Genomic DNA, 53840 nt, shown 5'->3' with positions numbered 1-53840 from the left:
AGCCCCGACCGGCCCAAGCACGACGGCGCCGGCGACCGCGCCCAGCGCAGCATCGCCGGCGCGCTGCGCGAGCGCGGCAGAGGGCGCGAGGACCAGAAGCATTGCGGCGGCGGTGAAGGCCTTGATCATATTTTTGTCCCATCCGTGAAGGGTGGGATGCTGATCTGCCTTTATGGCGAGATGCGTGATGCTTTGTGGCCGCAGCATGGACTTTAGGGTTCCACGGCTTGCTGGACGCGATTGTGGCTTTCCTGCCGGGGCGATTATGCGGTTCGACGCCGCGCGCGCTCCAGAATGTCGCCGACACCTGCGGGGTTGCGAACGCAGCGGAACCCGTAGCGGCCGGTGTAATCGGTATCGGGAGAGCGGGTCGATCTTCCGGACGCGAAATTGAGATGGCCGGCGCCGCGGCCGATGTCGGCTATCTCGAATGTCCCGTCCATGTCTTCAAAGTGCGTCGCCGACACCGTCGGTTTGCCCCAGGCCGTGCGCACGATCAGCGCGCGCCGATTGGTGATCGCGAACAACGTCTGCAGGTCGTGCAGCCACATCACGAAGGGAGCGGCGACCATCATGATGCCGACCATCAACAGCGGCACCGTCGATTGACCGACCCAGCCCCTGGAGATCGCGATAGCGGTGACAAGCAGCCAGGGAAGTCCAATCCACCACAGAAACCGCCACATCATCATCCGGGCGACGCCGTCGGGTTGGCCCCGCCAGAGCACGCGCTCGCCGGGTTGAACTGCTTCGGTCAATAACCGCTGTAAGGCACGGGAAAATATCGAGGAAAATATCGTGGTGCGGAGTTCGTCCATGCCCGGTTGGTCGCGACTGGACAAGGAATGGTTCGGCGCGCGAGGGACGGGCGATCCGCGTCAGACCGCTTCGCCGCGGGTCAGCGCCGCCGCGTGGCGGATCGCGGAAATGTTGGCCTTGTAGCTGTCCACGGTGCCGCCCTTGAATACCGCCGAGCCCGCGACCAGCGCGTTGGCGCCGGCGGCGGCGAGTTGGCCGGCGACGTCAGGGCCCACGCCGCCATCGACCTCGATGTCGATCGGACGTCCCGCCGTCATCGCCCTGATATCACTGACCTTGCCGAGCGCGGACTTGATGAAGGCCTGGCCGCCGAAGCCGGGATTGACCGACATGACCAGCACGAGGTCGATCAGGTCGATGACATATTCGATCGCGCTCGCCGGCGTGCCCGGGTTGAGCGAGACGCCCGCCTTCTTGCCGAGCGCGCGGATCGCCTGAAGCGAGCGGTGCAGATGCGGGCCGGCCTCGGCGTGGACGGTGATGTGATCGCAGCCCGCTTTTGCAAACGCCTCGAGATAGGGGTCGCAAGGCGAGATCATCAGATGCGCATCAAAGATCTTCTTGGTGTGCGGGCGCATCGCCTTGATGACATCGGGGCCGTAGGAAATGTTCGGCACGAAATGTCCGTCCATCACGTCGAGATGGATCCAGTCGGCGCCCGCCGCGTCGACGGCGCGGACTTCCTCACCCAATTTGGCGAAATCCGCCGCCAGGATCGACGGCGCGATGACGAGGGGACGTGACACAAATTGCTGGGACATGTGCGCTTCCCAAACCTCTTCGGAGCAGAACGGCCCCCGTAACATGCAGAAGGGCCGGGGGCAATGCGGCCGGAAACGTCTCCTGTGGGCGGAAAAATCTGCCGCGGCTTGGCAGTTATTGCCGAGTTCGCGGGATCGCAGGGATTCGGGAAAGCCCGATTTTATTGGCTTTTTCGCACTGGCACGGCGCTTGCTGAGGAAAGGGGAACACGTTCAGCCGCTGTCCGTGCGGCATGTTGGAGTTCCGCCATGTTCTTTGCTCTGGGCGCCGCGTCATCGGCCATCGATGCCCTCAAGGCGCTAGCGTCGTCGAAATCGTCTGCGCAGACCAACAGCGCCAGTCAGAGCTCCGCAAACCCGTTCGCTTCGCTGACCTCGAACGCGCAGGCTTCGATCGCGTCAGGGGCAGGCTCGGGCGGCAGCGGCGCTTCGTCGATATCGCCGGAAACCATGAGCGCGCTGCTTGACGCACAAAGCCAGTCCTCGACGGGATCGACCACGGCCTCCAAGAGCCGCCACAGCGCGCTGAAGGATCTGTTCGGGCAGATCGACGGCGACGGTGACGGCAAGATCACCAAGGAAGAATTCGAGGAGGCGCTCGGCGCCGGCGGCACCAATGTCGCAAATGCCGACAGCGTGTTCGGTAAGCTCGACAAGGACGGTGACGGCTCGGTCAGCCTGAAGGAACTGGCCTCGGCGCTGCGGCCCGGCAAGGGACACCGCAAGCCTGACGAAGCCGGCGGCAGCGGCGGATCAGGCTCCGATCCATTCTCGCAGGCCTTGCAGGGTGCCTCCACCACGACCGTCACCAACAGCGACGGTTCGGTGACGACGTCGCTGACCTATGCGGATGGTTCGAAGGTGACGATGACGTCGCCCGTATCAGGCAGTTCATCCAGCGCCGCAACGTCGTCCTACAATTTCATCGAGCAGATGATCCAACGCCAGGCCCAGGCGATCTCGTCCTCGACCACTGCATCGGTTTCGATGAGCGCCTGATCAAGAGACCCGGCGAGATCTCTTCGGATTGCGACCTAACCGAATCGATCGCCCCACGCCGGTAGCGCACCCAGAAAGGGTAGCGCGGTCGCAGCATGGACGCCGCGCGCAATCGCGCGCGCGACCGTGTTGGCAGCCACCATGCCGAGCTCGGTGACGCCGAACAGCGGATCGACCGGCTTCTTGCCGGTCGCGGCGGCAAACACCACGTCACCGTCAGTCGTTGCATGGACGGGATAGATCGCGCGCGCCATGCCGGTGTGCGCGATCATCGCCAGCCGTTTGGCCTGCGCCTTTGTCAGCACCGCGTCCGTGACCACGACCACCAGCGTGGTGTTCTCCGCAGGCGTTACCGCCGGTCCGCCCTTCAGACGCGCCCGCAGCATATCCGGCGTGAACGCAGGCGGCAGTCCGCGCCCGCCAAACTCGTTGTCCTGCTCGAACGGTGCCGCCCAGAACCAAGGGCCGTCACCGACGGTCACGCTGCCGACGGCATTGACCACCGCGAGCGCACCGACGGTGACGCCGCCTTCGGTCTGCGCGGAAGCGGAGCCGAGTCCGCCCTTGAAAGTCGCGGTCGTCGCGCCGAGGCCCGCGCCGACGCTGCCAAGCGCGAAATCGGCGCCCGCTATATTCGCCGCCGCATAGGCGAGATCGCGATAGGGCGGAAAGCGTCCCCATGCCTTGTTGCCGCCGTTGAGCAGGTCGAAGCAGATCGCGCCCGGCACGATCGGGATCACCGCGCCGCGCACCCGAAAGCCGCGTCCCTGTTCCGCAAGCCACGCCTGTACGCCGCCGGCCGCATCCAGTCCCAGCGCCGAGCCGCCGGAAAGGGCGATGCCGTCGATCGCCTCGAGGGTGCTTTCGGGCTTGAGCAGGGCGTCCTCACGGGTACCGGGGCCGCCGCCGCGTACGTCGATCGAGGCGACGGCGGGAGAATCGAAAAGGATCGCGGTGACGCCGGAGGCAACGCTGGTGTCATGGGCGTGGCCGACGCGGACGCCGGAAACATCGGTGAGGAGATTTTTCAAAACGTGGTCCCTGAGGCTGCACCCGCGTGGGCGTGTGCCCTCCACGGATATATCAGCCTCAGGGCTTGCTCAACTGGCAAGCGCCAGCCGGATCATCTTTGCGAGCTCTGACTTGCGATAGGGCTTTGCCAGCAGCAGGACGCCGGAATCCAGCCGGCCATGATGGACGATGGCGTTCTCGGTATAGCCCGACGTGTACAACGTCTTGAGGCCCGGCCGCCGTTTCAGCGCCTCGTCGACGAGCTGGCGGCCGTTCATGGTGCCGGGCATGATCACGTCAGTGAACAGCAGGTCGATGGCGGGGACGTCGTCGATGACGCGCAAGGCATCGGACGCGTTGGCGGCCTCCAGCGTGGTGTAACCCAGGCTCTCGATCTGGGTCATCACGTAGCGCCGCACCAGCGCGTCATCCTCGACGACCAGGACCGTTTCGTTGCCGCCCTCGATATTGGCCGCGACCAGCGCTTCCGCTGCGGTCTGCTGCAATCCCGTTGCCCGCGGCAGGTAGATCTTGACGGAGGTGCCGTGGCCTTCCTCGCTGTAGATCTTGACGTGTCCGCCCGACTGCTTGACGAAGCCGAACACCATGCTGAGGCCGAGGCCGGTGCCCCTGCCGACTTCCTTGGTCGTGAAGAAGGGCTCGAATACCCGTTCGAGCAGGGCGGGCGGGATGCCCGAGCCGGTATCGCTGACCGCGATCATCACGTAGTGGCCGGGCGCGACCTCGTCGTGCATGCCGGCGTAGTTTTCGTCGAGGAAGACGTTGCTGGTCTCGAACGCGAGCTTGCCGCCATTGGGCATGGCATCGCGCGCGTTGATGGCGAGGTTAAGGACGGCTGTGGTGAGCTGGTTCGGATCGGCCAGCGCGGTCCAGGCATCCTCGGCCAGCAATGGCGTGATCTCGATGTGTTCGCCGAGCGTGGGGTGCAAAAGCTTCGCCGCCTCCAGCACCAGCGCGTTGACGTCGATCTCGAGCGGCTGCAGCGGCTGCTTGCGGGCGAAGGCGAGCAGGTGCTTGGTCAGATTGGCGCCGCGGTCGGCGGCTTCGTCGATCAGCTTGGCAACGGCGGCGAGCTGCGGCTGATCGGCGACGGCCTCCTCGAGAATGCCGATGGTGCCGGTGATCACGGTGAGGATGTTGTTGAAGTCATGCGCGACGCCGCCCGTGAGCTGGCCGACCGCATCCATCTTCTGCGCGTGCCGCAACTGGGCTTCGGCGGCCTGCTTTTCCGTCAGGTCCCGGCCGATGAAGAAGTGCCGCCGCACCGGCTCCGACCAATTTCCGGTCCAGTTCAGCGTGACGGGCTTGCCGTCCTTGCTGACATAGCGCGTCTCGAAATTGCGCTTGCTTCGTCCTCGCCGGCCCGCCCGCATCTCCTTGCGGGTGTGTTCGAGATCGTCGGGGTGGATGAAGTTGATCGCGTTGTGTCCGACCATTTCGGACGGCTGATATCCCAGGATGTCGGTGACGCTCGGGCTGACCTGGATCAAATTCCCCATGGAATCGCTCACCAGGATCAGGTCGTTCGAGGATTCAAATATGCGTCGCCGCTCTTCCATCTCCTGGCTGAGCGCCTGCTCGGTTCGCCTGCTTTCGGTAATGTCGCGCGCAATCTTGGAAGCGCCGATGATCTCGCCGGAAGCCGACCTGATCGGAGCGATGCTGAGCGAAACGTCGACGGTGCGTCCATCCTTGCGGACGCGCGAGGTCTCATATTGCTCGATCCGCTCGCCGCGGCCGACCCGCTCCAGGATATCGCCGATCTCCGCGTGCCGGTCCGGCGGCACGATGACATTGATGCTCTTGCCGACGGCTTCCGCCGCCGTGAGGCCGAACAGGCGCTCCGCGGCGCCGTTCCAGCCGGAAATGGTTCCATCGAGCAGTTTGGTGATGATGGCATCGTTGGACGATTCCACGACTGCGCTGAACAGGCGCTCGCGTTCGGTCCGAAGATTCCTTTCCGAGACGATCTCCCGGCGCGATGTTCCAAGCAGGCGCGCCAGCTTGCCCTGCAGGCTGACATTATCGATCAGCAACACGGTGAGCACGAAACTCGCGGCGCACAGGCCGTAGATGCGGCCGAGATAGAAGCCGACATCGAAGCGCGCCACGTTCAGGATCGCCGACAGGGCGATGTCGAACAACCAGGCGCTCATCACGACCATCAGCCAGATGTCGAGCACAAAATGCGGCCTGCGCAGCCACAGCACTGCCAATGCCATCAAGCTCAGGCACCATACGGTGGAGACCACCCCAAGCATGACCGGCGTGTAATGACCGCCGCTCAGAAGGATCGGCAGGCGGTCGTGCTGGGCGGTGACGATCCAGGTGAACGCGGCCATCATGGCGCCGACCGCAACGATGCTGGTAGCGACGGCCGTGCCGGCCGAGCCTCGCACCTTGTCGTTGTCGGTCGCCTTCAGCAGCGCATAGCCGAGCACCAGGAGCGGAAATACGCCGTGCCAGACCATGTAGAGCCAGACTGTGGTCTGCGTTCCCGCACCGAGCAGCCCGCCTGGCGCGAACAGGCCGGGAAAGGTGAGGGCGTGCACGATGGCCGCCATCGCCGTGAACAAATACCCGCTCGCGAGCAGCAGCAACGCCCGCGAGCGGGTGATTGCGAATTGTGAAAACAGCAGAACGGCGGTGATCAGATCGTTGATGGCCAGCGCGGACTGGTAGCTCGCGACGAATGCCGGCATCGGCGGAAGCGGCACGCCGGCGAACGGCACCGCGATGGCGAACAGCACCGCCGAGACGCCGACCACGACAAGCGCCACCCTGCGGTCACCGCGGGTCGCCGGCAAGGTGGAAAGAAAGATGTTGCGCTCGTCACCCAAACATCATCTCCGGAAAAGTGGCAGCGAACGCACCATCACAAAGGATTCAAATACGCATAAACAATCCATTCGATGCGGCCGAACACCCGGCTGATACCGCGGGAATCGCCCATCCAAGGTTACGCCAGCGGCGCCTTGGCAGGAATCAACCCAAGGTATTATCTGGGGCACAGCAGAGGCCGAAGGTAACCACCTCTTTACCGACCAGCCGAATAATGCCTGCGGAACCGCCGCATTCCGCGAATTTCATCGTAGGCTGTTCGCGCGACCCATCCGGGAGGCCTCGATGCCCCGCGTGCTTGTTGTTGACGATCAGGCCGACGTTCGTGCGATGATTTCCATCGTGCTGCGCATCCATCAGTTTGAAATCGTCGAGGCAGACAGCGCCGCATCCGCGTTGAAGCTGTTCGAGCAATCGAGCTTCGACCTTGCGATCGTCGATATCTTCCTGCAGGGCGCCAACGGCTCCGATCTGATTGCAGAGCTGCGCGCCCGCGTGCCACGCCAGCCCGTGATTGCGATTTCGGGAATGACCGCGCTGGATTTTCTGTCCGGAACGCCTGAACTCTCCGACATCGTCTGTCTGCAGAAGCCGTTTCGTCCGCCGGATTTGATCCGCGCGATCGAAACGTCGATGGGATCGGTTGGCCAACGGGGCGGTGCGGTCGCAGGAGCCGCGCTCTAGAGCGTGATGACTTTTCTTCGAATCGTCATCCCGCTCTATCTCTTTGATTTGAGCATGGTCTCCGCGCAAACGCGTTCCGCGTTTGTCGCGAGGGAAAACCGGTACCCACTTTTCCGGGTCATGCTCTAGCCGTCCGGCGTATGACAACAGATTCTGCATGGCCGCTGGTCCGCCGCTTATCGCTCGGCGCGCCGCAGACCGTTGCCGTCGGCGGCAACCGGACCGGCGGCAAACTGCCGGTGCGACAACGGCACCGAGAGGTGGCACAGCAGGCCTTCGGGGCGCCAGTCGAATTCGGCCTGGCCGCCGAGTTGCGACTCGATGCTGGCGATTACGCTTCTGGTTCCGAACCCTCGTGACACCGGCTTTACGACCGGCGGTCCACCGGTCTCGGACCATGTGATCCTGAGGACGCCTGCCTGGTCCTCCCAGTTCACCGACAGCCGGCCCGACAACGCGGATAGTGCGCCGTACTTGGCGGAATTGGTGACGAGCTCGTGCAGCACCAGCGCGACGGTCTGCGCCGTCGCCGGCTCGAACTGGACCTCCGGACCTGACAAGTCGATCTGCTCGCCGGTAGAATAGGGCGCCAACTCCTCGGCGATCAGTTTCCTGATCTCGGCGCCTTGCCAGCTCGACAATGAGAGCACGGTGTGCACACGCGCCAGCGCATTGATCCGCCCCTCCACCGAACGGACGTAGGTCTTCACGTTCTCGCCGCGCGTCAGCCGGACGATGGATTGCGCGAGTGCCAATGCGTTCTTGGCGCGGTGATCGACCTCCCGCGCCAGAAGGTTCTGCCGCTCTTCGGCCTGTTTGCGCTCGGTGATATCGACAGTGACGCCGGAAACGCGGATGACGCGGCCGCCCTTGTCGATGCTTGCCGCGGCCGTTCCCGCGCACCAGCGCATCTCGCCATTCGGCCGGACGATGCGGAATTCCGCTTCGTAGGATTTCGCGCCGCGGGCGAAGCTCGCCCAGGCCTCGTGCAGTTCACTGATGTCGTCGGGATGGAACAGCGCCTGGATATTGGCCGGCGTCAGTTCGAACTTGCCGGGATCGACGCCGAGGATCTGATACTGGCCTTCGTCCCACATAAAGTCGCCATTGACCCAGTCCCAATCCCACGAGCCCATCTTGCCGGCGGCGATCGCCAGACTGCGGCGCTGCTCGCTTTCCAGAAGGCGGGCATGTGATTCCTCCAGTTCGGCGGTACGGGCGCGAACCCGGTCTTCGAGTTCGATGTTGAGCCGCTCGAGCTGGCGCGTCTTGCGATAGAGTTCCGCGAACACCTTGATCTTCGCGCGCAGCACTTCCGGCACCACAGGCACCGGAACATAATCGACCGCGCCCATCTCATAGCCGCGCAGCCGGTCGAAATCGCTGACCTGGATTGCGGAGATGAAGATCATCGCCGTCTTCTGGAAGCGCGGATGCTCGCGGATCATGGCGGCGAGCTCGAAGCCGTCGAGCTCCGGCATGCAGACGTCGACCAGGATGATGGCAACGTCGTTCTTCAGCAGGAACTCGAGCGCTTCGCGGCCGGACGAGGCCTTGACCAGGTTCTCGCCCAGTTCCTTCAGGATGACTTCATAGGCGAGCAGCTTCGCCGGCTGATCGTCAACCAGAAGAATGTTTACCTTTTCTTGATCCATCATCTGTTTACGCCGATCAGCGGTGTAACCACATTCGGATGGCGAGCAGCAACTGCTCAGTATTGACGGGTTTGGCGAGATAGTCCGAAGCGCCGGCTTCGAGACATTTCTCGCGGTCGCCTTTCATGGCCTTGGCGGTCAGTGCGATAATCGGCAGGCGTCCGAAGGACGGGTTTTGCCTGATGACGCCAATGGTCTGATATCCGTCCATTTGCGGCATCATGATATCCATCAACACGATCGCGATGTTGGGGTTCGATTCGACCAGAGCAATCGCCTCATGGCCGGTGGTTGCGGTTAACACCTTCATACCGCGGCGTTCCAGCACGCTGGAAAGGGCAAAGATGTTGCGGGCGTCGTCGTCGACCAGCAACGCGGTCTTGCCAACCAGGTCCTCATCGGAACTGTTGAGCTTCTCCAGCATCCTCTGCTTTTCGACGGGCAATTCCGTGATCACACGGTGCAAAAACAGCGACGTTTCGTCGAGCAGGCGTTCCGGCGACTCGACGCCTTTCACCACGATGCTTCGCGCCATGGTGTGAAGTTCCGCGTCTTCCTCGGCCGAAAGTTCCCGCCCGGTGAACACCACGACCGGCACGTTCGACAGCGTTTCGTCGTTGCGGAGACGGTCAAGTACCTCGAAGCCGCTCATGTCCGGCAATCGCAGATCCAGAACGACGCAGTCGCAGGGTTGGTTCCGCAACGTCGACAGCGCATCGGCGCCGGTATCGGCGGTAAGGATCTCAATGTCGTCATGCCCGAGCAGTTCGGTGATGCTCATCTGCTCGGCGGCATTGTCTTCCACGATCAGAAGGCGCTTGCGACGGGGTTTGGCGTACTCCTTGATCTGCGACAGCGCCGCGCTGACGCCTTCCGTCGTCGTCGGCTTGTTGACGAAGGAGAACGCGCCGCGCGCCAGCGCGTGCTGGCGATCTTCGTCGAGCGTGATGATCTGTACCGGAATATGCCGCGTCAGCGGGTTGTGCTTGAGCTGGCTCAGCACGGTCCAGCCCAGCATGTCCGGCAGGAAGACGTCGAGCGAAACCGCGGCCGGCTGGAACTGCTTGGCGAGTTCGAGCGCCTCGGCGCCTCGGCTGGCGACCAGCACCTTGAAGTTCTTGTCGCGGGCGAGATCGATCAGCACCCGCGCATAATGCGGATCGTCCTCGACAATCAGCAGGATGGTATCTCCCGGCTCGAGATTGAGGCGATCGTCGGGTAACTGCTCGATGGCGCGCTCCTGCGTCGAAGCGACCTGCAGCGCCGGTGCGGGCGTGAACGACGAGGGGGCAGGGGTGCGCGCCGCGATCGTGGGGCCGGAATATTTCAGCGGCAGATACAGCACGAAGGTAGAGCCCTTGCCGGGCGCGCTGCGCAGATGGATTTCGCCGCCGAGCAGGCTTGCGAGCTCGCGGCTGATGGCAAGGCCGAGGCCGGTGCCGCCGTATTTGCGGCTGGTGCCGGCGTCCGCCTGCTGGAACGCCTCGAAGATCAGCTTCTGCTTCTCCAGGGGAATGCCGATGCCGGTGTCCGTCACCTCGAAGGCAACGACGGCGGGCGCATGATTGAGGATCGGATGCTCGGCGCTCCAGCCGCCGACGGCGGCCGATACCTTCAGCTCCACGCCGCCCTCGGCGGTGAACTTGAACGCGTTCGACAGCAGATTCTTCAGAACCTGCTGCAGGCGCTTGGAGTCGGTCACCATGCTGCGGCTCAGATTCTCGTCGACCGAGATATTGAACGACAGGCGGCGATTTTCAGCCTCGTGCCTGAACGGCCGTCCGACGGTCTCGAGCAGATTGGAGGTCAGTATCTCCTCGGCATCGACCGTCACCGTGCCGGATTCGATCTTCGAGAGGTCGAGGATGTCGCTGATCAAATTGAGAAGGTCGGTGCCGGCGCCGTGGATGGTGCGGGCGAACTCGACCTGCTTGGCCGACAGATTGCCGTCGGGGTTTTCGGTGAGCTGCTGGCCGAGGATCAGGATGCTGTTGAGCGGCGTGCGCAGTTCGTGCGACATGTTGGCGAGGAATTCGGACTTGTACTTCGAGGTCAGCGCAAGCTCCGTCGCCTTTTCCTCGAGCGCGCGCCGCGCCTGTTCGATTTCCTGGTTCTTCCTTTCCACCTCGACGTTGCGTTCGGCGAGCTGCTGCGCCTTCTGCTCGAGCTGGTCGTTGGTCTGCTGCAATTCCTTCTGCTGCGTCTGCAATTCGCCGGCGAGCTGCTGGGATTGCTTCAGCAGGCCCTCGGTCTGCATCGTGGCCTCGATGGAGTTGAGCACGATGCCGATAGAGTCGGTGAGCTGTTCGAGGAAGGTCATCTGTGAGGTCGTGAACGAGGAAATCGAGGAAAGCTCGATCACGGCTTTCACCTGGTTCTCGAACAATACGGGAAGCACGACGATGTTCCGGGGGATCACGCGCAGTAGCGCCGAATTGACCGGCGCCGTATCGTGGGGGATGTCGGCTATCAGCCGCTGCCGCTTGTCCAGGGCGCACTGGCCGATCAGGCCTTCGCCGAACTCCACGACGATTGGATGCGGAATGGCGCTGTCGCCGGCGTAAGAGGAGAGCAGGTGCAATTGCGGATAGTCGGCGCTTTCGACCTGGTAGATTACGCCCATATGCGCGTTGACCAGCGGGGCCAGTTCGGTCAGCAGCAGCCGGCCCACGGTGGACAGCTCGCGCTGCCCCTGCAGCATGTTGGTGAAGCGGGCGAGGTTGGTCTTCAGCCAGTCCTGCTCGGTGTTGACCTGCGTCGTCAGACGCAGATTGCCGATCATCGTGTTGATGTTGTCCTTGAGTTCGGCGACTTCGCCGCGGGCGTCGACCTGGATCGAGCGGGTCAGGTCGCCCTTGGTCACGGCGGTCGCCACTTCCGCGATCGAGCGAACCTGGGAAGTCAGGTTGGCGGCGAGCAGGTTGACGTTGCCGGTGAGGTCCTTCCAGGTGCCGGCAGCACCAGGCACGTTGGCCTGGCCGCCGAGCCGTCCCTCGACGCCGACTTCGCGCGCCACGCTGGTCACCTGATCGGCGAAGGTCGCCAGCGTCTCGGTCATGTTGTTGATGGTGTCGGCCAGCGCGGCGACTTCGCCCTTCGATTTCACCGTCAGGTTCTGTTTCAGATCGCCGTTGGCGACTGCGGTCACGACCTTGACGATGCCGCGGACCTGTTCGGTCAGGTTGGCCGCCATGAAGTTGACGGTGTCGGTGAGGTCCTTCCAGGTGCCGGCGACGCCGGGCACTTGCGCCTGACCGCCGAGCTTGCCCTCGGTGCCGACCTCGCGCGCCACGCGCGTCACTTCGCCGGCAAACGCGTTGAGCTGGTCGACCATCGTGTTGATGGTGTTCTTCAGTTCGAGGATTTCGCCCTTCACGTCCACGGTGATCTTGCGCGACAGGTCGCCGCGCGCCACGGCGGTCGTGACTTCGGCGATGTTGCGGACCTGCGTGGTCAAGTTGGCGGCCAAGAGGTTGACGTTGTCGGTCAAATCCTTCCAGGTGCCGCCGACGCCGGGCACCACGGCCTGGCCGCCGAGCCGTCCCTCGGTGCCGACCTCGCGCGCGACGCGCGTCACTTCGGCGGCAAAGGAGCGTAGCTGCTCGACCATCGTGTTCAGGGTGTCCTTGAGCAGCAGGATTTCGCCGCGCACGTCCACCGTGATCTTCTTCGAGAGGTCGCCGCCGGCGATCGCGGTCGCGACCTCCGCGATGTTGCGGACCTGCGCGGTCAGATTCGACGCCATGAAGTTGACGTTGTCGGTGAGGTCTTTCCAGGTGCCGGCGACTTCAGGCACCTGGGCCTGGCCGCCGAGCTTGCCTTCAGTGCCGACCTCGCGCGCCACGCGGGTGACTTCGGAAGCGAACGCGTTGAGCTGGTCCACCATCGTGTTGACGGTGTTCTTCAGCTCGAGAATCTCGCCCTTGACGTCGACCGTGATCTTTTTCGACAGGTCGCCCTTCGCCACCGCCGTCGTCACTTCGGCGATGTTGCGGACCTGGCCGGTCAGATTGCCGGCCATCGAGTTGACGTTGTCGGTGAGGTCCTTCCAGGTGCCGGCGACGCCGGGCACGTTGGCCTGACCGCCCAACCGCCCCTCGGTGCCGACCTCGCGCGCCACGCGGGTCACTTCGCCCGCGAAGCGGTTGAGCTGGTCGACCATCGTGTTCAGCGTTTCCTTGAGCTGCAGGATCTCGCCGCGCACGTCGACCGTGATTTTTCGCGAGAGGTCGCCGCCGGCAATCGCGGTCGCGACTTCCGCGATGTTGCGGACCTGGGCGGTGAGGTTGCCCGCCATCGAGTTCACCGAGTCCGTCAAATCCTTCCAGGTGCCGGCGACGCCGGGCACTTCGGCCTGGCCGCCGAGCTTGCCGTCGGTGCCGACCTCGCGGGCGACGCGTGTGACTTCGCCGGCAAAGGCATTGAGCTGGTCGACCATCGTGTTCAGCGTCTCCTTCAGCTGAAGGATTTCGCCAGAGACGTTCACCGTGATCTTCTTCGACAGGTCGCCCTTGGCCACGGCGGTCGCGACGTCGGCGATGTTGCGGACCTGCGCGGTGAGGTTACCGGCCATCGAGTTGACGTTGTCGGTGAGGTCCTTCCAGGTGCCGGCGACGCCGCGCACGTTGGCCTGGCCGCCGAGCTTGCCTTCGGTGCCGACTTCGCGCGCGACGCGCGTCACTTCGCCGGCGAAGGCGTTGAGCTGGTCCACCATCGTATTGATGGTGTCCTTCAGCTCCAGGATTTCGCCGCGCACGTCCACCGTGATCTTCTTCGACAGGTCGCCGTTGGCGACCGCGGTCGTCACCTCGGCGATGTTGCGGACCTGCGCCGTCAGGTTGGAGGCCATCGAGTTGACGCTCTCGGTGAGGTCCTTCCAGGTGCCGGCGACGCCGAGCACGTTGGCCTGGCCGCCGAGCCGTCCCTCGGTGCCGACTTCGCGCGCGACGCGCGTGACTTCGCCGGCAAAGGCGTTGAGCTGGTCGACCATCGTGTTCAGCGTTTCCTTCAACTGAAGGATCTCGCCCGAAACGTTCACTGTGATCTTCTTGGAGAGGTCGCCGCCGGCAATGGCGGTGGCGACGTCGGCGATGTTGCGGACCTGCGCCGTCAGGTTGGAGGCCATGAAGTTGACGTTGTCGGTGAGGTCCTTCCAGGTGCCGGCGACGCCGGGCACCTGCGCCTGACCGCCGAGCTTGCCTTCGGTGCCGACCTCGCGGGCGACGCGGGTCACTTCCGAGGCGAACGAGTTGAGCTGGTCGACCATCGTGTTGATGGTGTCCTTCAGCTCCAAAATTTCGCCGCGGACGTCCACCGTGATCTTGCGCGAGAGGTCACCACGGGCGACCGCGGTGGTGACGTTGGCGATGTTGCGGACCTGGGCGGTGAGGTTGCCGCACATCGCGTTGACGGAGTCGGTCAGGTCCTTCCAGGTGCCGGCGACGCCGGGCACGATGGCCTGGCCGCCGAGCTTGCCGTCGGTGCCGACTTCGCGCGCCACACGAGTGACTTCGGAGGCGAAGGAGCGCAGCTGGTCCACCATCGTGTTGATGGCTTCCTTGAGCTGCAGGATTTCGCCGCGGACGTCGACCGTAATCTTCTTCGACAGGTCGCCATTGGCCACCGCGATGGTGACCTCGGCGATGTTGCGGACCTGGCCGGTCAAGTTGTTGGCCATCGAGTTGACGCTCTCGGTCAGGTCCTTCCAGACACCGGTCACTTCCGGCACCTGGGCCTGGCCGCCGAGCTTGCCCTCGGTGCCGACCTCGCGCGCCACGCGCGTGACTTCTGAGGTGAACACGCCGAGCTGCTTGATCATCGTGTTGACGATGTTGGCCGACTGCAAGAATTCGCCGCCAAGTGGGCGGCCCTCGACATCGAGCTGCACGGTCTGCAACAGGTCGCCTTGGGCCACCGCGGCAACTGCGCGTGTCACTTCGCGGGTTGGCCACAGCAGGTCGTCGATCAGCGTGTTGACGGAGCCTTCCATGTCCGCCCATGAGCCGCTGGCAAGGTCGAACTTGACGCGCTGGCGGGTCTTGCCTTCGCGCCCCACCACCTGGCCGACGCGCTCCAGCTGTTGCGCCATGCGCTGGTTGGCAGCGACGATCTCGTTGAAGGTGTCGGCAATCTTGCCCTCGATGCCGATGTGGTCGCCGGTCATCCGGACCGAGAAATCGCCGGCGCGCATCGCCTGCAAGGCATGCAAGAAATCCTGTAGCGGATCGGTGGCGCCGTTGGTGTTTGGAGGCTTGGGTTTGGCGACCCGGCGGGCGGAGGGTGATGCTTCAGGGGAAAGATCACTCATGTGTTTCCTCGGCCAGTTCGCGCGAATCTCATTGGCTGAGACGCAACTCCACAAATAGAACCGCTGCCCCGGCGGCAGATCAAGTTGGAACAACGGTTAAGGTCGTGAAATCAATGACATGGAACTCAGCCCGGGTTTCCAATGCGCCGGGAACCCAAAGGTTCCAATGACCGGGAAATTATCTGGAACCGGGGCACATGCCCCCAGAGCCCGATTGAAAAGTAATCCAGTGGTCGCGCCAGCCAATGTCCGGGGTTTGGACTGACGAAAGCCCGAAGGGCTGGACCGGGCATGCCTTTGATGACCCCGAAACGGACTTTCCCTGTCCGCTTTTCCTCAGATGGGGGATACACTGGCGCTGCAACCTGCGATGCAAAGACAAGAACCAAATACCGCCCCTGACAGGTTGACACGTTGATCAATAGTCCAAGCGCAATCGCAGCACGCCGTCCTCGGGTCGCAATAGAGGAGGAAATCCATGCTCCGAACAGTTGCCGGATCAGCCGCGTTGGCATTCACCCTGATTTCCCAAGCTCCGGCGCAGCAAATCTCCGAACAGCAAGCGTATGAGATCGCCAAGGATGCGTATGTCTACGCGTATCCAATGATGGTCGAATATGTGACGACGATTCAGGCGGCCAATTACGCTGAGCCGACCGGAATTCCGGCGCAGGCTCCGTTCAATCAGTTCGGTCACGCCAAGGCATTTCCGCCGGCAGACTTCAAGGCAGTCGTCCGCCCGAACGCCGACACGCTATATTCAGTCGCCAGCCTCGATTTAGGTCGCGAGCCGATCGTCCTTTCTGTGCCGGCCACCGACCGCTATTTCATGTTGCCGATGTTGAGCTTGTGGACCGACGTGTTCGCCGCACCGGGCACGCGCACGACGGGTCGCAACACGGCTCGCGATTTCCTTATTGCAGGCCCGCGCTGGCAGGGCACTGCTCCGAGCGGACTTGAACTCATCCGCAGTCCAACCCGCTTCGTGGCCATCGGCGGGCGTACGCAAACCAATGGTGCTGCCGACTACGACAACGTCCACAAGATACAGGCTGGCTATAGACTCACACCGCTCTCAGCATGGGGCAAAGGCAACTACGTGCCGCCAAAGGGCACGGTCGACCCGGCCATCGACATGAAAACGCCGCCGCCGAAACAGGTTGAGAATATGGACGCGCCCGCGTTCTTCGGTCGCTTCGCCGAGTTGCTGAAGGATAATCCGCCGAACGCGTTTGACTATCCAATGATCCATCGTCTGGAGCGGGTGGGCTTCAAGGCGGGGGAGAGTTTCAATCTCGACGCCGCGCCGCCTGCGGTCAAGCAGGCGTTCGAGCGTGCGACCTCCGATGGAAAGGCTTTGGTCGACAAGCTCGGCAAGCAGGCTGCAGGCGCGGGCGGCAAGGGTTGGGTTTACAATGTCCGTAGCGCGGATTTTGGGGTGGACTACCCGTACCGCGCCGCGGTCGCGTCATACGGGCTTGGCATGAACCTGCCGCAAGATGCGGTATATCCATCTCTTTCGACCGATGCCGACGGGCAGCCTCTCGACGGCAGCTACAAATATGTCCTGCATTTCGACAAGGGTAAATTCCCTCCCGTCGAAGGCTTCTGGTCGCTGACCGCCTATGACCGTGAGGGGCATTTCATTCCGAACGCCCTGAACCGTCAGGCTATCGGCGACCGCAGCAATCTGGTTGCCAGCGCCGACGGATCGCTGGACCTTTACATACAGGCTGACTCTCCCGGTTCAGCCAAGGAAGCGAATTGGCTGCCGGTTGCCAAGGCTCCCTTCACGCTGATGCTGCGCCTCTACGCGCCGAAAGGTGAAGTTCTCGATCGAACCTGGACGCCGCCGCAGATTGCACGGGCAGAAAGCGGGACTGTCGGCCGCCAGTGAGGCAGAGCCGGCGAATGTCGACGTGCCCGCCGGTCCGACGGACCTTTGCTTGCGTCGCTAAAGCCGAAATAAAAACGCCCCGGCAAGCCGGGGCGTTTGAACTCAGAGCGGGGAAGGGGATCAGGAGCCCTTCGGATTGATCTCGGTGTAGTTGCCCTTGGCGTCCCACTTGTAGACGACGTAGTCGATCACCTTGATGTCGCCCTTGGCGTCGAAGCCGAGCTTGCCGAGCACCGTATCCCATTCACCGGCCTTGATGGTCTCCATCACCTTCTTCGGATCGGTGGTCTTCGCCTTCGCCACCGCCTGCGACCAGACCTGCATCGTGGCGTAGGTGTAGAGGGTGTAGCCTTCGGGATCGATGTTCTTGGCCTTGAACTTCTCGACGATCGCCTTCGCGGTCGTCTTGTTGCGCGGGTCGGGACCGAAGGTGAACAGCGTGCCTTCGGCAGCCGGACCCGTGATCGAGGCGAATTCCTTGTCGTTCAGGGCGTCGCCCGCCATCAACACCGTCTTGAGGCCCTGGTCGCGCATCTGGCGCAGGATCAAGCCGGCTTCCTGGTGATAGCCGCCGACGAAGACCAGATCGACGTTGTCGCGCTTCAGGCGCGACACGATCGAGTTAAAGTCCTTGTCGCCCTTGTTGTAGGACTCGAACATCTTCTCGGTGACGCCGGCCTTGTTGAGCGCCTTCTTGGTTTCGTCGGCGAGGCCTTTGCCGTAGGTGGTCTTGTCGTTGAGGATGGCGACGTTCTTGCCCTTGTAGTTCTTGACGATGTAGTCGGCGGCAACCAGGCCCTGCTGGTCGTCGCGGCCGCAGACGCGCGCCACGTTCCAGAGCTTGCGCTCGGTGAACAGCGGGTTGGTCGAGGCCGGCGTAATCTGCAGCACGTTGCCATCGGCATAGGCTTCGGATGCCGGGATCGACGACGACGAGCAGAAGTGACCGGCCACGAACGGGATCTTGGCGCTGGCGAACTTTTCCGCCACCGAGCGCGCCTGCTTGGGATCGCAGGCATCGTCGCCGACCTGCAGCGCCAGCTTCTTGCCGAGCACGCCGCCGGCGGCGTTGATGTCGGCCACGGCCTGTTCGGCGCCGTTCTTCATCTGCCGGCCGAACGCGGATTCGCCGCCCGTCATCGGGCCGGCCACGGCGATGGAGATGTCCTGCGCCAGTGCGGTGGTCGAAAGCGCCAACGAAGCGCCCAAAGCCAAGCCGATGAGTTTCAGTGATTTCATGAGGTATCCTCGTGGGGTAGGTCGATTTCGGGAAACACCCGGCAGGCCGGGTACGAAGATCGTGGCCATTGTCGGCTGATTTTACCGCGAAGTCATCGGCAATTTTCGGGCAAACCCACGGTCCGTTCGCCGCATCTTGCCGCAGCACGCGTCAGGGGCGGACGGGGAGCATTACTCCCGCCGGCCGCCTTCCAGATAGGCGGCGCGGATTTCCGGGCGCTGCAGCAATTCGTTGCCGGTTCCGGACAGGGTGATCAGGCCGTTGACCATGACATAGCCGCGATGGGCCAGTTTCAGCGCGTGGTTGGCGTTCTGTTCGACGATCAGGACGGTGAGGCCGTCCTGCCGGTTCAGGGTCCTGATCGCATCGAAAATCTGCCGCGCGATCAGGGGGGCGAGCCCTAGCGACGGCTCGTCCAGCATCAACAGGCGCGGCCGGCTCATCAGGGCCCGGCCGATCGCCAGCATCTGCTGCTCGCCGCCGGACAGCGTGCCGCCGCGCTGGGTCATCCGCTCCTTCAGCCGCGGGAACAGCGCGAACACGCGCTCCAGGCTGTTCGCCCGGTCGGATTCGCCGGAGTCGGTTGCGTCCGCCCCCATCTGCAGGTTTTCCGCCACGCTCATGCGCGGGAAGATGCGCCGGCCCTCAGGCGATTGCGCGATGCGCAGCCGCGCAATGTCATGCGTCGGCACGCCGGTGATGTCCTGCCCATCGAACTCGATGTGGCCGGAGCGGGCGCGGGGCCGGCCGAAGATCGTCATCATCAGCGTCGACTTGCCGGCGCCGTTGGCGCCGATCAGGGCGACGATCTCGCCGGCATTGATGTCGATATCGACGCCCTTCAGCGCCTCGATCTTGCCATAGGCCGCGCGCAGCGAGCGGATTGCGAGCAGGGGAGTTGCGGGCGAGGCGCTCACGTGCCGCTCTCCATCACCGCGATCGCTTCCTCCTCGTCGGTGCCGAGATAGGCGGCGATCACCTTGGGATCGTCGCGGATGTGTTTTGGCGTGCCTTCGGCGATCTTCACGCCGTGATCCATCACGACCACATGGTCGGAGATTTCCATCACCACGCTCATGTCGTGCTCGATCAGCAGGATCGAGGTGCCCTGGTCGGCGCGGATCGAGAGCAGCAATTCACTTAAAGCGGCGCTTTCGCGCGCGTTGAGGCCGGCGGCTGGCTCGTCGAGGCAGAGCAGCGCGGGCTCGGTGCACATCGCGCGCGCGATCTCCAGTCGCCGCTGGTCGCCATAGGGCAGGTTGCCGGCGGCATCGTCGGCGCGGTCCAGAAGCCCGATGCGATCGAGCCACGTCGTCGCCAGATCGATCGCGGCCTGCTCGGCCGTGCGCCAGGACGGCGCGCCGATCAGGCCGAGGAACGTCAGGCCGGAGGCGCGCATCAGCGCGTTGTGCTGCGCCACCATCAGGTTTTCCAGCGCCGTCATGCCGGGGAAAAGCCGGATGTTCTGGAAGGTGCGCGCGACCTTCGCCAGCTTGGCAATCCGGAAATCGTTCAGCCGCTCGAGCCGGATGGCGTGGCCGTCATCATGCGTGAGGCCGATGGCGCCCGAGGTCGGCTTGTAGAAACCGGTGATGCAGTTGAACACGGTGGTCTTGCCGGCGCCGTTCGGCCCGATCAGCGCGGTGATCTTGCGGCGCTCGGCGTTGAAGGAGAGGTCGTTGACGGCGACGATGCCGCCGAAGCGCATCGACAGCCGGTCGACGGAGAGGATGTGATCGCCGCTCATCCGTGGCCCTCCTTGACGAGGTCGGATGAGATCGCCTCCTTGCGCTGGAGAAATACCGTCGGCGCGCGGTGGCCGATCAGGCCGCGCGGCCGCCAGATCATCAGCAGCACCATCGCCATGCCGAACACCAGCATGCGGTACTGGTCGAGCCCGCGGAACAGCTCGAAGCCGCCGATCATCGCGAGCGCGGCCAGCGCCACGCCGAGCTGCGAGCCCATGCCGCCGAGCACCACGATCGCCAGCACCAGCGCCGATTCATGGAAGGTGAAGGATTCCGGGCTGATGAAGCCCTGTCTGGTCGCGAAGAACGCGCCGGCTAAACCACCGAACATCGCTCCCGTCGCGAACGCCGTCAGCTTGGTCGTGGTGGTGTTGATGCCGAGCGCACGGCAGGCGACTTCGTCTTCGCGCAACGCTTCCCAGGCGCGGCCGATGGGGAGGCGGCGCAGGCGGATCGTGACCCAGTTGGTGAGCAGGGCCAGCGCCAGGATGATGTAAAACAGAAATACGATGCGGTGGGTCGGCGAGAATTCGATGCCGAGCATGGCCGCCAGCCCGTCATCGGCGGGTGTGAGTGGAATGCCGAACAGGGTCGGCCGGGGGATGCCGGTGACGCCGTTCGGCCCCCCTGTGAGGCTCTGCCAGTTGATCAGGACGAGGCGGATGATCTCGCCGAAGGCCAGCGTGACGATGGCAAGGTAATCGCCGCGCAGCCGCAGCACCGGAAAGCCGAGCAGCACGCCCCAGAACGCCGCGAGGATGCCGGCGAGCGGCAGGCAGATCCAGAACGACAGCCCGAAATTGGTCGCGAGCAGCGCATAGGAATAGGCGCCGACCGCGTAGAACGCGACGTAGCCGAGGTCGAGCAAGCCGGCGAGGCCGACCACCACGTTCAGTCCCCATCCGAGCATCACATAGGTGAGCACGAGGATGGCGAGGTCGAGAATGTAGCGCTCATTGTAGAACAGCACCGGCACCAGGAAGGTGAACACCAGCAGCACCGGTGCAACCAGCCGTCCGCCGAACGCCAGCGCATTTTGCACCGGAGCAGGAACTACTCTGGCAGTGTCGACCGGTCCCCACCATTGCCGGAACAACTCGATGAGGATGCTGCCGCCGAACACGGCCGCCACCATGACGGCGAGATCGCCAAAGCGCGTCCAGTAGGTCAGCTGTCCGTCGGGTCCGGCTTCGGTGCGGACGCCGATCATCAGCGAAAACAGCACCAGCGCCACCAGCGCGCTGATCAGCGACTTCTTGAGGATGAAAGCGGCGCTCGGTGCGCGCGAGGTTTGGGCGGCGGGGTTTGCGCTCACGCGGCAGCCCGTCAGACTTTTTCGACTTCGGGCCGGCCGAGCAGGCCGGTCGGAAGGAAGATCAGGACCACGATCAGGATCGAGAACGCGGCGACGTCCTTGTACTCGACCGAGAAATAGGCCGACCACAGCGTCTCGATCAGGCCGATCAGGAGCCCGCCCAGCATCGCGCCGGGCAGGGAGCCGATGCCGCCGAGGACTGCGGCGGTGAACGCCTTGATGCCGGCGACGAAGCCCATGAAGAAATCGACCAGACCGTAATAGAGCAGGTACATCATGCCGGCGACCGCGGCGAGCGCCGCACCGATCACGAAGGTCATGGAGATGGTGCGGTCGACATCGACGCCGAGCAGCGAGGCCATGGTCTGGTCCTGCTCGCAGGCGCGCATGTCGCGGCCGAGCCGCGTGCTGGATACCAGCCAGGTGAACAGCGCCAGCAGCACCACGGTGGTGAGGACGACGATGATCTGGATGTTGGAAAGCTGCACGTTGAAGCCTTCCGCGCCCTCATGCAGCGTATAGCCGCCGGTGATGATCGGCGGCACCGGCTTGACGCGGGCACCCTGAGCGACCTGTGAATAATTGGTCAGCACGAATGACATGCCGATGGCGGAGAGCATCGGCGCCAGGCGGAACGAGTGCCGCAGCGGCCGGTAGGCGATGCGCTCGACCGTCCAGCCATAGAGCGCCGTGATTGCCATCGATACCAGCAATACGATCAGCAGGATCAGCGGGATGGCGGTCAGGCCGAATGAAACCAGGATCAGGAAGGTGATCAGGGCGATGAAGCCGCCGATCATGAAAATATCGCCATGGGCGAAATTGATCATGCCGACGATGCCGTAGACCATGGTGTAGCCGATGGCGATCAGGCCGTAGATCGAGCCGAGCACGAGGCCGTTGATGAGTTGCTGGGCGAAGTAATCCATGCGCTGCCGTTTTTTGTATGAGGACGCGGCGAGAGCTCCGGCAGCCCATGACGACGCGTCGTGTCGTTTTCTAACAGGTGGGAACCGGCGGCGGCAACAGCGCCGGGTGCGGCTTAATTGGCTTGTACAGAGCTAGTTTTTGCGCAGCGGTTCCCCCGTCACAGTCCGGACACGGCTTTGCCTTCCGGTGATCGCAACCGGAACCGCTGTTCCGCTGCAACCATCCCGCCGGTGCTTCGTTGGGTCCGACTAACCCCACAGAAGCCTGGACAGCAGCAGGGCGGCGGCCAAAAGCCGGGCCAGCAGCAGGATCCGGGACGTCAGGGACAAAACCCCAGCCAGAACCGATAGAGGAACTGGTTGGTTAGACCTCAGAAAGTCCCGCCCGAGAGGCGGGACTTTTCTTTTGCGCGCGCTCTCCCTCGTGTCCCGGACGCGGCGCAGCGCCCCTTGGCGGTGCGCCGCAGAGCCGGGACCCAGATGCAGTCGCCGGTCGAGCGGTCCGCGGCGTCCCAGGGCGGAGTAGCGCCGGGCCAACTAGGTCTTCAGCAATCCTAATTCCGCGATGATCGCGCCCGCTTCCTTCACCGCGTGGTTGGCCGCCGGCACGCCGCAATAGATCGCCTGCTGTAGCAATACTTCCTTGATGTCGTCGGGCGTGAAGCCGCCTTCGCTAAGTGCTGCGCGCACATGCAGGCGGAATTCGTCCCACTGTCCCAGCGCCACCATGGTGCCGATGACGAGCACGCGGCGGGTGCGGTGATCGAAATGCGGCCGGGTCCAGATATCGCCCCAGGCATAGCGGGTGATCAGGTCCTGGAAATCGGTATTGAACGCGTTGCGGTTCTTGATCGACTTGTCGACCCACTCATTGCCGAGCACCTTGCGGCGCTGGGCCATGCCGTCGTCGCGGCGTTGGTTGTCGTCCATTGTACGTTCTCTCCCCGTCATTGCGAGCGAAGCGAAGCAATCCATTTCACGGCTTGCGGAGGCGTGGATTGCTTCGTCGCTTCGCTCCTCGCAATGACGCCGTTTGTTGCGGTAACTAGCGTTGCGTCAGGAATCCGATCACCGCGTCGGTGAAGGCGTGCGGCTGCTCGACATTGGAAATATGCGCGGCATCGAGCAGCGTCATGCTCGCGCCGGGGATCCGGCTGCGCATGAATTCGCCGTCCGCGACCGTCGTCGACATGTCGTGGCGGCCGGCGATGATCAGCGTTGGGCTCTTGATCCTGGGCAAGAGTTCGCGCTGGTCGAGCGTCGACAGCGCCTCGCAGCAGGCGATGTAGCCCTCGACCGGCGTGGTCAGCATCATCGCCTTCATGTTGGCGGCGATCTGCGGCTCGCGCTCGCGAAAGTCTGCCGTCAGCCAGCCGGCCAGCACGGCGTCGGCGACCGCGGCGATGCCGCCTTGCTTCACCGCCTTGATGCGGTCGTGCCAGCGCGTCGGGTCCGGGTAATAGCAGGAGGTGTTGGCCAGGACGATCTTGCCGAATCGGTCGGGCGCGTTGGCGCCCAGCCATTGCCCGACCATGCCGCCCATCGACAGGCCGCACCAGTGCGCCTTGGCGATATTGAGGTCGTCGAGGATCGCCAGCACGTCGCGGCCGAAGCGCTCCAGCGAGTAGGGCCCGGGCGGCACGCTCGACTTGCCGTGGCCGCGCCGGTCATAGCGGATGACGCGGAACACCTGCGTCAGCGCCTTCATCTGCGGCTCCCACATCTGCATGGTCGAGCCCAGCGAATTCGACAGCATCAGCGTCGGCCCGCCGTCGCGGCCTTCGACGGATACGTTGAGCAGGCACCCGTCGGCGTCGATCATCGGCATGATATTAGGCCTCCGCTGTCATGCGCGGGCCTGACCCGCGCATCCATCCAAACAAAAAACTCTATTCAAGGTGATGGATTGCCGGGTCAAGCCCGGCAATGACATCAATCCCCATCGAGCGAAGCGAGCAGGCGGTCGATCAGCGCCTGCGAGGCGCCCTGATAGGCCATCGGCTCGAAGAGTTCAGCAATCTCGTCGGCGCCGAGCTGCGCGGTGACCTTCGAGTCGTTCGTCAGCACGTCGCGCAGATGCTTCTTGTCCTTGACCGCCTTCTTGCTGGCCGCCTCGACCAGATGATGCGCGTCGCTCTTGCCGATCTTTTCGGCGAGCCGCATCGCCACGGCCTCGGCCATGATCAACCCGTCGGTCACATCGAGATTTTGGCGCATGCGCGCGGCGTCGACTTCCAGCCCTTCCGCGATATCGACGATCGCCGCGAGTCCGCCTGACGTGACCAGCAGCAGCGTCGGTAGTGTCGGCCATTCCGCATGCCAGGGGCCGGCGCTGCGCTCGTGATCCTGCACCTGCGCCGCAAAGATCGTCGCCGCCAGATTAGGCGCCATAGTGGCGGCCGCGAGTGCGCTGGCGGCCGCAACGGGATTGCGCTTGTGCGGCATGGTGGACGAGCCGCCGCGGCCTTCGCCCGACGGTTCGAAGGCTTCGCCGACATCGGTCTGCATCATCAGCGACACGTCGCGCGCGATCTTGCCGCAGGTGCCGGCAAGAATCGCGAATGTGCCGGCCGCTTCCGCCATGCGGTCGCGGTGGGTGTGCCAGGGCGCGTCGGGCAAGGGCAGGTTCAGCTCCTGCGCCAGCCTTTCCGCGACCGCCAATCCCTTGTCGCCCAGCGCCGCCAGCGTGCCGGCGGCGCCGCCGAATTGCAGCGCCAGCGTTTCGCTGCGCAGGCGCTCAAGCCGCAGCTTCGAACGGTGCAGCGCCGCGGCATATTCGGCGAGCTTCAAGCCGAACGGCATCGGCAGCGCATGCTGCAGCCAGGTGCGGGCAACGACCGGCGTATTGCGGTGTTGCTGCGCCAGTTTGGCAAAGCCTTTGATCGCGCGATCGACGTCCGCAAGCAGCGCGTCGATACCGGCGCGAAGCCCGAGCATGGCGCCGGTATCGATGACGTCCTGGCTGGTCGCGCCCCAATGCACATAGCGCGCCGCAGCGGCGTCCGCCTTGGCGACATTTGCGGTCAGCGCCTTGACGAGGGGGATGGCGAGGTTGCCGGACCGCGTTGCGGCATCAGCCAGCGCGGCAAGGTCGAATGATTCGGCCTTGCACGCATTCGTGATCGCTGCTGCGGCACCGGCCGGAATCACCCCAAGCGCGGCCTCGGCGCGGGCCAGCGCGGCCTCGAAATCCAGCATGTTCTGCAGGCTTGCCGCATCGTCGCATACCGCGCGCATCGTCGCGCTCGACAACATCGGAGCCAGAAGAGGGGAAAGGGAGGTACTCATCTCTGTGCGACCTAACCATCCCGGCCTCTCAAAGCCAATGCCCTTGTCGCCAAGCACTTGTTGCGGTTGCGAAGATGCCTTGCTCATCGCCCTTCCTTTTGGCCCGGGCGTGCTTTACTTGGGTGATAACAGTTGAAGCGATCCAGGAGGCACCCCATGGCCATGACGATGAACGGCGAAGTCCAGCTTGCGGCGTCGCGCGAGGCCGTGTGGGCCAAGCTGAACGATCCGGAAGTGCTGAAGGCCTGCATTCCCGGCTGCGAGGAGCTGGAAAAGACCGAGGATAATGGCTTCCGCGCCACCGCCAAGATGAAGGTCGGGCCGGTGTCCGCCCGCTTCAAGGGCAAGGTCATGCTGAGCGATCTCGACCCGCCCAACGGCTACAAGATCTCGGGCGAAGGCGAGGGCGGCGTCGCCGGCTTCGCCAAGGGCGGCGCCACGGTCGCGCTCACCGAAAAGGATGGTGGCACGCTGTTGAGCTACAACGTCGAGGCGCAGATCGGCGGCAAGCTGGCCCAGCTCGGACAGCGCCTGATCAACGGCGCGGCCAAGAAGCTGGCCGACGAATTCTTCACCAATTTCGGCAAGGCCGTGCAGGGCTGATTTAGGGGCTGGCCCAAGGTTCACCCAAGGCCCGACCCGGACTGATTCCTGCGCGCCGGCCCCGTCGAACAGCCCGTCAAGTCACTCAGGCCATGCCCCAGACGAGGGGCTCCCGAGGTTGCTCATTACCGGGATGGCCCATATTATGGGCTTTGGAATGACTATAAAACGCCTGCGCTGCCGGTATATCCGGAAGGTGCAGCTCCAAGAGAGTGCTGATGGCCAAGATTTCCCTGATCGTGAACGGTAATCCCGTAAACGCCAATGTCGATTCCCGTACCCTGCTGGTCCAGTTTCTGCGGGAAAATCTCCGGCTGACGGGCACCCATGTCGGCTGCGACACCTCGCAGTGCGGCGCCTGCGTCGTCCATCTCGACGGCAAGGCGGTGAAGTCCTGCACCACGCTCGCGGTCATGGCCGACGGCCATGAGGTCCGCACCATCGAAGGCCTGGCTGCCGACGGCGCGCCGCTGCATCCGATGCAGGAAGCCTTCCGCGAACATCACGGCTTGCAGTGCGGCTTCTGCACGCCCGGCATGATCATGACCGCGGTCGATCTGGTCAACCGCAAGGGCCATGATCTTTCGGACCACGTCATCCGCGAGGAACTCGAAGGTAATCTGTGCCGCTGCACCGGCTATCAGAACATCGTGACTTCGATCGCCGCCGGCGCCAAGGCGATGGGCAAATCCGCTTAATCGATTTTCATCGCGAATAGCGATCAGGACATTCTCATGTACGAATTCAAATATCATCGTCCGGCGACCGTGCGGCAGGCTGCCAATCTCCTGGTGAAGAACGAAGACGCCAAGGTGATCGCCGGCGGCCACACGCTGGTGCCGGTCATGAAGCAGCGGCTCGCCAGCCCGCCGCATCTGGTCGACCTCTCCCACATCGAAGGGCTCGATACGATCGAGATGAAGGGCCGTTCGCTGGTGATCGGCGCCACCGCCAAGCACGCGGCCGTCGCGACCTCAGCCGTCGTCGGGGAAGCCATTCCCGCGCTCGCCGAACTCGCGGGCGGAATCGGCGATCCCGCGGTGCGCCACAAGGGCACGATCGGCGGCTCCCTCGCCAACAACGATCCGACCGCGGATTATCCCGCCGCCGTGCTCGCGCTTGGCGCCACCATCGTCACCAACAAGCGTCGCCTCAAGGCGGAGGAATTCTTCCAGGGCCTGTTCTCGACCGCGCTGGAGAATGACGAGATCATCACCAAGGTGATGTTCCCGCTGCCGAAGAAGGCGGCCTATATCAAGTTCCGCAACCAGGCATCGCGTTATGCGTTGGTCGGCGTGTTCGTCGCCAAGCGTCCGTCGGATGTGCGCGTCGCCGTCACCGGCGCGGGCTCGGACGGCGTGTTCCGCGCCACTGCGTTCGAGGAGGCCTTGAAGAAGCGCTTCTCGCACAAGGTGCTCGACGGCGTTTCGGCCTCGGCCGATGGGCTGAACAGCGATCTGCACGGCAGCGCCGAATATCGCGCGCACCTGATCGGCGTGCTGACGCGACGCGCGGTCGAAGCGGCGACGGCGAAGTAAGTTTTGCCGATTTCCGGCTTATCAAGATTGGCTATCCCATGACTGCATCGGCGCTGCCCAAATCCGTCGATGGGATGCTCGAGCTCCTGACCTCGCGCGGCTATCTGGCCGAGCGGTCGCTGGCGACGGTGACCTATCTCTCGCTGCGCATGGGCCGGCCGCTGTTTCTCGAAGGCGAGGCCGGCGTCGGCAAGACCGAAATCGCCAAGGTCCTGTCGGCCGCGCTCGGCCGCAAGCTGATCCGCCTGCAATGCTACGAAGGGCTCGACGTTGCGTCTGCGGTCTACGAGTGGAGCAGCGCGGCGCAGATGATCGCGATCCGGCTCGCCGAAGCCGCCGGCGATACCGATCGCGAGCAATTGTCGTCGGACATTTTTGCCGAGCGCTTTCTGATCAAGCGCCCGCTGCTGCAGGCGCTGGAGCCTGATGTCGCCGGCGCGCCGGTGCTGCTGATCGACGAGCTCGACCGCGCCGACGAGGCGTTCGAGGCGTATCTTCTGGAAATCCTCAGCGACTTCCAGGTGACGATCCCGGAGTTCGGCACCATCAAGGCGCCGCAGCCGCCGATCGTCATCATCACCTCCAACCGCACCCGCGAGATCCACGACGCGCTGAAGCGCCGCTGTCTCTATCACTGGGTGGACTATCCCGATGCCGAGCGCGAGCTCGCGATCGTCAAGTCGCGGGTACCAGGCATTTCCGCCAAGCTTTCGCAGCAGGTTGTGAGCTTCGTGCAGGCGCTGCGGGACCAGGATTTCTACAAGTCGCCGGGCGTCGCCGAGACCATCGACTGGGCCACCGCGCTGACCGAACTCGACGCCCGCTCGCTGACGCCGCAACTGGTCGGCGACACGCTAGGCGCGCTGCTGAAGTATCAGGACGACATCGCGCGCATGCAGGGCGACACGCTGCAGAAGGTTTTGAAGGAAGCGACGAGCGAGAATTGATTGCTCGTCATTCCGGGATGGTCCGAAGGACCAGACCCGGAATCTCGAGATTCCACAATGTGCAATTGCACATTGGGGTTCGATGCTGACGCATCGCCCCGGAATGACGGGAGAGGAAACTGGTTTGACCATGACCACCATCGACCACCTCAATCCTCCCACCGGTTACATGGCCGACAACGTCATCGGCTTCGCCCGCGCGCTGCGCGCGGCCGGCATCCCCGTCGGTCCCGGCGCGGTCATCGACGCCCTCAACGCGCTGCAGGTGATCGAAATCGGCAATCGCGGCGATGTCTACACCACGCTGGAAGCGATCTTCGTCAAGCGCCACGAGCACGCCCTGATCTTTGCGCAAGCCTTCGACCTGTTCTTCCGGGCTGCCGAGGACTGGAAGCACATGCTGGATTCGGTGCCGCTGCCGGACCATGCCAAGAAGAAGCCGCCGCCGGCCTCGCGCCGGGTGCAGGAGGCGCTGGCGCAGCCCTCGATGCGCGACGAGACGCAGGAAGTGCAGCAGCAGGAACTAAAGCTGTCGGTCTCCGACAAGGAGATCCTGCAGAAAAAGGATTTTGCGCAGATGAGCGCGGCCGAGATCGCCGAGGTCACCCGCGCCATCGCCAACATGAAGCTGCCGCAGGCGGAGCTGCGTACCCGCCGCTACCAGCCCGACGCCAAGGGCCTGCGCCTCGACATGCGCCGCACCCTGCGCAGCAGCCTTCGCACCGGTGGCGAGATCATCGACATCAGGAAGCTCGGCCGGATCGAGAAGCCGGCGCCGATCGTGGCGCTGCTCGATATATCGGGATCGATGAGCGAATATACCCGCCTGTTCCTGCACTTCCTCCATGCCATCACCGATGCCCGCAAGCGTGTCTCCGTATTCCTGTTCGGCACGCGGCTCACCAATGTGACGCGGGCGCTGCGGGCCAAGGATCCCGACGAGGCGCTGGCGAGCTGTTCGTCCTCGGTGGAGGACTGGGCCGGCGGCACCCGCATCGCGACCTCGCTGCACTCCTTCAACAAATTGTGGGGTCGCCGCGTGCTGGGGCAGGGCGCCATCGTGCTGCTGATATCAGACGGGCTGGAGCGTGAGGCGGATGCCAAGCTCGCCTTCGAGATGGACCGGCTGCACCGCTCCTGCCGCCGCCTGATCTGGCTCAATCCCTTGCTGCGCTACAGCGGTTTCGAGGCCAAGGCGCAGGGCATCAAAATGATGCTGCCCCACGTTGACGAATTCCGCCCGGTGCATAACTTGACGTCGATGGAAGGGCTGATCGAGGCGCTTTCGGCGCCGCCCCCGCCCCACCACATCAGCCGCATCCGATCGGCAGCCTGAAGGAGGGTTTTCCATGCTCAACCGCGACGAAGACATTCTGCAGGCCGCCGAGAACTGGCAGAAGGCGGGCCATGGCGTGGCGCTGGCGACCGTGGTCGAGACCTGGGGCTCGGCCCCGCGCCCGGCGGGCTCCAGCCTTGTCATCAACGATGACGGCACGTTTTTAGGGAGCGTCTCCGGCGGCTGCGTCGAGGGCGCCGTCGTCACCGAGGCGCTCGACGTGATCGCCAGCGGCAAGCCGAAAATGCTGGAATTCGGCGTCGCCGACGAGACCGCCTGGAATGTCGGTCTGTCCTGCGGCGGCACCATCCGCGTCTTCGTCGAGAAAGTGGGCCAGTCGTGAAACTCGAAACCCTGACGCAGGTCAACGCCGAGCGCGCCGCGCGCCGGCCCGTCATCGTGGTCACTGACGTTGCCAATGGCGACCAGCGGCTGGTGAAGGCCAGGGATATCGCCACCGATCCGCTCGGTGCCGAGCTTTCAAAGCAGCTCCGCATGGGCAAGAGCGGCATGATCGAGTCCGGCGGCAAGAAACTGTTTCTGAACGTCTACGCGCCGACCGCACGCCTCGTGATCGTCGGCGCCGTCCATATCAGCCAGGCGCTGGCGCCGCTGGCGCGTTCGCTCGATTACGACGTGACGGTGGTCGATCCGCGCACGGCGTTCGCGAGCCCCGAACGTTTCCCCGACGTGCCGCTGATCGCCGAATGGCCCGACGTCGCGCTGCCGCCGCTCAATGTCGATCACTACACGGCCTTCGTCGCCGTGACGCATGATCCGAAGATCGACGATCCGGCGCTGCTGCACGCCTTCGAGCGCGACTGCTTCTATATCGGCGCGCTCGGCTCGCGAAAGACCCATGCCAAGCGCGCCGAGCGGCTGAAGGCACAGGGCGCATCGGATGCCGATATCGCGCGCATCCACGCTCCGATCGGGCTTTCCATCGGCGCAGTGTCGCCGTCGGAGATCGCGGTCGCGATCATGGCCGAGATCACCGCCGAGCTGCGGCTGCCGAAAGAAACCGCGAAGGTCCAGGCAGCATGAAGTTCGGGCCCGCCAGTCCGGCCGACGCGATTGGCGGCGTCACCGTGCATACGCTGCGGCAGGGATCGCTGGTGCTGAAGAAGGGCACCACGATCGGCCCCGCCGAGGTCGAGGCGCTCACCAAGGCTGGCGTCAAGGAAATCGTCGTGGTGCGGCTGGAAGCGGGTGACGTCTCCGAAGACGAAGCCGCCGCCAGCATCGCGCAGGCGGTCGCGGGCGAGGGCGTCAATGTCGAGCGCGCCTTCACCGGCCGCGCCAATCTGTTCGCGGCGCAGGCCGGCGTGCTGGTGGTGGACCGATCGGCGGTCGACCGCATCAACGGCGTCGACGAAGCCATCACCTTTGCGACGCTTTCCGCCTTCAAGCCGGTGGTCGAAGGCGAGATGATCGCGACGGTAAAGCTCATTCCGTTCGGGGTCGAAGGCAAGCTGCGCGACGCCGCCGTCAAGGTTGCGGGCAAGGACACGCTGCGTATCGCGCCTTACGTCATCAAGCGCGTCGGCGTGGTCTCGACGCTGTTGCCGGGGCTGGCGACGAAAGTCATCGACAAGACCTTGCGCGTGACGGCGGAGCGGCTGGCGCCGGCGGGCGCCAGCATCATCGCCGAACGTCGCGTGCCGCATGACGAGGCAGCGCTGGCCACATCGATCAAGGAGTTGCTCGGCCTCGGCGCCGAGCTTGTGATCGTGTTCGGCGCGTCCGCGATTGCGGACCGCCGCGACGTGATCCCGGCCGCGATTACCGAAGTCGGCGGCGCCATCGAGCATTTCGGCATGCCGGTCGATCCCGGCAATTTGCTGCTGATCGGCAGCGCCGGCGGCGTGCCGGTGCTGGGCGCGCCGGGCTGCGCGCGCTCGCCGGTCGAAAACGGTTTTGACTGGGTCCTGATGCGGTTGCTCGCCGGGCTGAAGGTCACGCGCGCTGAACTCACCGGCATGGGCGTCGGTGGCCTGTTGATGGAAATCGTCACGCGGCCGCAGCCGCGCACCCATATCGATGCCGAGGCCAACCGCAACGTCACGGCAATCGTGCTCGCCGCCGGCCGCTCGACGCGGATGGGCGGTCCCAACAAGCTGCTGGCCGAAATCGACGGCAAGAAACTGGTGCGGATCGTCGCCGAGCAGGCGCTGGCTTCGAAGGCAGCCGAAGTGGTCGTCGTCACCGGCCATCAGGCCGAACTGGTCGAGCAGGCCTTGGCGGGCCTCGACGTCAAGTTCGTCCGCAACCCCGATTTCGCTGGTGGCCTCGCATCTTCGGTCAAGGCCGGTATCGCGGCGGTGCCAGACAATGCCGACGGCGCCATCGTCTGCCTCGGCGACATGCCGCTGATCTCGGCCAAATTGATCGACCAGTTGATCGAGACGTTTGCCCCGGACCGCGGCCACCTGATCGCCGTCCCCGTCAGCGACGGCCGCCGCGGCAATCCCGTGCTGTGGTCACGCCGCTTCTTTAAAGAATTGATGACGCTCGACGGCGACGTCGGCGCCCGTCATCTGATCGCCAAGCACGCCGAGGCCGTCGCCGAAGTCCCGGTCGACGGCCAAAGCGCCTTCCTCGACATCGACACCCCGCAGGCATTGGAAGCGGCGCGGCGAAATTAGATTCGTAGGGTGGGCAAAGCGAAGCGTGCCCACCATCTCTCCCGTTGCATATCGTTAAAATCCCCCGCTCAGCTTGAAAACGAGTCTCGGTTTGTCCCCCGAAAGATCGTGGATCAGGGTTGCCGAGTAGGAGTCGCTTTGGCAAGCAACTGCGTGGCTGAGAAGGTAGCTGCGAACGGCCGGAATGCGCGAACGCGAGCTCGATGCCGCCGCAGGTCTCCTCCACCTTTGCTTCGGTAGAGCGAGTTTCTTCGAATAGGTCGTGCAGTGTCTGCCCGACTGCCAAGGGCACTTTTTCACAATCACCGCAGCCGTTCGATAATTGTTTTTCCAGGAGAGGCACGTCGTTAGGCAACGCCATATATGTCTCTGATAACAAGATGGTCGGCGACAACCTGAGCAAGCTTGTCTTCAGCAGCCGGATATCCGGGGCGAGGTTCAAATCCTTCGTATCCTTGATATGCCGGCCGATCCTTTCGACCATCGCTTCGTCCTTGATCTCTTTGAACGTGAGTTCCTTGATGGCCGGCGCGGCCGCCAGAACGGCAATCATGGGGGCATCTTTGGGCGGCGGCCTGGCGACCCGCAGCCGGGTGCTGGTTTCGACGCGATTCCAAAAACCTTCGGTACTGGTCGCAAATTTTTCTTTTTGCTGGGCCGAACTCTTCCAATCCTTGGCCAATACCGTGACCTGCTTTCCTTTTGGAATTATCCTATAGACGCAAACTGAAGAGGGGCCGCGTTCCGGGCACGCGTAGACGTCACGGAAGAGGCCGCTTTGTTCTTCAGCGCGGGAAGGAGCAATCGCCAGCAGGACGGCCAGTATGACCAGTGACAAATATTTGATGGCGATCGAGCTTCTCATATTCTATGTGGGTTGCGCGGCGTCGCTTGAAAACCTGCTAGGACGGCTTTGGGCAAGCTAGCTATAGGCTGTAGGTTGGGCAAAGGCGCGCAGATCGGGTGGGCAAAGCGCAGCGTGCCCACCATCTCTCCCATCCGCTGAACCATGGTGGGCACGCTGCGCTTTGCCCACCCTACGCAACCATTCCGTTCACCAACTGGAAACTCCCCGCGGCTAGATTCTCCCGGTACCTCGGGGGAGGGGATTTTGATCGTTTCGACCGTCGCGGCACGGCGCCGCGCGTTGTTTGTCGTTGCATTGACGCTGATACTGGCTGTTTCGAGCACCATCACCAGGGCATGGGCCGCCGGCGCGCTGGCGGTCGGCAAATGCGGGGCCTATGGCCAGGCTTATGACTATGCCGCCGAGGCCGACGCACGCAGCGCGGCGCTGAAGCAGTGCAAGGGCGCCTGCACCGCTATTGCCATGAAACGTGCCTGCGCCGCACTTGCCGTCGATATGACCAATCCCTGCGGCGCCCACGGCTATGCCGTGAAGCCCAGGATTTCCAGCTCGCTCAACGCCGCGACCAAGAAATGCTACGAATTCGGCGGCAAGGAATGTGTCATCCGCGCCTGGGCCTGCGACGCCAAGGGGTAAACTTGCTATCGTCATTCCGGGGCGCGCGTTAGCGCGAACTATGGTGCGCAACTGCGCACCAGAGAATCTCCAGATTCCGGGTCTGGTCCTTCGGACCATCCCGGAATGACATCGGGAGCCATCATGCAATTCGACACCAAGATCGCGGTCGTGATCCGGACCGATCTCGAAGCCTGGCAAAAACTCAACGTCGCGTCCTTCCTCGCCGGCGGCATCGCCGCGTCGTTTCCCGACTGCATCGGCGAGCCCTATGGCGACGCATCGGGCACGAAATATCTGTCGCTGATCGGCCAGCCGATCCTGATCTACGGCGCCGACCGCCCGGCGCTGTCCCGCGCGCTGGAACGGTCGCTGGCGCGCAATGTCACGCCCGCGGTCTATACCGAGGACATGTTCAAGACCACCCATGACGCCGCCAACCGCGAGGTGGTCAAGGCCGTGATCCGTGCCGAGCTCAACTTGGTCGGGCTCGCGATGCGCGCCGAGCGCAAGGTGATCGACAAGATCGTCGACGGGCTGAAGTTTCACAGCTAGCGCATGGTGTCCGAGCCGTAGCCGTCTTGCCCGAAACCTAAAGTCCGACAAATCCACGCAGCTTCTTTACGGTCTCGGCAGCGTCGTTGGCTTCCTCGGTCGTCAGGACGGTGATCTCGCCGTTGCGCCTGTGCATGACGCTGTGATGGATTGCCGCGCCCGAAAGGCCGTCGACGTCCGACTTCACCGCGATGTCGTCGATTTCGGAGAGTGCGAACTCGACAGGCTTCTTGTTCCACAACAGCATTTTTCTCTGCAGTGTCGCCTTGCCGGAAGCCTTGTCGAACGTAAGCGTGGTCGAGCCGGTTTTCAGAACCAGCTTGCCCGAAGTTTCCTCGATACTGATCATGGCAGGTCTCCGCTGTTTCCTGCTTGAAGTGCTGGCTATGGGCGATGCGCCCACGACGATACCTGTCTTCCAGCGATCGGCTATCATGATGCTGCCAGTACATCGCCGGCACTTCGAAGGCGCGATTTGCGCCCGACTGTCTGACTGGCAGGCAAAGTCACAACGCCACAGCCGAGGTGGCGAGTAATGCAAGTCTACGACCAGGAGCTGGCGACAAGCATGAGTCCCGCCGCCCTGGTGGGCGGTTGCATCTTCGAGATTCTCGCAAGGTTAGTGCGCGGTGTCGAGCGACAAATTGACGCCGATGCCGGAGGACCGCAAGGTGATCAAGATCGTCGATGGGCTGAAGCGTCGCAGCTCGCCCGTCTTGAGGCGCGCTTCAATGCTTGCCCACAAACGCAAGGACAGCCTCATCGTAAGCCGCGGGGCTTTCCGAAGGCACGGTGTGCGAACTTCCGGCAACGGTGATGCGCTCCCGGATTGGCAAGCAGCTCTCCAGTTGATCCATGATCAGGTGAAAGAATTTCGGGCTCCGTTCCCCACCGGATAGCAGCGTCGGCACCTTGATCGCCTTGGCCATCTCGCAGGTAAAGACAGGCCGCGGAAGTTTCGTCTTCGCGTCGGCCTGGAAGGAAGCCACATTGTCCAAATTCATTCTCTTGTCGGCATCGGAGCGGCGCTCATAAGCGCCCGGGCCGCCGACAACGTCCACGAAGAGCGGTATAGCTCGCTGTGCGTCGCCGGCCTTGGCTGCTTCTCGCGCCGGCACCTGCTTGCCGCCCCATTCCTTCAAGGTGTCTGCGACATCAGGCCGGCCCGCCAAGAGACCCGTGGCCGGCGGCTCGTTGAGCGCCAGACTGATGAGCATGTCAGGGTGCCTCGTCGCAAAGAAGAGTGCGGCATGCGCCCCCGACGAATGCGCCACGATCCGCACCTTGGATAGACCGAGTGCGCGCACGAATGCGGCGAGATCCTCGCCGTGCGTATCGGCGGCGGCATCCGGCAATCCGTCGGGGCTCACATCGTTGGGAAAATGGTTGCGGCGGCTGTACGCTATGGCCCGATAACGGTCGGCGAATTTTGGCAGATGCGCGGCCCACATCCGGTAGTCCTGAAGGCCGCCGTGAACGAAGATGACCGCTTCACCCCGGCCGGCCTCCACATAAGCAAGTTCGGTGCCGTTGGCGGAGACTCGTTTGACGTCATCGGCCACAGCCGTGGTGCTGATGGCGCCCATAACGAACAGGGCTCCAATGGTTGCGCGGGCAAAAGCAAGGCGTCTCATGGCAGCCTCCAGTCGAATGTATCTGGTACGGTCGTTCAAAACACGTCGAGATCATGCGCCGTCACGACCCGTCCATCGTAGAGACGTCGGACCTCGTCCAATAGGACTGTTTCCGGGTCCGCCAGCGTCATTGCGCCGCCGGCGTTCGCGCGATGATAGAGCACCAGCAGCCGAGGCTTCACGCGCGCGGCGAGCGCGGCAAGCTCGCGTGACGAGGTGTGGTATCTTCGCCGGTAATGTTGCCACTTGCGCGACACGCTTTGATACGTCTGCAGCGAATAGGCTTCGTGAATCAGGACATCGCAGCCTTCGCAATGCTTGGCGAGACTGGGAGTCGGCGATGTATCGCCTGATATGACGATTATTCTGTCCGGCGTCTCGAAGCGAAAGCCGAATGCGTGGGCAAGCGCGCCGTGACTGACCGGAAAAGCGGTGACCCGGATGTTGCGGTCGGAATAGATCACGCCGGGCGCGATCTCGTGCACGTTCACGCGGCAGCCGGCGCGTGGCAGGCGGTCGATGCCGTTTGTGCGGTTATCGATATCGACCTTCCACGCCGCCAGCACGTGTTTTGTCATGGCCCGGAGGCCGCGGGGCCCGTAAACGCTGATCGGCTCGCTGCGCCCGAGAACCCAAGGCGTCAGGATCAGGTCCGGGTAGCCGGCGGTGTGGTCGACGTGCAGGTGGGTGAGAAACACCGTCGAGAGTTCGGCGGCGGCCGGTCCGAATGCCGTGATGCCCTTGTTGTAGGCGGCTGCCGCGCGGCGAATGACGCCGGGCCCGAAGTCGATGAGATAGGGTTTGCCATTCACCACGATCGCCGTCGCCGGTCCCGACCTTGCGGGATCGGGTCGCGGCGTGCCGGTACCGAGCATGACGATCTGCGTCTGCGCCGGTCGTGCACGCGTATACTTTTTCCTTGCCTTCATCGCGTCAGTCGATCCGGATATTGGCCGTCCTGATGACGGTCTGCCATTGTGCGCCGACGCGCTTGAGCAGGACGCCGGTCTCTGCGCCCGTGTTTGCGATTGGCTCCAGTGCCTGCATGCGGAGGCGCTCCTGCAGTTCGGTGGATTGCAGGATCTCCCGGAGCTCGCGCTCGAGCATCGTCAGAACGGATTCCGGAACGCCGGCAGGCGCCAGCATCACCTGGTAGAACCCAACCTCAAAGCCGGGATAGCCGCTCTCCGCGACCGTCGGGAATTCAGTTGCAATCGATATGCGTCTGGGACTCGACACCGCGAGCGCTTTCAGCCGGCCATCTCGCACACTGGGAAGAACGCCGGGGGTCGCCAGGAAGCCGGCCTCGATCTGTCCGCCGACGAGGCCCATGACGACTTCGGAATTGCCTTTATAAGGCACGTGCACGGCCTCGAAATCCGCCTGTTGGCGGAAGTACTCCATTGCGAGATGGCCGGGGTTGCCGGGTCCGCCGCCGCTGCCATAAAGCAGCGGCTTCTCCTTGCGTGTTCTGGCGTAGGCGACGAATTCCGCCATCGAGTTGACCGGCAACGACGGATGCACGACCAGGCTGAGCGGAAAGCTCGCCACCGTCGAAATCGGGGTGAAATCCCGCGCCGGGTCGAATGACAGCTTGGGATAGAGCCACGGATTGACCGTGAGTGGCGTATCAAGGACGAGCAGCAGCGTGTATCCGTCCGCCGCGGCCTTTGCGACGGCATCGGTCCCGACATTGCCGGCGCCGCCCGGCCGATTCTCCACCACGAACGGCTGCTTGGTGCTGGCAGCGAGTTTGTCTGCGAGCAGGCGTGCCGTGGAGTCGAGTGGGCCGCCGGCCGGGAAGGGGACAATGATCTTGACGGCCCTGGACGGATAGGCCTGAGCGACAGCCAGCGTCGGAAGCAGGAGCCCCGCGCTCAACGCAAGGGCAGCGACAGCAAGCTTCGAAGCACGCCGCAAGGTAACCAATCCATTCATGGAGGCCTCCTTGTTCAACGGTCAGGGAAAGCATGCACCCCGGAGACATGACCGTCGAATGCTATTATCTTAGGTTTCCATAACCATTTTGATAGGTCCAAACCAATGGAATCGGCTGATCGTATCGGGCGTCGCCTCAAGCTGCGCGACCTGCATCTGCTGATCACCGTGGTGCAACTGGGAAGCATGGCCAAAGCCGCGGCTGAACTCGGCGTCTCGCAGCCTGCCGTGTCGAAGGGGATCGCCGACATGGAGCAGACGCTCGGCCTTCGCCTGCTCGATCGCGGACGGAACGGCGTCGAGCCGACCGCCTATGGTCGCGCGCTGGTGAAACGCGGACTGATCATCTTCGATGAACTCAAGCAGGGCGTGGCGGAGCTCGGGTTTCTCGCCGATCCTTCGGTCGGCAGCCTGCGGATCGGCAGCACGGAAAGCATCGCGGCGGGCATGCTGCCGGCCATCATCGAACGCTTCTGGCGCGACCATCCAGGCGTTCACCTCGACGTGGCGCAAACCGTGATTAGCACATTGCACTATCGCGAGCTACGCGAGCGGAGCATCGATCTTCTGATCGGACGCATCCCGATGCCGTTCAACGTGGATGATCTGGAAGCCGATGTCGTGTACGACGATGAGGTCGTCGTGGTGGCAGGGCGGCAAAGCAAATGGGCGCGTTCGCGCACCGTCAAGCTCGCCGATCTCAGCAGTGAACCCTGGATTCTGCCGCCAGCCGATACAATGCCAGGATCGCTCGCGGCCGAACTGTTTCGCGCCGGTGGCGCCGGGATGCCGCGCGCGCCCATTACGACGCTCTCGATGCATTTGTGCTGCAGGCTGGTCGCAAGCGGGCGGTTCATCGCCATACTTCCGGGCTCGATCCTGCGCTTTGGCGGCCATGACGGGGTTCTCAGGCGTCTGCCGGTCAAATTGCCGGCACAGCCCCGCCCGGTCGGGATTGTGACGCTCAAAAATCGCACGCTGAGCCCTGTTGCAAAGCTGTTTATCGCGTGCGTTCACCGGGTGCTGGCACGGCCACCGCAGGCATAGTTTCGGTCCGGCAATCGCAAATATCCCCCGGCTTATGCGGAGCGCTTCCACGCATACCCAGAAGTTCGCTATGATGGCGTCCGAAAGGTCCCGGACGGCGCTATTCGCCCCAAAGGACATGCAATCAAAGGGAGTACATCATGAAACGCCGTACGTTCCTCACAGGCAGCGCCGTGGCCGGCGCAGCGACGCTGGTGGCGGCACCGGCGATCGCGCAAGGCGCTCCGGAGATCAAGTGGCGCCTGACCTCGAGCTTTCCGAAGTCGCTCGATACCATCTTCGGCACGGCGCAGACCTTTGCGAAATACGTGGCTGACGCCACCGACAACAAATTCCAGATCCAGACCTTTGCAGCCGGCGAGATCGTGCCCGGCCTGCAGGCGCTCGATGCCGTGAGCACCGCGACGGTGGAGATCGCGCAGACGCCGCTCTATTTCTACATCGGCAAGGAGCCGGCGCTGGCTTACGCCACCGGCGCGCCATTCGGCATGAACCACCGCCATCAGGGCTCCTGGTGGAGTTTTGGCGGCGGCGCCGAGCTCTGCAACGAGGCGCTGAAGCCGTTCAAGGCGCATGCGATCCTGTGCGGCAACTCCGGCACGCAGATGGGCGGCTGGTTCCGCAAGGAGATCAAGACGCCCGACGACCTCAAGGGCCTCAAATTCCGCATCGCCGGCATGGGCGGCCATGTGCTGGCCAAGCTCGGCATCGTGCCGCAGCAGATCGCGGGCGGCGAAGTGTATTCGGCGCTGGAGAAGGGATCGATCGATGCCGCGGAGTTCGTCGGCCCCTATGACGACGAGAAGCTCGGCTTCTACAAGGTCGCGAAGTACTATTACTTCCCCGGCTGGTGGGAAGGCGGCGCCATGCTGCACATGGTGGTGAACGAGGAGAAGTGGAACGCGCTGCCCAAACAGTACCAGGCGATCCTCAACCAGGCAGGAGCTGCGGCCGGCGCGTGGATGATCGAGAAATATGACAGCGTCAATCCGGCCGCGCTCAAGCGGCTGGTCGCGGGCGGGGCGGAGTTGCGCGCGTTCCCGCAACCGGTCATGGAAGCCTGCTACCAGGCGACGCAGGACCATCTGAACGAGATCGCCGAGAGGAGCCCGCTGTTCAAGAAGACCAAAGAGAGCCACGACGCCTATATGAAGGAAGTGCTGTTCTACACGCAGATCGCGGAAAACTATTACGACAACTATCTGCTCAGCAAAGCCCGCAAGGGCTGAGTTAAACGTTCGACGCAGCGAAGCCCGGTGCGTGCGCCGGGCGACAATGCCATCGGTAGCCCAGCGGTTCGCGGTTGGTGCGCGACAATAGCTACTTTTGCCGGCCTTGCAGCCCGACCGCAAAAGCGCAAATACTCCTCCCAGTTGGATTCCCGGCGGGAAATCCGGCCAAGAAAGCCCGGGAGCGGGCAACAAAGGGAGAGACGTCATGGCGCGGGAAACCGAGGGCAATGCGGCTGATGGCAGCCATTTCGAAACCAGCCGGCGCAGATTTCTGGGCGGCACAGGGTTGGCCGCAATAGGCGTCGTGATCGGCGGCGCGATGCCGCTCTCGCGTGACGGCATCGGCATTCCGCAGGCGCACGCGCAAGCCGCACCACCTGCTGCCGCGCCTGCGACCAAGGGACCGCAACACCTGAAATACCCAGGCAAGAACGAAGGCCTCGTCGTGCTCGGCGAAAAGCCGCTGGTTGCCGAGACGCCGGAAAGCCTGCTCGACGACGACACCACGCCGATCGAGAAATTCTACATCCGCAACAACGGGCAGATCCCGGAGGAGGCGAAGGACCCCGACGCCTGGAAGATCGTCATCGACGGCGAGGTCAACAACAAGATCGAGATCACGCTCGGCGAGTTGAAGTCGAAATACAAGGCGGTGACGCGGCGCATGGTGCTGGAATGCGGCGGCAACGGCCGCGCGGGATTTTCCCCGCCGGCGCGCGGCAACCAGTGGGCCAATGGCGGCGCGGGCTGCGCCGAATGGACCGGCGTTCCGCTCGTCGATCTCCTTAAGAAGGCCGGCCTCAAGCCGTCAGCGAAATACACCGCGCATTATTCGGCCGACCTGCATCTGTCGGGCGACGCCTCCAAGCCGACCATCTCGCGCGGGGTGCGCATCGAAAAGGCTGTCGACCCGAACACCCTGATCGTGTGGGGCATGAACGGCAAGCCGCTGCCCAACATCCATGGCGGGCCGGTGCGGCTGGTCGTGCCGGGCTGGGCGGGCTCGGCCTCGCAGAAATGGCTGACGCGCATCACCATCCGCGACCGCGAGCATGACGGCCCCGGCATGACGGAATTTTCCTATCGCACGCCGATCAAGCCGATGGTGCCCGGCGGCAAGGGCGATCCGGCGAACTTCCGCATCCTGGAATCGATGCCGGTGCGCTCGATCATCACTAACCCCGCGAACGGCGCGAAGTTCGCCGCCGGCACCAAGGAGCTGAAGCTGCGCGGCGCGTCCTGGGCCGGCGATCTCACGGTGAAGCAGGTCGACGTTTCGCTCGATTTCGGCGCGAGCTGGCAGCGCGTCACGCTGGAGAAGCCGAAGAACAAGTATGACTGGCAGCGCTGGACCGCGACCGTGAAACTGCCGACCGACGGCTATTTCGAGATCTGGGCCCGCGCCACCGATTCCAAGGGCGCGATGCAGCCGCATCAGGCCGGCTTCTGGAATCCGCAAGGCTATGGCGGCAACGCCATGCACCGGATCGCGGTGCTGGTCGGATGATGCAGCGTCTTGCGTGGTTCGCCATCGCCGGCGTGCTCCTGACGGCGCCAGCCTTGGCGCAAACGACGTTCACGCCGCGCGACGAAAGCCCGGAGGAGTTTGCCGCGGGCGCGGGGCGCGAGGAGACCTTCTATGCCTGCACCGCCTGCCACGGTTTTCGCCTGGTGGCCCAGCAGGGCATGACGCGCGCGCAGTGGGAAGATTCCATCAACCTGATGGTCCGCCGCCACAACATGCCGCCGCTCGACGACAAGGATCGCGAGAAGGTGCTCAGCTATCTCGAAGCCGCCTATCCGCCGCGCGCGCCGGCGGGGCGGGGAGGCTGGGTCAACCCGTTCGCGAAGTGAGCGGCGGTGGGAGCATGATCCGGAAAAGCGTGTAGCGGTTTTCCCTCGCGACAAACGCGCATGCGTTTGCGCGGAGATCATGCTCAAACAAAAAGGTAAAGCGTGATGACGATTCGAAGAAACGTCATCACGCTTTAACCCGCTACGCCGGCTCCAGGCCGAGCGCCTTGGCGCTCTCGATCCAGGTCGGCAATTCGCGCTGATAGAGCTCATTGCTCGCCTTGAAGCCGAGCGTCGGCTCCAGCGCGAAAGTGGAGAGAACCTCCTTCACCTTCGGATCGGCATTGGCGGCGACGAAGAGTTCCGACAGCCGGTCGACGATCGGCTGCGGCGTCGCCTTCGGCACCGCCCAGCCGGTGAAGCCGCTGATGGTGAAGAACTTCGAGGTCGCGCCCTGTTCCGGCAGCGTCTTGACGTTCGGGATGGCGTCGACCTTCTTCGAATGCACCGCGAACACGGTGCCTTTGTCGCCCGTCAGCACGGCCTGCGCGGCGGTGTAGCTGCCCATCGCGACATCGAGCGTGCCGTCCAAAATTCCCGTCCACATCGGCGCTTCGCCCCGGTAGTGGATCGGCTCGATCTTGAGATCATACTGCTTGTTGAGTTCGTTGATGGTCATGTGCGGCGCCGAGCCCGCGCTATAGGTGCCGAAATTCACCTGACCCTTCTTGCGCGCGAACGCGACGAAATCGTCCAGCGTCTTGACGCCGGATGCCGGGCTCGCGACCAGCAATAGCCCGGCGCCCGGGATGATGCTGACCAGCGTCAAATCCTTGTCCATGTCGTAGCCGGGGTTCTTGATCATCACCCGGTTCATCACATAGGTGGTCGAGATCGAGCACAGGATGGTGTGGCCGTCTCCTTCCGCGCGCGCGACTTCTTGCGCACCGATCGAGCCGGAGGCGCCGGCCTTGTTCTCGATGACGACGGTCTTGCCCACCTGTCTGGAGATGAAATCGCCGAAGGCGCGCGCCAGCAGGTCGGTCTGCCCGCCCGCCGGGTAGCTGACGACCATGCGGATATTCCGCGACGGCCACGCAGCTTGCGCCGAGGCGCCGCGCGACAGCAACGGCATGGCGGCGGCGGCCGTACCGGCGGCGATGAAGTGACGGCGATTGAATTTTGCGGACATGATTCCTCCCTGTTTTTTGAGGGAGCCTACCGCATCGCACGCCCACTGCCACGCGCTAAGGCCGGGACAGATTGGCGCATCGAGCAAAAAATTCGGCGTTCTTCAATGACTTGCAGGCGAGTTAACGCGGAATGCAACCGAATTTTTTCCGCATTGGAGAATATGCAGCGCTTGTAGCCCGCATGAGCAGAGCGATATGCGGGATGGACGTTCCCGCATGTCGCTTGCGCTCATGCGGGCTACAGTTACGGCAGTCGTACTAGGTCGTCGCGGCGATAAACGGAATGCTGCCGACGACGGCGATGAGCTGCACCGCATTGGACAGCATGCCGCCCCAATGCAGCCGCCGCAGCCGGCGCACCGCATCGGCATCGCCGGCGTCCCTGGCATTGAGCTGGACATCCCATTGCCGGAGAAACCAGCGCCGCGACCAGACCGCGAATGCCGTGATCAGGCCGATGCCGACGGCAAAACCCAGCCGGCCCGTTGCCGCAAAAACCAGCGTCCCGATCACGCCGGCAATGCTCGTCATCAGAAAATGCGCATTGAACATGCCGCGCAACAATTGGGTGACGGGCGGGATGTCGAGCTTCACCAGCAGAAAGGCGGGCGAGGCCAGCAGGAAATAACCCATCGGAAAAAGCAGGATGACGACGGCGGCTAAGGCAACTCCATCTGGCGTCATGCGATCATCCCTTCTTTTTCCCATCATTGGGCGAGGGCCTTTCGGCGGCAGCCCATGATGATACCGCCGGCTATATTGTACCATTAGGCTTTGGTCGGATACAACCTCAGCCGCGCTTGCCGCCAAGCGAGACGAACGCCATCAGGCACGGCTCCGGCAACGGATTGCGCCAGCGATGCCGCGTGCCGTTCTGCACGATGCAATCGCCCTGGCGCAAATGCACCTTTTGTCCGTCGTCCAATTCCAGCGTCATCTCGCCACGAACCACGACGCCGTAATCGATGGTGTCCGTGGTGTGCATGCCCGGGGCGCCGCGTTCGAAATGGTCGCCCATGCCGGGGAGCTTGTCCGACAATTCTTTCACGCCGCTCTCGAAGGTGACGCCCGGCGGCGGCTTGTAGCCTTCGGGGCGCCTCGGCGGATACGAAATCAGCCGGAATATCGTGCCGCCCGGGCCGGGAAAGCCTTTCGTCCCCGGCAGCATCGGATCCGGCTCCAGGCCGGTGAGGGCAGGCACGCCCTCCGTCCGGTAGAGTTCGTAGAACGTCAGTCCCGGATTGGCATCGATCTCCACCACGTTGGTCGTGACGTCGAAGGACTTGAACACCGACTTGCCGGCCTCGTTGCGGCCGGTCAGGGCACGCTTGGGCGGCGGCAGCTCGCTCGCATCTTTCGCTTCGGCTGAATGTGACACCGCGGCCAGCGCCCCGCCGCCGACCATGGCGGAGAGCGCCTGCAGCACCTGGCGCCGATCGCCGCCTTCAAATGGTTCAGACGGAAGCGTCACATCATCAGTGGATCTGTTCTTGCCCCGTGGCCACCAGCGCCTGGAAAATTTGCTCGAAAGCCTCCCCATCTGCGTTCTCACTTGTGTGCAATCGTCCCGCCACTGTAACGCGCAAAGGATGAGCAGCAGGTTGTCCGCAACTGTAGCAAGGGAGAGGATGTTGGCCACCCTACTTCCGGCTAGGCCGAACACGGGAAGGCGTGCGCGCAGTGGCGACCGTAGCCTGCATGAGCGAAGCGACATGCGGGCGGCCGGTCCCGCATGTCGCGTTGCTCATGCGGGCTACTTTCTGGCGTGTCTGAGACGCCCTCGTAATGGGCGAACTCGGCAGCATCACCGCTTCTGGCGCCAGATGTCGAGCAGCGAATCAACCTTTGTTCGCAAGGGCAAGCGTTCATTGGTCAGGGCATCGAGGAAGCCGGCAATTCGCTGCGATTTTGCCAGCGTATAGAGCGTGAGCAATGCGAAGGCGGCTGCCGTCACGGCGACATAAATCGCCTTCATTCCAAGATGATGATCAGTTGCGGCGATCAGGCTGCTCATGCCAAGGAAGCCTGTCGTCGTGGTGCCGATCAGGCCAATCATGGTCACGATGGTGAGCCTGAGGAAGATATTCGACTGGCGACGCAACAGATCGCTGTCGAGGTAAGCGCCCATGTCCTTCAGCTCCTCCCGAATGTCGAGGTAGAGGCGATCGGTGCCGAGCTCCTTGACCAGTCCATGGAACACCTCGCGCGTCTGCACGTGATCCGAGACGTCGTGAAACCAGTAGCGGTGAGTGAAGCGAAGGAATATTTCGAGCAGGCTCCTGATCTCGACACGGAATCGGCGCACGGTTTCCTGCTGGTCGATATTGAGACGTGTCACAGTCTGTACCAGGCGATCCGACATCATGAGCAAGGCGCCCTTATGCATGTGAGCGATCAGCCCCAGCAGAAAGAACTGATGGCGGAACTGGCCAAGCACGCCGCGCTCCGCATCCGTGAATACTGGCCTCGCGGCGTCGCCGACGATGAGAAACGCGTGATCGCAACACATCACGCGTGTGCTCAGCCGACTGCCGGATCGCGCCTCGTCATAGTATTTGTCGTAGCAATGGTTCTGTTCAAAGCGCGCCAGATATTCATCGGAGAAAGGCAGCGCTTCCCGGTCGCCGGGCGCCGTCGCATAGGCAAGCCGGGCGAAATCGCCTCGCGTCAACCGCTCCGGATGTTCGACGGCGAGATAGGCCATCAACGGCATGCGATAATACTCGAGTTGGCGGAACCGCAGCGCTCCCGCCTGATCGGTGTGATGGGCCGCCATGGGGTTGAGGAGATATTGCCAGTGTGCAGCAAGCGGCGGCGCACGCTCGCGGCACACCGATTCCAGGTATTGCTTTCTGGCTTCGTAGTCCGACACCGCGAGCACGCGCCCGTCTGCAGCCAGCCATTCCACCTTGCGCGGGCAGTTGATGCCATCTCCCTGTTCGGTCCAGCCCGAAGGATAGGCGCGGCCAAACCGATGCAATGAGTCCTGCACGACGTCGAGCGGCACGTCGGAGCCGGATACTTCGACGACGAGAATGACAAGATCGACGTCGTAGAAAAAGTAGAGATCGACATGCCGGACATCGAAGACGACCGGTGCGTTTCGCTCGGGGAAGCTGATCCGCGCCGTTGCTACGTCCAACCTGCGATAAACCTTTATCGGGGATTCGCCGTAAGCGGCCATTGAGCGGCGCTTGGCGCCTTCGCCGTAGAGAAGACGCTGCACGTAGGGCAGGAATGTCACAAACTCCCGATAATGCCGTTCCCGGAAGGCGTCGGGATCGGCGCAGAATTCATCATCCACTTCCTTCCAGACCCCGCCGGCATCCTTCTCGAGCAACTCCCAATGATGATGGATCTGCGAATCTTCCCTGAGTGGCAGTAATTGAAGCGGCCAGAGGAGGATCTGGTGGAACGTACGCACCAACGGCGTTGACTCCATTGGGGCCGACGCCATGCGCCTCTTTGAGGCCGGTTTGTCGGTGGTTTGCGGCGCCATGGGACGTCCTCGACATTCGGCTGGGATGCCCGTCGTGGCACCCGACACTAGCTGCCTCGGCGCATCATGACTCCAAAACCTCGCCGTGGGGAGGGGAGCATTTCATGCGAAGCTGGGCGCAAGCAAGCGTAGACCGGGAAACAGCCAGCGGTCGCGCGAACGCGCGCACCGCGACCAGCGCAGTGATGGCGGGCTCCGCGATATCCGGGGCGGGCCCCGCATATCGCGTTGCTCATGCGGGCTACTCACTGCCCTCGCGCGCGCCGGTGTCGCGCTACCTCACCGCGATCGGCGAGACCGTGGAGCCGGTGCCGCCCTGAATCTTCAGCGGCTGCATCACGAAGGCGAATTCGCCGACGCCTTTTTGCGCGAGCTCATCGAGCTTGAGATTTTCCAAAAGGTGGATGCCGTTCACCACCAGCGCGATCTGGTGCACGGGCAGCGACAATTGCTTGTCCGGATTGGGCGCGACCTCGACCGGCCAGTTGTCGGCGCCGAGCAGCATCGGGTCCTTGGTGGCGAGCCAGAGCGCGGCCTGCACGCCGATGCCGGGACAGGACTTGACGTAGCGCGGATTGTCCTTGCCGTAGAGCTTGCCCCAGCCGGTGTGGATGATCACGGCATCGCCGGCCTGCAGCGTCAGGTTCTGCTTTTTCAGCGCGCCTTCGAGGTCCTCCACGGTGATCTCGTAATTGTCCTCCAGCATCTCGACGCCCTTGAAGGCGGCGACGTCGATCAGCACGCCGCGTGTGAACAGCGCGCCGACATTATGGATGCCGAACTTCTTGAAACCGGTGCGGTCGACATTCTCGTCGACCTTCTGGCAATTGTACCAGCTGTTGAGATGAGTCTGGTGCGCAAAGCCGTCGAACTGCGTGCCGACCTGTCCGAGCTCGGTGATGATGATCTCTTCATTCGAGCCGCGCATGTTGGAGAACTGGTTCATGAAGGTGCGCTTGGCGTGCATGTCGAAGCGCCGCGTTCCGAAGAACGCCATGCTGGGACCGAGCACATGCGCCAGCTCGATCACTTCGCCTGATTTGATGAGCTTCGCGGCGTTCAGCACCGCCGCCGGCTTCTGGTGATTGGCCGAGCCGCGTTCGTCGGCCGCGCCCCATTTCGACGGACAGCGCTGGCTTTCGGTCGGCACCGTCCAGGTCGGCGCTTGCGCAAAGGCGGTGGCGGAAAACGCAAGCGTGATCGCCGCACCCAACGTGAATGCTTTCATTTCGATCCTCCCAAATGAGGGCGCTCTGGCTCGGCACCCCTGACGCGGATAATGCGGGTGCCATCGCGGCCAATTCAAGTCCGATAACGGCCGGAGGCGGTGTGCGATCGCAAGTTGCGGCGATGCCGATGACATGAAGGCAATTGGAATTTTTCGCCGGCGTCATGCCCGCTGACCTCTCGGCGAATTCGGAAGCCGCGTCGTGACCTCTCACCGCGCTGACGGTGCAGACGGCGGACGTTCTGCCGACGCACCAACCGACGCCTGACGCGCTCAGCGTGAAATCGAGCAACGTGTGCTGGCCGTGCGGGCCAGGTGGGTAACCCAGGAGGCGGTGATGCGGGATTGAAGCCGGGCAGGTACCGGTACCGGACACTAGGCAGATCGTCTGCCGCGCCGTCTCGGGAAGCCGTTCGCTGGGTGCAGCCAAGTCTTTCTGAGTTCCCGAAGGGCACCTTAGATGATTTTGGAATCGGCGATTCCACGTAGCGACTACGGCCACTCCTGACCCGCCCCCTGGGCGCCCCCGATCGAACTAGCGCCAGCGGACGCATAACCCCCGCAAAATTTCCGTGCTTCGAACGTACTCGCCGTGACTCCTGGGTCGCCGGCGGAAACACCTGGTTAGTTCCGGCGCGGCCTGCCGAGGTCCGCTGCACACGGTACAATGAACGTGTGGCTAGCCCGGCACCAACGAGGCTTCAACGCCGGGACGTCAATCGGCGCGGGCGCGTGCGGCTGCACTGATACGCAAGGACGTACGGATCGGCACCAGCTTTTCCCTCAATGCGACGAAACAGGGATGAAACCATTTTCCGGATCTAACGAAGCTATGGTGAAACCGTCGGGCTATTAGGTAACGCACGCTGGAGAGGACGGGCCAAGGGGGCGTGCATAGAGGGCGATGGTCGCCCTGAGGCAAGGGACGGATAGCCATGTCACAGATTAGCAAAGCCGTTTTAGGTGCTATCGCGATCACGTTGACGCTCGGTGCCATGCAGTTCGCTTCAGGCCACGACCTTGTAAACCGCTGGCAGGCAGTCTCCGAACAGCCAAGTCCCATCCTCCGTCACCCCGGCAAGGCAGATCGCCTTGCCGCCCCCAAGCCTTTTGCAGCGCCGACGAGAACGGTATCCTTGCGCCCGAACGATCTCGCCGATACCTCGGTCTTGCTGCGCATTCCGTCTGCGCAGGCTCGCACCACCAAGCCGCCGATCCTGCTGCGGAGTCAGAGTCGTAAGCCGACACTGGCCTGCGAGCCCGTGGTCAGCGCGCTAACGGAAGTCGCAAGGCTCTTGGAGCCCGGTCGGTGCGTGACCTGATGGTCCTCGCAGGTGCCATGACAGGTTCGCCGTCAGTCCTGCGATGCAATGTACCATTTTAATAAAGACCGTGGGCTGTGAGTCAGAGCGGGTCGCCTACGCGTTAATTTCACTCGCTTGCTCAAGAGCAGCAGCGAATGCCGAGGCGGACCACAGGGCTCCTGACGCGATCCATTCGCGGAGCCGATCACCAACAAAGAATGCCGCCGGGCGGCCAATATTGCATAGCGGCCGAGCCGGGAAGTTCATGTAGGCTGGGTCATGCGGATGAACATGCAAATCCGCCGAGCTTGACACAGATCAATGGAGCCATCCTCTCCTAATGGAGAGGTAGGACCAGACACTGGGAGGGCGATATGAAGATTCACCGGATGACTCAGGCCGCTGCTGTAGCACTGTTGCTGCTGGCGGGCTTTACAACGGCTTCCTTCGCTGATACCGGCACGGTGAGTGTCGTGTTTACCAAGGGCGGTTTTATCGTCGATGTCGGCGGCGGCCAGGGGGTACTGACCTTTCGGGGCAAGAGATATCCCTTCACTGTTTCAGGCATGAGCCTGGGTCTTTCCATCGGCGCCTCTACCAGCAAGTTCGTGGGCAGGGCACTAAACCTGCGGAGACCCGGCGATCTTGCAGGCAGCTATGTTGTAGCCGGCGCAGGCGGTGCGGTCGCCGGCGGTGCAGGGGGCGCGCAGTTGCAGAACGCCAACGGCGTCATCCTGCAGCTCAGTGGCGCCCGGGTGGGTGCGGAAGTATCAGCCGCCGTGGGCGGTGTAACGATCACAATGCGATAGAATCAAAGCCGGCGCCCATACTTCTGGGCGCTGGTGAATATCTTTCGGCTCGTTTCACCCTATGTCACGAACATGTCGCCTGTTCGCACAGTTCGGATCTGCCTAAGCTGCCCGACGATGTCCGCTTACCGGGGTTCGAGCCTTAGAGGATGCACGGGCGGCGAGGGCGTGCCCCGGGGGCTGTAGCCAACTTTAGCACCGCCGTGCGTCGCTCGCGAACGACAGCCCATCCAGGAGGTCCGAGATGGAGAAGGTCCAAGCACTCGCCACGATACTGCTGGCAGCAACCGCGTTGGCCGGTCCGCCGGCGATGGCCCAACAAGGTACCGAATCAAGGGGCGCCACAGCCAACACTGAGCGAGCGAACGCCATCGTGCGCCAAGCCATGACGATGAATGACAAGCAGGACTTCGAGGACGCCACGCGCGGGTTGATGGCTCAACTGAAGGATCCGTTCGTCAAGGCCGCCGACGGCCGCGTTGTCTGGAATACGCAGCGCTATGAATTCATCAAGGGTGATCCGCCGGCGACCGTCAACCCGAGCCTTTGGCGCGAGCAGAAGCTCAACACTGCGGCCGGGCTGTTCAAAGTCGTTGACGGCGTCTACCAGATCCGCGGCTACGACATTGCCAACATGACGCTCGTTGAAGGCGCGAGCGGTTGGATCGTCATCGACACGCTGCTTACCGAGGACGTTGCGCGCGCGGGGCTGAAGCTCGCAATGGAGACACTGCAGAGCAGCAAGCCGGTGGTCGCGGTGATCTACACGCATAGCCATGCCGACCACTTTGGCGGCGTGCGTGGCGTGGTCGACGAGGCCGATGTACGTTCGGGCAAGGTCAAGGTCATCGCGCCCGAAGGTTTCATGGACAACGCCATCGCTGAGAACGTGCTCGCGGGCAACGCCATGTCGCGGCGCGCCAACTACATGTACGGCGTCGCGCTGCCGGCGAACGACAAGGGGTCGGTCGGCACCGGCCTTGGCATGGCGCTTAGCGTCGGCACGCCCGGGCTGATCCCACCGACGGTGATCGTGAAGAAGACCGGCGAGGAGATGACCATCGACGGGGTGCGCGTCCAGTTCCAGATGGCGCAAAACAGCGAGGCGCCGTCTGAGATGATGATGTATCTCCCCGAGAAGAAGGCGCTGTGCCTGTCAGAGGTGGCGGTCAAACTGATGCACAACGTCTACACCATCCGCGGCGCCAAGGTCCGCGACGCGCTGGTGTGGAGCAAGTACATCAACGAGACGCTCGACCTATTCCCCGATGCCGAGGTGGCCTTTGCCAGCCATCACTGGCCGACCTGGGGCAATGCCAACGTGCGGCAGTTCTTGGCCAACCAACGGGACACCTACCGCTTCCTGCACGACCGCGCGCTGAACCTGGCCAATCAGGGCAAGACCATGCCCGAGTTGGCCAACGCCAACTTCTTCCCGAAGGGCCTGGCGGCAGATGCCAGCTCGCGCGGCTATTACGGAACGCTGAGCCACAACCTGCGTGCAGTCTACAACTTTTACCTCGGCTACTACGATGCCAACCCAGCGACCCTGGACCCGTTGCTGCCCACCGAATCGGCGAAGCGTTACGTCGCGGCGATGGGCGGCGAGGCCGCGGTCGTGGCGCTGGGCCGCAAGGCCTTTGACGACGGCGACTACCGCTGGGTGGTTGAACTAGTCAACAAGGCGGTCTTTGCCAACCCGAATAACGCCGAGGCGCGTGCGCTGCAGGCCGACGCGCTGGAACAGCTCGGTTACCAGGCCGAGTCGGCGACGTGGCGCAACGCCTACCTGATGGGCGCGTTCGAACTGCGCAGCGGTCCGAAGCAAATGGGTGTCAGCTCGAGCGGACCAGACACGGTGCGCGGCATGACGAACGAACTGCTGTTCGACTTCATCGCGCTGCGCCTGAACCACGAGAAGACCGAGGGCATGAAGGCGGCGATCAGCATGGTTTTCAGCGACAGCAACGAGATCTGGGCGCTAGAATTGTCGAACTCGGTGCTGAATAACACCAGGGGGCGCGTGCTCAAGAACCCCGACGTAACGATCACACTAACGCGGCCGGCTTTCCTGGCGATGCTGCTGCAGGGCAAGAAGCTGCCCGAACTGGTGCAGGCCGGCATGGTCAAGGTTGAAGGGGATCCGCAGGGCTTCGGTGCGGTGGTGGCCAACATCATGAACTTCGACCCAGTCTTCAACATCGTCACACCTTGAGAGCGCCGGCTCGGTGGCGCGAGCGCGCCGCTGCCCGGTGCCGGTGATGGCCGACCACGGCGCAACGGCATTCACTCACGTTCGACGGCGCAGTTGATCCAAAGACGAGGTCGAGGAGTAGCTCGTTGCCGATGTTGGGCACCATACGAACGCCGCTGGCGTCGAGCGCGACACGCGCGACTTCTGCATTGTAGCTGGCAGTGCCGCGATAACTCCGCGAGGAGACAAAGCGATGAAACGGAACGGCTTTGACCACGACTGGCTGATCGTCGGCTCCAGCTTTGGTGGCAGCGAGCAATAAATCTCTGGAGATCAGGTCTTTGAACTGTTGCAGGCTCGACGTTAGCCTCTGGGGTCGCAGTGCTGTTTGATCAGAGCCCCAGCACGAGCCGCCCATGCGTTAATTTCGATAGATGGGCAGATCCACCGATGCCCTCCCAAGACACGCTCAGGGCGGTGGGGAGACCCCGAAGCGAGGTGATCGGGATTCACATCGAGCAGGTACCGCTACCGGTTATTGCCCAATTTTTTCGAGGTCACGTGGCCAAACCTTTCGAACCCGGGCGAGACCACCGCTTTATTCGCACTGAACGGCGGCAATCTCTCAACTTGCTGGCAGTTTCAAGTGATCATGTCCCTGCCGCATCTATGATGCTGGACTTAGCAATAGCCACACAACGCCGATGGACGCAGCGCCAAACGAAGCGACAAAAGCCCAAAATAGCACGTCATCCGTTTCCATCACGGCCCTATGAATTGGGAATTGGAACGCGGTCGCTACCTAGACGCGCGGCCCGAAGCGTTAGTCCAATGCGCAGGGACAAGTCTCGCTATTCGTGGCCAGAAAATTGCTATTTCGCGCCACGCCGGGAGGCATCATATGCGTCCGGCGGTTTGTCGAAAGTTCGCGGAAATGGAACGACCACAGCTCAGGCTGCGTTTTCGCCTGACAGCGACGCTTTGACTGATAAAATGCATGACTTTCAACAGAGGTACAAATTGGACGGACGAAGAAGACCGTAGGCATCTTGAGCTGCACGACGCGGGCCGTTCGGCCCCCTCGATTTCGGTGGCCCTAAGGCGAACCGAAAGGGGCCGTGCATTCCCGGCTCACCATTTTACGAGCGTCCGCCGGGATAATCAGACGCCGGAGGATTGAATCCCGCAATCAGATTTCGTGAACAGTTGGGTAGGTGGGCGAGGATAGCCGCCCCGCGAAATGGAGACGGCCCCGCGTGAGTGGAGCCGTCTCCCGCTCACTGCGGACACGCCGTCGGTGAGCGCTCCGCCGCTGCGGGAGATCGCCGACGCCGCGAATGCGGCAT

At 63.3% G+C, this 53840-nt stretch carries 45 protein-coding genes; 21 read left to right on the top strand and 24 right to left on the bottom strand.

From position 1 onward, the window contains the following. Positions 1-263 precede the first annotated feature (263 nt). Positions 264-842 carry a hypothetical protein gene (locus CQ12_RS21655; RefSeq protein WP_245310063.1) on the bottom strand — a complete coding sequence of 193 codons (579 nt, stop codon included), beginning with the start codon at positions 840-842 and terminating at the stop codon, positions 264-266. 36 nt (positions 843-878) lie between these two features. Next, positions 879-1580, bottom strand: a complete 702-nt coding sequence (rpe, locus tag CQ12_RS21650) for a ribulose-phosphate 3-epimerase (protein WP_057837331.1) — start codon at positions 1578-1580, stop codon at positions 879-881. Positions 1581-1829: 249 nt separating this feature from the next. On the opposite strand from rpe, the gene CQ12_RS21645 reads away from it, so the two are divergent. Continuing rightward, positions 1830-2579 (top strand): EF-hand domain-containing protein, encoded by a 750-nt coding sequence (locus CQ12_RS21645; protein WP_057837330.1) that lies wholly within the window; start codon positions 1830-1832, stop codon positions 2577-2579. A 35-nt stretch (positions 2580-2614) separates the two neighbouring features. On the opposite strand, the gene CQ12_RS21640 is transcribed toward CQ12_RS21645, so the two are convergent. Next, positions 2615-3610 carry a P1 family peptidase gene (locus tag CQ12_RS21640; RefSeq protein WP_057837329.1) on the bottom strand — a complete coding sequence of 332 codons (996 nt, stop codon included), beginning with the start codon at positions 3608-3610 and terminating at the stop codon, positions 2615-2617. A gap of 69 nt (positions 3611-3679) precedes the next feature. Next, entirely contained in the window at positions 3680-6451 is a 2772-nt protein-coding gene (locus tag CQ12_RS21635; protein WP_057837328.1) for a PAS domain S-box protein, read from the bottom strand. A 286-nt stretch (positions 6452-6737) separates the two neighbouring features. Between CQ12_RS21635 and CQ12_RS21630 the strand changes: the two genes are divergently transcribed. After that, positions 6738-7136 (top strand): response regulator, encoded by a 399-nt coding sequence (locus tag CQ12_RS21630; protein WP_057837327.1) that lies wholly within the window; start codon positions 6738-6740, stop codon positions 7134-7136. 176 nt (positions 7137-7312) lie between these two features. On the opposite strand, the gene CQ12_RS21625 is transcribed toward CQ12_RS21630, so the two are convergent. Both CQ12_RS21625 and CQ12_RS21620 read right to left on the bottom strand, forming a co-directional pair. Then, positions 7313-8791: an HWE histidine kinase domain-containing protein gene (locus CQ12_RS21625; protein WP_083519412.1), complete on the bottom strand. Its 1479-nt coding sequence runs from the start codon at positions 8789-8791 to the stop codon at positions 7313-7315. Positions 8792-8807: 16 nt separating this feature from the next. Next, complete coding sequence (locus tag CQ12_RS21620) at positions 8808-15098, bottom strand: HAMP domain-containing protein (protein ID WP_057837326.1); 6291 nt, start codon at positions 15096-15098, stop codon at positions 8808-8810. A 478-nt stretch (positions 15099-15576) separates the two neighbouring features. On the opposite strand from CQ12_RS21620, the gene CQ12_RS21615 reads away from it, so the two are divergent. Continuing rightward, positions 15577-16995 carry a DUF1254 domain-containing protein gene (locus CQ12_RS21615; RefSeq protein WP_063799788.1) on the top strand — a complete coding sequence of 473 codons (1419 nt, stop codon included), beginning with the start codon at positions 15577-15579 and terminating at the stop codon, positions 16993-16995. 120 nt (positions 16996-17115) lie between these two features. On the opposite strand, the gene CQ12_RS21610 is transcribed toward CQ12_RS21615, so the two are convergent. The 8 genes from CQ12_RS21610 to CQ12_RS21575 form a co-directional block, all read right to left on the bottom strand. After that, positions 17116-18234: a branched-chain amino acid ABC transporter substrate-binding protein gene (locus CQ12_RS21610; protein WP_057837325.1), complete on the bottom strand. Its 1119-nt coding sequence runs from the start codon at positions 18232-18234 to the stop codon at positions 17116-17118. 171 nt (positions 18235-18405) lie between these two features. Further along, positions 18406-19152 (bottom strand): ABC transporter ATP-binding protein, encoded by a 747-nt coding sequence (locus CQ12_RS21605; protein WP_057837324.1) that lies wholly within the window; start codon positions 19150-19152, stop codon positions 18406-18408. Next, positions 19149-19982 carry an ABC transporter ATP-binding protein gene (locus CQ12_RS21600; protein WP_057837323.1) on the bottom strand — a complete coding sequence of 278 codons (834 nt, stop codon included), beginning with the start codon at positions 19980-19982 and terminating at the stop codon, positions 19149-19151. Before CQ12_RS21600 ends, CQ12_RS21605 begins: the two co-directional genes overlap by 4 nt. Beyond that, complete coding sequence (gene livM / locus CQ12_RS21595) at positions 19979-21247, bottom strand: high-affinity branched-chain amino acid ABC transporter permease LivM (protein WP_198164221.1); 1269 nt, start codon at positions 21245-21247, stop codon at positions 19979-19981. Before livM ends, CQ12_RS21600 begins: the two co-directional genes overlap by 4 nt. Positions 21248-21309: 62 nt before the next feature. Further along, positions 21310-22227 carry an ABC transporter permease subunit gene (locus CQ12_RS21590; RefSeq protein WP_057837321.1) on the bottom strand — a complete coding sequence of 306 codons (918 nt, stop codon included), beginning with the start codon at positions 22225-22227 and terminating at the stop codon, positions 21310-21312. 537 nt (positions 22228-22764) lie between these two features. Next, positions 22765-23157, bottom strand: a complete 393-nt coding sequence (locus CQ12_RS21585) for a carboxymuconolactone decarboxylase family protein (RefSeq protein ID WP_057837320.1) — start codon at positions 23155-23157, stop codon at positions 22765-22767. A gap of 115 nt (positions 23158-23272) precedes the next feature. After that, positions 23273-24055, bottom strand: coding sequence for a 3-oxoadipate enol-lactonase (gene pcaD / locus CQ12_RS21580; RefSeq protein ID WP_057837319.1), 783 nt, complete (start codon positions 24053-24055; stop codon positions 23273-23275). 104 nt (positions 24056-24159) lie between these two features. Further along, entirely contained in the window at positions 24160-25515 is a 1356-nt protein-coding gene (locus CQ12_RS21575) for a 3-carboxy-cis,cis-muconate cycloisomerase (RefSeq protein WP_057837318.1), read from the bottom strand. 156 nt (positions 25516-25671) lie between these two features. Here CQ12_RS21575 and CQ12_RS21570 point away from each other — a divergent pair, with 156 nt between their 5' ends. The 11 genes from CQ12_RS21570 to CQ12_RS21520 all read left to right on the top strand — a co-directional run bounded on the left by CQ12_RS21570 (position 25672) and on the right by CQ12_RS21520 (position 34622). Beyond that, complete coding sequence (locus CQ12_RS21570) at positions 25672-26118, top strand: SRPBCC family protein (protein WP_057837317.1); 447 nt, start codon at positions 25672-25674, stop codon at positions 26116-26118. Positions 26119-26336: 218 nt separating this feature from the next. Further along, entirely contained in the window at positions 26337-26816 is a 480-nt protein-coding gene (locus CQ12_RS21565; protein WP_057837316.1) for a (2Fe-2S)-binding protein, read from the top strand. 36 nt (positions 26817-26852) lie between these two features. Then, the gene (locus CQ12_RS21560) at positions 26853-27656 is read left to right on the top strand and encodes an FAD binding domain-containing protein (RefSeq protein ID WP_057837315.1); all 804 of its coding nucleotides are present in this window, start codon (positions 26853-26855) and stop codon (positions 27654-27656) included. Positions 27657-27694: 38 nt separating this feature from the next. After that, a complete protein-coding gene (locus CQ12_RS21555) occupies positions 27695-28603 on the top strand; it encodes an AAA family ATPase (protein ID WP_057837314.1) in 909 nt (302 codons plus the stop codon). 130 nt (positions 28604-28733) lie between these two features. Beyond that, on the top strand, positions 28734-29939 hold the full coding sequence (locus tag CQ12_RS21550) for a vWA domain-containing protein (RefSeq protein ID WP_057837337.1): 1206 nt from the start codon (positions 28734-28736) through the stop codon (positions 29937-29939). 13 nt (positions 29940-29952) lie between these two features. Next, positions 29953-30282, top strand: coding sequence for an XdhC family protein (locus tag CQ12_RS21545; protein ID WP_025589337.1), 330 nt, complete (start codon positions 29953-29955; stop codon positions 30280-30282). Next, the gene (locus CQ12_RS21540; RefSeq protein WP_057837313.1) at positions 30279-30983 is read left to right on the top strand and encodes an XdhC family protein; all 705 of its coding nucleotides are present in this window, start codon (positions 30279-30281) and stop codon (positions 30981-30983) included. The genes CQ12_RS21545 and CQ12_RS21540 overlap by 4 nt, the downstream gene beginning before the upstream one ends. Then, entirely contained in the window at positions 30980-32584 is a 1605-nt protein-coding gene (locus CQ12_RS21535; protein ID WP_057837312.1) for an NTP transferase domain-containing protein, read from the top strand. Before CQ12_RS21540 ends, CQ12_RS21535 begins: the two co-directional genes overlap by 4 nt. A gap of 380 nt (positions 32585-32964) precedes the next feature. Then, positions 32965-33303, top strand: coding sequence for a hypothetical protein (locus tag CQ12_RS21530; protein WP_057837311.1), 339 nt, complete (start codon positions 32965-32967; stop codon positions 33301-33303). A 395-nt stretch (positions 33304-33698) separates the two neighbouring features. Next, the gene (locus CQ12_RS21525; protein WP_057837336.1) at positions 33699-34088 is read left to right on the top strand and encodes a DUF4189 domain-containing protein; all 390 of its coding nucleotides are present in this window, start codon (positions 33699-33701) and stop codon (positions 34086-34088) included. 123 nt (positions 34089-34211) lie between these two features. Then, positions 34212-34622, top strand: a complete 411-nt coding sequence (locus CQ12_RS21520; protein ID WP_057837335.1) for a DUF2000 family protein — start codon at positions 34212-34214, stop codon at positions 34620-34622. A 37-nt stretch (positions 34623-34659) separates the two neighbouring features. Here CQ12_RS21520 and CQ12_RS21515 read toward each other — a convergent pair whose 3' ends face one another. From CQ12_RS21515 to CQ12_RS21500, 4 genes are all read right to left on the bottom strand, one after another. Further along, positions 34660-34971, bottom strand: a complete 312-nt coding sequence (locus CQ12_RS21515; RefSeq protein ID WP_057837310.1) for a hypothetical protein — start codon at positions 34969-34971, stop codon at positions 34660-34662. A gap of 379 nt (positions 34972-35350) precedes the next feature. Continuing rightward, positions 35351-36256 (bottom strand): alpha/beta fold hydrolase, encoded by a 906-nt coding sequence (locus CQ12_RS21510; RefSeq protein ID WP_083519410.1) that lies wholly within the window; start codon positions 36254-36256, stop codon positions 35351-35353. A gap of 35 nt (positions 36257-36291) precedes the next feature. After that, positions 36292-37185 carry an MBL fold metallo-hydrolase gene (locus tag CQ12_RS21505; RefSeq protein ID WP_057837308.1) on the bottom strand — a complete coding sequence of 298 codons (894 nt, stop codon included), beginning with the start codon at positions 37183-37185 and terminating at the stop codon, positions 36292-36294. Between the two features lie 4 nt (positions 37186-37189). Beyond that, positions 37190-38194, bottom strand: coding sequence for a Bug family tripartite tricarboxylate transporter substrate binding protein (locus CQ12_RS21500; protein WP_063799789.1), 1005 nt, complete (start codon positions 38192-38194; stop codon positions 37190-37192). A 105-nt stretch (positions 38195-38299) separates the two neighbouring features. On the opposite strand from CQ12_RS21500, the gene CQ12_RS21495 reads away from it, so the two are divergent. From CQ12_RS21495 to CQ12_RS21480, 4 genes are all read left to right on the top strand, one after another. Beyond that, positions 38300-39241: a LysR family transcriptional regulator gene (locus CQ12_RS21495; RefSeq protein WP_057837306.1), complete on the top strand. Its 942-nt coding sequence runs from the start codon at positions 38300-38302 to the stop codon at positions 39239-39241. 140 nt (positions 39242-39381) lie between these two features. Then, a complete protein-coding gene (locus tag CQ12_RS21490; RefSeq protein ID WP_057837305.1) occupies positions 39382-40470 on the top strand; it encodes a TRAP transporter substrate-binding protein in 1089 nt (362 codons plus the stop codon). A 208-nt stretch (positions 40471-40678) separates the two neighbouring features. Beyond that, on the top strand, positions 40679-41980 hold the full coding sequence (locus tag CQ12_RS21485) for a sulfite oxidase (protein ID WP_057837304.1): 1302 nt from the start codon (positions 40679-40681) through the stop codon (positions 41978-41980). Next, positions 41977-42327: a hypothetical protein gene (locus CQ12_RS21480; RefSeq protein WP_057837303.1), complete on the top strand. Its 351-nt coding sequence runs from the start codon at positions 41977-41979 to the stop codon at positions 42325-42327. Before CQ12_RS21485 ends, CQ12_RS21480 begins: the two co-directional genes overlap by 4 nt. Positions 42328-42469: 142 nt before the next feature. On the opposite strand, the gene CQ12_RS21475 is transcribed toward CQ12_RS21480, so the two are convergent. The 5 genes from CQ12_RS21475 to CQ12_RS21455 all read right to left on the bottom strand — a co-directional run bounded on the left by CQ12_RS21475 (position 42470) and on the right by CQ12_RS21455 (position 48187). Further along, on the bottom strand, positions 42470-43459 hold the full coding sequence (locus tag CQ12_RS21475) for a Bug family tripartite tricarboxylate transporter substrate binding protein (protein WP_057837302.1): 990 nt from the start codon (positions 43457-43459) through the stop codon (positions 42470-42472). A 259-nt stretch (positions 43460-43718) separates the two neighbouring features. Beyond that, positions 43719-44144, bottom strand: a complete 426-nt coding sequence (locus CQ12_RS21470; protein WP_057837301.1) for a hypothetical protein — start codon at positions 44142-44144, stop codon at positions 43719-43721. 106 nt (positions 44145-44250) lie between these two features. Then, a complete protein-coding gene (locus tag CQ12_RS21465; protein ID WP_245310061.1) occupies positions 44251-44931 on the bottom strand; it encodes a cupin domain-containing protein in 681 nt (226 codons plus the stop codon). Positions 44932-45264: 333 nt separating this feature from the next. Then, positions 45265-46887, bottom strand: coding sequence for a hypothetical protein (locus tag CQ12_RS21460; RefSeq protein ID WP_198164220.1), 1623 nt, complete (start codon positions 46885-46887; stop codon positions 45265-45267). 346 nt (positions 46888-47233) lie between these two features. Further along, positions 47234-48187: a cyclase family protein gene (locus CQ12_RS21455; protein WP_057837300.1), complete on the bottom strand. Its 954-nt coding sequence runs from the start codon at positions 48185-48187 to the stop codon at positions 47234-47236. Positions 48188-49122: 935 nt separating this feature from the next. Here CQ12_RS21455 and CQ12_RS21450 point away from each other — a divergent pair. The 3 genes from CQ12_RS21450 (at position 49123) to CQ12_RS21440 (ending at position 52515) form a co-directional block, all read left to right on the top strand. Further along, the gene (locus CQ12_RS21450) at positions 49123-49509 is read left to right on the top strand and encodes a hypothetical protein (protein ID WP_057837299.1); all 387 of its coding nucleotides are present in this window, start codon (positions 49123-49125) and stop codon (positions 49507-49509) included. Positions 49510-49865: 356 nt separating this feature from the next. Next, positions 49866-50300, top strand: a complete 435-nt coding sequence (locus CQ12_RS21445; protein WP_057837298.1) for a hypothetical protein — start codon at positions 49866-49868, stop codon at positions 50298-50300. Positions 50301-50544: 244 nt separating this feature from the next. Next, positions 50545-52515 carry an alkyl/aryl-sulfatase gene (locus CQ12_RS21440; protein ID WP_057837297.1) on the top strand — a complete coding sequence of 657 codons (1971 nt, stop codon included), beginning with the start codon at positions 50545-50547 and terminating at the stop codon, positions 52513-52515. Here the strand turns inward: CQ12_RS21440 and CQ12_RS21435 are convergent. Beyond that, positions 52505-52912 carry a hypothetical protein gene (locus tag CQ12_RS21435; RefSeq protein WP_157088376.1) on the bottom strand — a complete coding sequence of 136 codons (408 nt, stop codon included), beginning with the start codon at positions 52910-52912 and terminating at the stop codon, positions 52505-52507. The two genes, CQ12_RS21440 and CQ12_RS21435, sit on opposite strands and share 11 nt — an antisense overlap. Positions 52913-53840: the final 928 nt, after the last annotated feature.

This window comes from Bradyrhizobium jicamae (assembly GCF_001440395.1).
Lineage (GTDB): Bacteria > Pseudomonadota > Alphaproteobacteria > Rhizobiales > Xanthobacteraceae > Bradyrhizobium > Bradyrhizobium jicamae.
Note: the sequence above shows the minus strand (reverse complement) of the source record. Positions and strands in the feature narration are given on the sequence as shown.

Coding starts and splice junctions, on each gene's coding strand:
- rpe (WP_057837331.1), bottom strand. CDS start 1,580: ATGTCCCAGCAATTTGTGTCACGTCCCCTCGTCATCGCGCCGTCGATC.
- CQ12_RS21645 (WP_057837330.1), top strand. CDS start 1,830: ATGTTCTTTGCTCTGGGCGCCGCGTCATCGGCCATCGATGCCCTCAAG.
- CQ12_RS21630 (WP_057837327.1), top strand. CDS start 6,738: ATGCCCCGCGTGCTTGTTGTTGACGATCAGGCCGACGTTCGTGCGATG.
- CQ12_RS21625 (WP_083519412.1), bottom strand. CDS start 8,791: ATGGATCAAGAAAAGGTAAACATTCTTCTGGTTGACGATCAGCCGGCG.
- CQ12_RS21620 (WP_057837326.1), bottom strand. CDS start 15,098: ATGAGTGATCTTTCCCCTGAAGCATCACCCTCCGCCCGCCGGGTCGCC.
- CQ12_RS21615 (WP_063799788.1), top strand. CDS start 15,577: ATGCTCCGAACAGTTGCCGGATCAGCCGCGTTGGCATTCACCCTGATT.
- CQ12_RS21610 (WP_057837325.1), bottom strand. CDS start 18,234: ATGAAATCACTGAAACTCATCGGCTTGGCTTTGGGCGCTTCGTTGGCG.
- CQ12_RS21600 (WP_057837323.1), bottom strand. CDS start 19,982: ATGAGCGGCGATCACATCCTCTCCGTCGACCGGCTGTCGATGCGCTTC.
- CQ12_RS21590 (WP_057837321.1), bottom strand. CDS start 22,227: ATGGATTACTTCGCCCAGCAACTCATCAACGGCCTCGTGCTCGGCTCG.
- CQ12_RS21585 (WP_057837320.1), bottom strand. CDS start 23,157: ATGGACGACAACCAACGCCGCGACGACGGCATGGCCCAGCGCCGCAAG.
- pcaD (WP_057837319.1), bottom strand. CDS start 24,055: ATGCCGATGATCGACGCCGACGGGTGCCTGCTCAACGTATCCGTCGAA.
- CQ12_RS21575 (WP_057837318.1), bottom strand. CDS start 25,515: ATGAGTACCTCCCTTTCCCCTCTTCTGGCTCCGATGTTGTCGAGCGCG.
- CQ12_RS21570 (WP_057837317.1), top strand. CDS start 25,672: ATGGCCATGACGATGAACGGCGAAGTCCAGCTTGCGGCGTCGCGCGAG.
- CQ12_RS21565 (WP_057837316.1), top strand. CDS start 26,337: ATGGCCAAGATTTCCCTGATCGTGAACGGTAATCCCGTAAACGCCAAT.
- CQ12_RS21560 (WP_057837315.1), top strand. CDS start 26,853: ATGTACGAATTCAAATATCATCGTCCGGCGACCGTGCGGCAGGCTGCC.
- CQ12_RS21555 (WP_057837314.1), top strand. CDS start 27,695: ATGACTGCATCGGCGCTGCCCAAATCCGTCGATGGGATGCTCGAGCTC.
- CQ12_RS21550 (WP_057837337.1), top strand. CDS start 28,734: ATGACCACCATCGACCACCTCAATCCTCCCACCGGTTACATGGCCGAC.
- CQ12_RS21545 (WP_025589337.1), top strand. CDS start 29,953: ATGCTCAACCGCGACGAAGACATTCTGCAGGCCGCCGAGAACTGGCAG.
- CQ12_RS21535 (WP_057837312.1), top strand. CDS start 30,980: ATGAAGTTCGGGCCCGCCAGTCCGGCCGACGCGATTGGCGGCGTCACC.
- CQ12_RS21530 (WP_057837311.1), top strand. CDS start 32,965: ATGGTCGGCGACAACCTGAGCAAGCTTGTCTTCAGCAGCCGGATATCC.
- CQ12_RS21520 (WP_057837335.1), top strand. CDS start 34,212: ATGCAATTCGACACCAAGATCGCGGTCGTGATCCGGACCGATCTCGAA.
- CQ12_RS21515 (WP_057837310.1), bottom strand. CDS start 34,971: ATGATCAGTATCGAGGAAACTTCGGGCAAGCTGGTTCTGAAAACCGGC.
- CQ12_RS21510 (WP_083519410.1), bottom strand. CDS start 36,256: ATGAGACGCCTTGCTTTTGCCCGCGCAACCATTGGAGCCCTGTTCGTT.
- CQ12_RS21505 (WP_057837308.1), bottom strand. CDS start 37,185: ATGAAGGCAAGGAAAAAGTATACGCGTGCACGACCGGCGCAGACGCAG.
- CQ12_RS21500 (WP_063799789.1), bottom strand. CDS start 38,194: ATGAATGGATTGGTTACCTTGCGGCGTGCTTCGAAGCTTGCTGTCGCT.
- CQ12_RS21495 (WP_057837306.1), top strand. CDS start 38,300: ATGGAATCGGCTGATCGTATCGGGCGTCGCCTCAAGCTGCGCGACCTG.
- CQ12_RS21490 (WP_057837305.1), top strand. CDS start 39,382: ATGAAACGCCGTACGTTCCTCACAGGCAGCGCCGTGGCCGGCGCAGCG.
- CQ12_RS21485 (WP_057837304.1), top strand. CDS start 40,679: ATGGCGCGGGAAACCGAGGGCAATGCGGCTGATGGCAGCCATTTCGAA.
- CQ12_RS21480 (WP_057837303.1), top strand. CDS start 41,977: ATGATGCAGCGTCTTGCGTGGTTCGCCATCGCCGGCGTGCTCCTGACG.
- CQ12_RS21475 (WP_057837302.1), bottom strand. CDS start 43,459: ATGTCCGCAAAATTCAATCGCCGTCACTTCATCGCCGCCGGTACGGCC.
- CQ12_RS21470 (WP_057837301.1), bottom strand. CDS start 44,144: ATGACGCCAGATGGAGTTGCCTTAGCCGCCGTCGTCATCCTGCTTTTT.
- CQ12_RS21455 (WP_057837300.1), bottom strand. CDS start 48,187: ATGAAAGCATTCACGTTGGGTGCGGCGATCACGCTTGCGTTTTCCGCC.
- CQ12_RS21450 (WP_057837299.1), top strand. CDS start 49,123: ATGTCACAGATTAGCAAAGCCGTTTTAGGTGCTATCGCGATCACGTTG.
- CQ12_RS21445 (WP_057837298.1), top strand. CDS start 49,866: ATGAAGATTCACCGGATGACTCAGGCCGCTGCTGTAGCACTGTTGCTG.
- CQ12_RS21440 (WP_057837297.1), top strand. CDS start 50,545: ATGGAGAAGGTCCAAGCACTCGCCACGATACTGCTGGCAGCAACCGCG.
- CQ12_RS21435 (WP_157088376.1), bottom strand. CDS start 52,912: ATGGGCGGCTCGTGCTGGGGCTCTGATCAAACAGCACTGCGACCCCAG.